Origin of the sequence: Symbiopectobacterium purcellii (genome assembly GCF_019797845.1) — a bacterium.
Taxonomy (GTDB): Bacteria; Pseudomonadota; Gammaproteobacteria; order Enterobacterales; family Enterobacteriaceae; genus Symbiopectobacterium; species Symbiopectobacterium purcellii.
The window spans coordinates 461,372-519,042 of record NZ_CP081864.1 but is presented as its reverse complement, the minus strand read 5'-3'; the positions used below and the strand labels follow the sequence as shown (position 1 = coordinate 519,042).

General features: G+C 50.5%; 54 protein-coding genes, 1 tRNA gene and 1 pseudogene (2 of these 56 running past the window's edge). 36 read left to right on the top strand and 20 right to left on the bottom strand.

Features of this window, described 5'->3' with window-relative positions; genetic code table 11:
* The 4 genes in view from K6K13_RS02380 to K6K13_RS02365 are tightly spaced (at most 50 nt apart) and all read left to right on the top strand, a layout consistent with a single transcriptional unit that may run on beyond the window.
* Nucleotides 1-161, top strand: the 3' end of a protein-coding gene (locus K6K13_RS02380) for a vWA domain-containing protein (protein ID WP_222159392.1). The gene continues 1,801 nt to the left of window position 1, outside the view; 161 of the gene's 1,962 nt are visible here — the last part of the coding sequence; the start codon falls outside the window, past its left edge; its stop codon occupies nt 159-161.
* A complete protein-coding gene (locus K6K13_RS02375; protein ID WP_222159391.1) occupies nt 161-886 on the top strand; it encodes an ABC transporter ATP-binding protein in 726 nt (241 codons plus the stop codon). Before K6K13_RS02380 ends, K6K13_RS02375 begins: the two co-directional genes overlap by 1 nt.
* Entirely contained in the window at nt 876-2,090 is a 1,215-nt protein-coding gene (locus K6K13_RS02370) for an ABC transporter permease (protein ID WP_222159390.1), read from the top strand. Before K6K13_RS02375 ends, K6K13_RS02370 begins: the two co-directional genes overlap by 11 nt.
* A gap of 50 nt (nt 2,091-2,140) precedes the next feature.
* Entirely contained in the window at nt 2,141-3,709 is a 1,569-nt protein-coding gene (locus tag K6K13_RS02365; protein ID WP_222159389.1) for a formylglycine-generating enzyme family protein, read from the top strand.
* Nucleotides 3,710-3,790: 81 nt separating this feature from the next.
* On the opposite strand, the gene K6K13_RS02360 is transcribed toward K6K13_RS02365, so the two are convergent.
* Nucleotides 3,791-4,225, bottom strand: a complete 435-nt coding sequence (locus K6K13_RS02360; RefSeq protein WP_222159388.1) for a RidA family protein — start codon at nt 4,223-4,225, stop codon at nt 3,791-3,793.
* Nucleotides 4,226-4,369: 144 nt separating this feature from the next.
* On the opposite strand from K6K13_RS02360, the gene K6K13_RS02355 reads away from it, so the two are divergent.
* From K6K13_RS02355 to K6K13_RS02345, 3 genes are all read left to right on the top strand, one after another.
* Nucleotides 4,370-5,287 carry a LysR family transcriptional regulator gene (locus tag K6K13_RS02355; RefSeq protein WP_222159387.1) on the top strand — a complete coding sequence of 306 codons (918 nt, stop codon included), beginning with the start codon at nt 4,370-4,372 and terminating at the stop codon, nt 5,285-5,287.
* Between the two features lie 90 nt (nt 5,288-5,377).
* The gene (locus K6K13_RS02350) at nt 5,378-5,728 is read left to right on the top strand and encodes a DUF1304 domain-containing protein (protein ID WP_222159386.1); all 351 of its coding nucleotides are present in this window, start codon (nt 5,378-5,380) and stop codon (nt 5,726-5,728) included.
* A gap of 23 nt (nt 5,729-5,751) precedes the next feature.
* Nucleotides 5,752-6,324, top strand: a complete 573-nt coding sequence (locus K6K13_RS02345) for a hypothetical protein (protein ID WP_222159385.1) — start codon at nt 5,752-5,754, stop codon at nt 6,322-6,324.
* Nucleotides 6,325-6,430: 106 nt separating this feature from the next.
* On the opposite strand, the gene spy is transcribed toward K6K13_RS02345, so the two are convergent.
* Entirely contained in the window at nt 6,431-6,919 is a 489-nt protein-coding gene (gene spy / locus K6K13_RS02340) for an ATP-independent periplasmic protein-refolding chaperone Spy (RefSeq protein ID WP_222159384.1), read from the bottom strand.
* Nucleotides 6,920-7,226: 307 nt separating this feature from the next.
* Between spy and K6K13_RS02335 the strand changes: the two genes are divergently transcribed.
* Both K6K13_RS02335 and K6K13_RS02330 read left to right on the top strand, forming a co-directional pair.
* Nucleotides 7,227-7,697 carry a MarR family winged helix-turn-helix transcriptional regulator gene (locus K6K13_RS02335; protein ID WP_222159383.1) on the top strand — a complete coding sequence of 157 codons (471 nt, stop codon included), beginning with the start codon at nt 7,227-7,229 and terminating at the stop codon, nt 7,695-7,697.
* Between the two features lie 88 nt (nt 7,698-7,785).
* A complete protein-coding gene (locus tag K6K13_RS02330) occupies nt 7,786-8,211 on the top strand; it encodes an organic hydroperoxide resistance protein (RefSeq protein WP_222159382.1) in 426 nt (141 codons plus the stop codon).
* A gap of 88 nt (nt 8,212-8,299) precedes the next feature.
* Here K6K13_RS02330 and K6K13_RS02325 read toward each other — a convergent pair whose 3' ends face one another.
* Nucleotides 8,300-8,596: a hypothetical protein gene (locus K6K13_RS02325; protein ID WP_222159381.1), complete on the bottom strand. Its 297-nt coding sequence runs from the start codon at nt 8,594-8,596 to the stop codon at nt 8,300-8,302.
* A 207-nt stretch (nt 8,597-8,803) separates the two neighbouring features.
* Between K6K13_RS02325 and K6K13_RS02320 the strand changes: the two genes are divergently transcribed.
* Complete coding sequence (locus K6K13_RS02320; protein WP_222159380.1) at nt 8,804-10,816, top strand: NADPH-dependent 2,4-dienoyl-CoA reductase; 2,013 nt, start codon at nt 8,804-8,806, stop codon at nt 10,814-10,816.
* A 19-nt stretch (nt 10,817-10,835) separates the two neighbouring features.
* Here K6K13_RS02320 and rlmG read toward each other — a convergent pair whose 3' ends face one another.
* Nucleotides 10,836-11,975, bottom strand: a complete 1,140-nt coding sequence (rlmG, locus tag K6K13_RS02315; protein WP_222159379.1) for a 23S rRNA (guanine(1835)-N(2))-methyltransferase RlmG — start codon at nt 11,973-11,975, stop codon at nt 10,836-10,838.
* Nucleotides 11,976-12,183: 208 nt separating this feature from the next.
* On the opposite strand from rlmG, the gene K6K13_RS02310 reads away from it, so the two are divergent.
* Complete coding sequence (locus tag K6K13_RS02310) at nt 12,184-13,182, top strand: Gfo/Idh/MocA family protein (protein WP_222159378.1); 999 nt, start codon at nt 12,184-12,186, stop codon at nt 13,180-13,182.
* Nucleotides 13,183-13,269: 87 nt separating this feature from the next.
* Here the strand turns inward: K6K13_RS02310 and K6K13_RS02305 are convergent, their stop codons facing one another.
* Nucleotides 13,270-14,163: a LysO family transporter gene (locus K6K13_RS02305; protein WP_222159377.1), complete on the bottom strand. Its 894-nt coding sequence runs from the start codon at nt 14,161-14,163 to the stop codon at nt 13,270-13,272.
* A gap of 22 nt (nt 14,164-14,185) precedes the next feature.
* Nucleotides 14,186-14,845: a 2OG-Fe dioxygenase family protein gene (locus K6K13_RS02300; protein WP_222159376.1), complete on the bottom strand. Its 660-nt coding sequence runs from the start codon at nt 14,843-14,845 to the stop codon at nt 14,186-14,188.
* Between the two features lie 1,096 nt (nt 14,846-15,941).
* Here K6K13_RS02300 and K6K13_RS02295 point away from each other — a divergent pair.
* Entirely contained in the window at nt 15,942-16,895 is a 954-nt protein-coding gene (locus K6K13_RS02295; protein ID WP_222159375.1) for a TerC family protein, read from the top strand.
* A gap of 223 nt (nt 16,896-17,118) precedes the next feature.
* Nucleotides 17,119-18,366: a serine/threonine transporter SstT gene (gene sstT, locus K6K13_RS02290; protein WP_222159374.1), complete on the top strand. Its 1,248-nt coding sequence runs from the start codon at nt 17,119-17,121 to the stop codon at nt 18,364-18,366.
* Between the two features lie 60 nt (nt 18,367-18,426).
* Here the strand turns inward: sstT and K6K13_RS02285 are convergent, their stop codons facing one another.
* From K6K13_RS02285 to uxaC, 4 genes and pseudogenes are all read right to left on the bottom strand, one after another.
* Nucleotides 18,427-18,960 (bottom strand): YgjV family protein, encoded by a 534-nt coding sequence (locus tag K6K13_RS02285; protein WP_222159373.1) that lies wholly within the window; start codon nt 18,958-18,960, stop codon nt 18,427-18,429.
* Nucleotides 18,961-19,051: 91 nt separating this feature from the next.
* Nucleotides 19,052-20,547, bottom strand: a pseudogene (locus K6K13_RS02280) (UxaA family hydrolase).
* A 17-nt stretch (nt 20,548-20,564) separates the two neighbouring features.
* Nucleotides 20,565-22,016 carry a tagaturonate reductase gene (locus tag K6K13_RS02275; RefSeq protein ID WP_222159372.1) on the bottom strand — a complete coding sequence of 484 codons (1,452 nt, stop codon included), beginning with the start codon at nt 22,014-22,016 and terminating at the stop codon, nt 20,565-20,567.
* A gap of 110 nt (nt 22,017-22,126) precedes the next feature.
* Nucleotides 22,127-23,536, bottom strand: coding sequence for a glucuronate isomerase (uxaC, locus tag K6K13_RS02270; protein WP_222159371.1), 1,410 nt, complete (start codon nt 23,534-23,536; stop codon nt 22,127-22,129).
* 548 nt (nt 23,537-24,084) lie between these two features.
* Between uxaC and K6K13_RS02265 the strand changes: the two genes are divergently transcribed.
* The 10 genes from K6K13_RS02265 to K6K13_RS02220 all read left to right on the top strand — a co-directional run bounded on the left by K6K13_RS02265 (nt 24,085) and on the right by K6K13_RS02220 (nt 31,205).
* On the top strand, nt 24,085-25,383 hold the full coding sequence (locus K6K13_RS02265) for an MFS transporter (protein WP_222159370.1): 1,299 nt from the start codon (nt 24,085-24,087) through the stop codon (nt 25,381-25,383).
* Between the two features lie 249 nt (nt 25,384-25,632).
* On the top strand, nt 25,633-26,409 hold the full coding sequence (gene exuR / locus K6K13_RS02260) for a transcriptional regulator ExuR (RefSeq protein ID WP_222159369.1): 777 nt from the start codon (nt 25,633-25,635) through the stop codon (nt 26,407-26,409).
* A gap of 411 nt (nt 26,410-26,820) precedes the next feature.
* On the top strand, nt 26,821-27,495 hold the full coding sequence (locus tag K6K13_RS02255; RefSeq protein WP_222159368.1) for a DedA family protein: 675 nt from the start codon (nt 26,821-26,823) through the stop codon (nt 27,493-27,495).
* Nucleotides 27,476-27,865, top strand: a complete 390-nt coding sequence (mzrA, locus tag K6K13_RS02250; RefSeq protein ID WP_222159367.1) for an EnvZ/OmpR regulon moderator MzrA — start codon at nt 27,476-27,478, stop codon at nt 27,863-27,865. The genes K6K13_RS02255 and mzrA overlap by 20 nt, the downstream gene beginning before the upstream one ends.
* A gap of 7 nt (nt 27,866-27,872) precedes the next feature.
* Nucleotides 27,873-28,292 (top strand): DUF1090 domain-containing protein, encoded by a 420-nt coding sequence (locus K6K13_RS02245; protein ID WP_222159366.1) that lies wholly within the window; start codon nt 27,873-27,875, stop codon nt 28,290-28,292.
* A 185-nt stretch (nt 28,293-28,477) separates the two neighbouring features.
* Nucleotides 28,478-28,783, top strand: coding sequence for an ElaB/YgaM/YqjD family protein (locus K6K13_RS02240; protein ID WP_222159365.1), 306 nt, complete (start codon nt 28,478-28,480; stop codon nt 28,781-28,783).
* Between the two features lie 41 nt (nt 28,784-28,824).
* Nucleotides 28,825-29,220, top strand: coding sequence for a phage holin family protein (locus K6K13_RS02235; RefSeq protein WP_222159364.1), 396 nt, complete (start codon nt 28,825-28,827; stop codon nt 29,218-29,220).
* Nucleotides 29,217-29,501, top strand: coding sequence for a YqjK-like family protein (locus K6K13_RS02230; protein ID WP_222159363.1), 285 nt, complete (start codon nt 29,217-29,219; stop codon nt 29,499-29,501). Before K6K13_RS02235 ends, K6K13_RS02230 begins: the two co-directional genes overlap by 4 nt.
* Before the next feature lie 189 nt (nt 29,502-29,690).
* Nucleotides 29,691-30,086: a DoxX family protein gene (locus K6K13_RS02225; protein WP_222160936.1), complete on the top strand. Its 396-nt coding sequence runs from the start codon at nt 29,691-29,693 to the stop codon at nt 30,084-30,086.
* 123 nt (nt 30,087-30,209) lie between these two features.
* A complete protein-coding gene (locus K6K13_RS02220; RefSeq protein WP_222159362.1) occupies nt 30,210-31,205 on the top strand; it encodes a glutathione S-transferase family protein in 996 nt (331 codons plus the stop codon).
* A gap of 28 nt (nt 31,206-31,233) precedes the next feature.
* On the opposite strand, the gene K6K13_RS02215 is transcribed toward K6K13_RS02220, so the two are convergent.
* Nucleotides 31,234-32,136, bottom strand: coding sequence for a LysR family transcriptional regulator (locus tag K6K13_RS02215; protein WP_222159361.1), 903 nt, complete (start codon nt 32,134-32,136; stop codon nt 31,234-31,236).
* A gap of 108 nt (nt 32,137-32,244) precedes the next feature.
* Here K6K13_RS02215 and K6K13_RS02210 point away from each other — a divergent pair, with 108 nt between their 5' ends.
* Nucleotides 32,245-32,946, top strand: coding sequence for a pirin family protein (locus tag K6K13_RS02210; RefSeq protein WP_222159360.1), 702 nt, complete (start codon nt 32,245-32,247; stop codon nt 32,944-32,946).
* Nucleotides 32,947-33,043: 97 nt separating this feature from the next.
* The gene (gene zur, locus K6K13_RS02205) at nt 33,044-33,565 is read left to right on the top strand and encodes a zinc uptake transcriptional repressor Zur (protein WP_222159359.1); all 522 of its coding nucleotides are present in this window, start codon (nt 33,044-33,046) and stop codon (nt 33,563-33,565) included.
* A gap of 67 nt (nt 33,566-33,632) precedes the next feature.
* Here the strand turns inward: zur and lexA are convergent, their stop codons facing one another.
* Together lexA and K6K13_RS02195 are read right to left on the bottom strand one after the other, a co-directional pair.
* Nucleotides 33,633-34,244: a transcriptional repressor LexA gene (gene lexA / locus K6K13_RS02200; protein WP_222159358.1), complete on the bottom strand. Its 612-nt coding sequence runs from the start codon at nt 34,242-34,244 to the stop codon at nt 33,633-33,635.
* A gap of 120 nt (nt 34,245-34,364) precedes the next feature.
* Entirely contained in the window at nt 34,365-34,733 is a 369-nt protein-coding gene (locus K6K13_RS02195; protein ID WP_222159357.1) for a diacylglycerol kinase, read from the bottom strand.
* A gap of 128 nt (nt 34,734-34,861) precedes the next feature.
* On the opposite strand from K6K13_RS02195, the gene plsB reads away from it, so the two are divergent.
* The gene (plsB, locus tag K6K13_RS02190; RefSeq protein ID WP_222159356.1) at nt 34,862-37,327 is read left to right on the top strand and encodes a glycerol-3-phosphate 1-O-acyltransferase PlsB; all 2,466 of its coding nucleotides are present in this window, start codon (nt 34,862-34,864) and stop codon (nt 37,325-37,327) included.
* A gap of 85 nt (nt 37,328-37,412) precedes the next feature.
* Here plsB and ubiA read toward each other — a convergent pair whose 3' ends face one another.
* The 5 genes from ubiA to K6K13_RS02165 form a co-directional block, all read right to left on the bottom strand.
* Nucleotides 37,413-38,264 carry a 4-hydroxybenzoate octaprenyltransferase gene (gene ubiA, locus K6K13_RS02185; RefSeq protein WP_434064591.1) on the bottom strand — a complete coding sequence of 284 codons (852 nt, stop codon included), beginning with the start codon at nt 38,262-38,264 and terminating at the stop codon, nt 37,413-37,415.
* A gap of 24 nt (nt 38,265-38,288) precedes the next feature.
* Nucleotides 38,289-38,837 carry a chorismate lyase gene (ubiC, locus tag K6K13_RS02180; RefSeq protein ID WP_222159354.1) on the bottom strand — a complete coding sequence of 183 codons (549 nt, stop codon included), beginning with the start codon at nt 38,835-38,837 and terminating at the stop codon, nt 38,289-38,291.
* 383 nt (nt 38,838-39,220) lie between these two features.
* Nucleotides 39,221-40,876, bottom strand: a complete 1,656-nt coding sequence (gene groL / locus K6K13_RS02175) for a chaperonin GroEL (protein WP_222159353.1) — start codon at nt 40,874-40,876, stop codon at nt 39,221-39,223.
* A 35-nt stretch (nt 40,877-40,911) separates the two neighbouring features.
* Nucleotides 40,912-41,205 carry a co-chaperone GroES gene (locus K6K13_RS02170; RefSeq protein WP_195312573.1) on the bottom strand — a complete coding sequence of 98 codons (294 nt, stop codon included), beginning with the start codon at nt 41,203-41,205 and terminating at the stop codon, nt 40,912-40,914.
* A gap of 208 nt (nt 41,206-41,413) precedes the next feature.
* Nucleotides 41,414-41,884: an FxsA family protein gene (locus K6K13_RS02165; RefSeq protein ID WP_222159352.1), complete on the bottom strand. Its 471-nt coding sequence runs from the start codon at nt 41,882-41,884 to the stop codon at nt 41,414-41,416.
* Between the two features lie 499 nt (nt 41,885-42,383).
* On the opposite strand from K6K13_RS02165, the gene aspA reads away from it, so the two are divergent.
* The 9 genes from aspA to K6K13_RS02120 all read left to right on the top strand — a co-directional run bounded on the left by aspA (nt 42,384) and on the right by K6K13_RS02120 (nt 54,796).
* Nucleotides 42,384-43,823: an aspartate ammonia-lyase gene (aspA, locus tag K6K13_RS02160; protein ID WP_222159351.1), complete on the top strand. Its 1,440-nt coding sequence runs from the start codon at nt 42,384-42,386 to the stop codon at nt 43,821-43,823.
* 150 nt (nt 43,824-43,973) lie between these two features.
* Nucleotides 43,974-45,275: an anaerobic C4-dicarboxylate transporter gene (locus K6K13_RS02155; protein ID WP_222159350.1), complete on the top strand. Its 1,302-nt coding sequence runs from the start codon at nt 43,974-43,976 to the stop codon at nt 45,273-45,275.
* A gap of 108 nt (nt 45,276-45,383) precedes the next feature.
* On the top strand, nt 45,384-45,716 hold the full coding sequence (cutA, locus tag K6K13_RS02150; protein ID WP_222159349.1) for a divalent cation tolerance protein CutA: 333 nt from the start codon (nt 45,384-45,386) through the stop codon (nt 45,714-45,716).
* The gene (locus tag K6K13_RS02145) at nt 45,692-47,419 is read left to right on the top strand and encodes a protein-disulfide reductase DsbD (RefSeq protein ID WP_222159348.1); all 1,728 of its coding nucleotides are present in this window, start codon (nt 45,692-45,694) and stop codon (nt 47,417-47,419) included. Before cutA ends, K6K13_RS02145 begins: the two co-directional genes overlap by 25 nt.
* Before the next feature lie 45 nt (nt 47,420-47,464).
* On the top strand, nt 47,465-48,046 hold the full coding sequence (locus tag K6K13_RS02140; RefSeq protein ID WP_222159347.1) for a transcriptional regulator: 582 nt from the start codon (nt 47,465-47,467) through the stop codon (nt 48,044-48,046).
* A gap of 131 nt (nt 48,047-48,177) precedes the next feature.
* A tRNA-Phe gene (locus tag K6K13_RS02135) sits at nt 48,178-48,253 on the top strand.
* A gap of 665 nt (nt 48,254-48,918) precedes the next feature.
* A complete protein-coding gene (locus tag K6K13_RS02130; RefSeq protein WP_222159346.1) occupies nt 48,919-49,971 on the top strand; it encodes a hypothetical protein in 1,053 nt (350 codons plus the stop codon).
* Between the two features lie 59 nt (nt 49,972-50,030).
* Nucleotides 50,031-51,728, top strand: coding sequence for a hypothetical protein (locus K6K13_RS02125; RefSeq protein WP_222159345.1), 1,698 nt, complete (start codon nt 50,031-50,033; stop codon nt 51,726-51,728).
* A gap of 236 nt (nt 51,729-51,964) precedes the next feature.
* Nucleotides 51,965-54,796 (top strand): hypothetical protein, encoded by a 2,832-nt coding sequence (locus K6K13_RS02120; protein ID WP_222159344.1) that lies wholly within the window; start codon nt 51,965-51,967, stop codon nt 54,794-54,796.
* 27 nt (nt 54,797-54,823) lie between these two features.
* Here K6K13_RS02120 and K6K13_RS02115 read toward each other — a convergent pair whose 3' ends face one another.
* The gene (locus K6K13_RS02115) at nt 54,824-55,561 is read right to left on the bottom strand and encodes a 4'-phosphopantetheinyl transferase family protein (protein WP_222159343.1); all 738 of its coding nucleotides are present in this window, start codon (nt 55,559-55,561) and stop codon (nt 54,824-54,826) included.
* A gap of 34 nt (nt 55,562-55,595) precedes the next feature.
* Nucleotides 55,596-56,873 carry a NupC/NupG family nucleoside CNT transporter gene (locus K6K13_RS02110; protein ID WP_252120394.1) on the bottom strand — a complete coding sequence of 426 codons (1,278 nt, stop codon included), beginning with the start codon at nt 56,871-56,873 and terminating at the stop codon, nt 55,596-55,598.
* Between the two features lie 410 nt (nt 56,874-57,283).
* Between K6K13_RS02110 and K6K13_RS02105 the strand changes: the two genes are divergently transcribed.
* Nucleotides 57,284-57,671, top strand: partial view of an Lrp/AsnC family transcriptional regulator gene (locus K6K13_RS02105; protein WP_222159342.1) — the 5' portion only. Its footprint extends 116 nt past the window's final position; only the first 388 of its 504 coding nucleotides appear in the window; its start codon is at nt 57,284-57,286; its stop codon lies beyond the right edge, outside the window.

The following is a 57,671-nucleotide window of genomic DNA, read 5'->3' as shown; positions in this document are numbered from 1 at the left end:
GCTGGGATGGCCTCTCGCAGGAGAAATTTATCCGAACCCTGTCAGCCAAACTGCGCCACTACCAAAAATATAACGCCGATGTCGATCGCTGGGTTGAACTCGCCAAAGACAGCGATCCACGCGATCGTGTCTATCCAGTACCGTTGGAAATGATGCCCTAATGCTGCATATTCAAAACTTGCACATTGCACGTGGTGAAGGTGTTCAAGCCCATCATGTTTACCTAACGCAGCTTGAGCTGCGGTCAGGACAAGTGATGGCTGTTACTGGTGAAAGCGGCTGTGGTAAAAGCACATTGCTCGAAGCAATAGGCCTATTGCTGCATCCCACCAACATTACGCGTTTTGAGCTAAACGAAGAAGGCCAGCGGCTTGATATTGCAGCATTGCTTAAAGCCAAGCGACAAGCGGAGTTGGCAGAGATTCGTGCACGCCAACTCGGATTTGTGTTACAGAACGGCGGTCTACTGCCCTATTTGACAGTACGCGATAATATTCTGCTGCCCTGCCAAATGCTCGGTGTAGACCCCGATGCAGCCATGTTGGCCAGAATGGTGCATGCGTTAAAACTGGAGCCCCTGTTAGCCAAATATCCAGCGCAGCTTTCATTTGGTGAGCGGCAAAGAACGGCGTTTGCCCGCGCAATTGTGCATCGTCCGAGACTGGTACTGGCTGACGAACCTACCGCAGCGCTTGATCCCCACAATGCGCAGCAGCTGTTTCGCCTATTTATCGAACTGGTTCGCCAAGAAGGCATGATGGCACTGGTTGTTTGCCACGACTGGCCACTGGTTCAACGTTTTGATCTGCCTTGTCTCATCGCTCGTTTTGACCCAACGTCAATAGCTCAAACGCAAGCACAAGGGGGGACATATTTTGTCCTTTAATCGGCTCTTATTGCTTAGCCGACTGACACTGCAAGATCTATGGCACGATCGCATTATCTCGTTTTGCATCATCTCTTCCCTGATCGCCGTCATCGCTCCCCTGCTACTGCTGTTTGGCCTGCGTTTTGGCATCGTCAGCCAGCTGCAGGATGATTTGGCCAACGATCCGCGCAATCTCGAGATCCGTATGCTGAGCAGCGGCAGCTATGACCAAGCCTGGATAGAAACACTTCGTCAGCGTCCAGATGTCGGCTTTGCTATCGGGCAGACCCGCTCGCTGAACACGCTTGCCGATCTGCAAACAGACAGCAGCCATTTTATCGAGAATGTGGAAGTGATCCCTACCGCTTCAGGTGACCCATTACTAGGGAACCTCAAGCTGCATCGCGATAATGATGTTGTATTAACGCAAGAGGCAGCGCGCAAACTGGCAGTCAATGTCGGGGACACGGTCAAACTGCGCGTAAACCGACTGCTGGACACGCGTCGGGAATGGGGACGTAAAAACCTGACTGTCATAGGGATTTTACCGGCCACCTATTTCAACCGCGCAGCAATATTTGTTCAGCCAGCATTACTCATAATGCTTGAGCATTTTCGAGACGGCTATGCTGTCTCAACCCTGGGTATCAGTAGTGGCACTCAAATCGGTGGAAAGCCACCGCTCTATGCCAGAGCCAGGCTGTACGCCAAAGACATTGATCAGGTGGCCAACCTTGAGCGCGATCTCAGGGCGCAACGCATCGAAACATCAAGCCGTTTGGCTGATATTGAAAATGTAAAAAGCATCAACCGAGTGCTAGGTGTAATTTTCAACACGATTGCTACAACGGCACTGATTGGATGCATTGCCTCTCTGATCGGCTCTTTTATCGCCAATGTCGATCGCAAACGTAAGCATATTGCCGTATTGCGCCTACTTGGTTTCACTGGGCCAGCCGTCGGGTTGTATGTGATTTTACAGGGCTGCCTGTTAAGTCTCGCCGCTTATGTCGGTGGCTATAGTGTCTATCTCATCGCCAGCCAGGTATTTAACCGCGCACTGGCCAGTAACCTGGCTACGGGCCAGATGCTATGCAAGATCACGTTAGAACACAGCCTGATAGCCATGGCGCTGACGACGGTAGTGGCGATCTTGGTTGCCAGCATTGGGGCTTATCGCGCCATCAATATTGAACCGGCCCAGAGCCTTCGTGAGCTGTGATGTATTCCACGTCATCAACCCAATTATTTGATCATTAGCGGAGACAGTTTGTGACCTACACTCCTTTTTCACTCATGCCCTTGCTGATGCTTGGCCTGTCCGTGAATATATCCCCGGCATTAGCCACCGCTTGGGATAAAGATGCTTTCAATCCCAAACCCGATGATGAAGATATTATCCTGCCCATGCCTTGCGATGGCGCGATGGCTTTTCGTCGAATTGAGATTCCCGTTGCTAGCCCCCTCGATGATTTACCGATAACTCTCGGGCAGGATGGCGGAGAATGGGGCGTTATCGAACACAGCTACCCCGCCTTTATTGCTGGAAGTTTTGCTGATTCCGGTAAAGGTAAAGGACGCTATTACCTGATGGCCAAATATGAGCTCACAGCCTTGCAATATCAGGCATTGATGGAAGGTAATTGCCCTACACCTTCTCGCAAACTTAGCGTACCAGCAACAGGGATGAGTTGGTTTGAGGCGGTGACAGCCGCTGACAAATACAATCAATGGTTGCGCAGCAACGCCCGCGACAAATTACCCAAAGAAGAAGACGAGCCGGGTTTTTTGCGACTGCCGACGGAAGTTGAATGGGAATTTGCCGCCCGTGGCGGGTTAAAAGTTAACAGTGTCGAGTTTCGCGATATGCGCTATCCGATGGATGATATCAAGAACTATGAATGGTATACCGGCGCTCAATCGTCCAACGGGAAAATACAATTGGTAGGGCGTCTTACTCCTAACCCGCTCGGCCTGTATGACATGCTAGGCAATGTGTCCGAAATGATGTTTACTCCGTATTCTCTTAACAAACTGCACCGCATGCATGGTCAAACCGGAGGCTTTGTGGTGCGCGGTGGCAATTACCTGTCTGATGAGTCAGATATTCGAAGCACAATGCGTAAAGAAGTCAATTACTACGACAATGCAGCACCCGCCACCAGTAAAACAACGGGCCTGCGCCTGGTCGTCGTCTCCCGAACAATAACCTCACAGGGCAGGGTTAAACAGCTAGAAAAAAGTTGGGAAACACTCGGCACTAGTAACCCGAATGCTGACCAGAAAAAAGATGAATCGAAAGATACCGCGAAAGCACTGGGGAGCCTTGCTTCTGGCGTTGAGGATGCAGCACTGAAACAAAAGCTCAAAGAGTTGGAGAATCAACTGCGCGCCAGCAATCAACAGCAGCAAGAAGAGCGCGCGCAATCGATCCGCGCCAGCCTTAACTTAGGCTCCTTTTTGTGTACAAAACTGCAAGATGACGGACGTTTCCTTGACTTCTTGAATCAAAACTATGACGCACTCTGTAAAGACAAGGACGCAAGCGATACAAATTGCGCCAACCGGAAAGCTAAACTCGGTGAGCAAACTGAACGACTACAGCAACTTACGGGTTATTACGCCAGTAGTCTGGTCGATTCGGCAACCTTATATGGGCAAGATGGGCTGAAACATGAGGTTACCGTGTTTGATCAAATGCTCACCCTCAACAAAAGGCTCTCTGGACTCAAGCCCTTCCTTGCTGCGCACTGGCAAAATCAACAGAAGTATTTGGCAAACGGCAAGATTGATACCACTGGCTGGCTGGAAAGCTGTAAGCAGGTAACTGGCAGTAATTAAGAACTAACCATTTGGTTTGTTAAAAAATACTGCTGACACAGTGCTAACGGTGCTGTGTCAGCGACCCGGTGATACGTTTCATTAGACGCTATCATCTGGGCATTTAGTTATGGTTGAACTGAATACTGACGGCAACCTGGCAACCACCTTGATTTCAAAGTGAAAACCAGACAGCCAAGAGACACCGACCCCGGTCAAGGCCGGATAAGGCGCGTCGCCCCAAAATTCCGGTACCACGCTCCAGATGGTTTCCAGGTTTGATTCAGGATCGACCACAAAAACGGTCACATCCACAACATCCTCAAACGTGCAGCCTGCGGCAAACAATACCGCGTTCAAATTCTCAAATGCCCGTCTGACCTGTGTTGTTAAATCCGGTTCCGGTGAACCATCTTCCCGGCTGCCCACCTGCCCTGACACGAATAAAAAGCCGTTGGCTCTCACTGCCGGGGAATATCGATTGCGGTTATAGAGATCTTGTCGCCCTTCAGGAAAAACTACCTCGCGCATTGCCATAACCTACCTCTGAATAACCCGTTTCACGATGGATGACTTGTGTGTCACCGCAGTCTAAGGGCATAGTGGCGGTGAGATAAACGCGCAAAACGCCGCTTCATTATTTGTAAAATACAAACAATCAGAAAGGCATGAGGCAACGAGATGGATCGCTTTGACGCAATGCAGGCTTTTATTCGCGTGGTCGAGTCGGGCAGTTTTACCAAAGCCGCTGCCACGTTACAGATGAACAAGACCTCTGTTACGCAGTTAATCCAGCAACTCGAGATTCGATTGCGCGTCAAATTACTGAACAGAACCACCAGAAAGGTGCACGTTACCGCCGATGGCGCGGTGTATTACGAGCATGCCGTCCGTTTGCTTGCTGCAATGGATGATGCGGAAACCAGCCTCTCCAATGCCGTTACAACGCCCAGAGGTAAGCTGCGCGTTGATGTACCCAGCCCACTGGCTCGTCTGATTCTGGTGCCGGCTTTGCCTACATTTTATGCACGATATCCCGATATCCAGATTGACCTTGGTGCCAGCGATCGAAAGGTAGACATGGTCAGGGAGAATGTGGACTGCGTGATACGCGGAGGCAGTATCTCTGAACAGTCGCTTATTGCTCGTCATGTGGGGGATTTGACGATCGGAGCCTATGCCACGCCGAATTACCTGGCGCAGGCCGGGACACCAACCCACCCTAATCAACTGGCGCAATCAGCGCATTATCTGGTCGGCTACCTGAATTCACAAAACGGAAAGGTGGCGGCAGTAGAAGCGAGCCTGGATGGCAACACGGTCAGCATCACAGGGCGTTATCAGCTTGCCGTTGATGATGGCAATGCCTATCTTGCCGCTGGCCTGGCAGGACTGGGCATTATTTTGTTGCCCACTTACATGGCAAAGGTGCATGAGAATCGTGGCGAATTGCACCGGCTGTTCGAACCGTGGGCATTTAGCCCAATGCCACTTTATCTGGCTTTTCCCCCAAATCGGTATTTAAGCGCCAAGCTTCGGGTGTTTATCGACTGGGTAATTGAACTTATGGCTCACCACGCACCAAAGTGTGCCCCGTGATCGACCCGACGTTAAACATTACTTATTCATAACCCATGCAGTTCACCTATACTTTATTCCCCTACATCACGGTTTCGAGAAGGCTTGATTGTGCTGGCAAACATTCTAATTGCCCTTGTTGCAGCGATACATGTTTACATCCTCGTCCTGGAAATGTTCTTGTGGAACACCCGCGTTGGTCGTAAAGCCTTTAATCTCCACGCAGATTTTGCTCGCGACACCAAGACAATGGCCGCGAATCAGGGGTTGTACAATGGTTTCTTAGCCGCTGGATTACTCTGGGGGTTATGGCTGGGTGAAGCAGGTTTGCAATTTAAGGTCTTTTTTCTGGCTTGCGTTCTGGTTGCCGGGCTGTACGGTGCCCTCACCGTGAGCCGGAAAATTCTCTATGTTCAAGCAATTCCCGCATTGATCGCGCTCATCGCGCTGATGAGTCACTGACGCATATTTAAAAGGATGATGGCATGGATGCATTAACCTATCCCTACACCTTACAGGACTTATTGTCTCTGTATGAGTTTGAACCCCTGCTTGGGCCTTTACACCGGGAGAAGCACTATAACGCGCTAATTGATTGGGCAGAAAAGGAAGTGCTGTTTGGTAATGATTCCGAAACGCTGCTTATCATTGCGTCGTTTTGCCTGGATGTGAAACTGGATTATGACGAGATAAACGGTTATCTCGATCGCTATCTGTATGAGAATAAGATAAAAAGACCCAGCGCAAAGGCCAGCGCCCTGGTCTGGCTTAAGATACAGATGTGGCATTTACTGAATGCCCCAAACGCCAAGGGCGTAGAAGAGGGTTTGTATCTGTTTTCTAAGCACTTTTTCGACTTTGGCCCAGGTTTTTTTTCAAAGGCCGCACACTATCTGAACAACCTCTATTATCAATTGTATGACAGTGGTTGGGGGGATTATCCGTCCAAGGCCGAATCCATGGACGAGCAGGCGATTTTACAGTTCGTTAAGGCGCGTATACGCCCACTTTATCGCAAGCTAACCCATAATGAGTGGTTAACGTTACTCGCACGTTAACCGTTGCCCGGTGAGCGTCTGGCGTAAAAAAACCGCCTGCTCATCGGCTACCCTATAAACGGGCTTGCACGGTGAGTAAGGCGGTTGTCAGAAGAGAAAGGCTGAATTACTTAGCAGCAGCTTTCTCAGCGGGTTCCGTCATCTTGTGATTGATGCGGTTATCAAAATTCTCGTTAAACTGCTTTTTCTGCTCCGGCGTCAGAACGTTATAGATCTTGTTCTGGGTTTCCAGGCGGCTTACCATCCGCGCTTTGTGAATCGCATCCTGCTTATTGACCTGCGCTTGAGCTTTCGCCATATCGAACGTGTCGGAGGCAATCACATCACGCATGGCGCGGTGTTCATCCTGCATCACTTTACGCATGTTATCGCGCGCATCGCGAATGATATCCCCAACCTGTTTTTTCTGCGCCTCGGTCAGGTTGAGATCTTTAAGCATCCACTCTTCATGCATGCCGGCGCGAGGACCACCGCGTTCACCTTTCATCATACGAGCTTCGTGACCATGGCCTTTTTGAGCATCATTCGCATGCGCAATACCCGCTGCGCCAAACGCCAATGTAGATGCCACCAGAATCGCTGTCAGTTTACGCATAGTGCTATCTCTCTCTTTCCAGGTTACTCGTTAACGACGATTGTCGTCTTGACGGTGTTGAGTATAGACAGTGCAACTTCGAGTTAATTAGCGTAAGGGTAAATCTCTGCAAGTTCCGCCTCCACAATTGCGTCAAATGTGGAGAATGCGGAGAAACTATGTAAACCCTGCAAGGAAAACGTTAAGCCCCTCTTAGTCTAGGTAACAATAAAAATATAAAATTACTAAAATCAATCCATTAACAAAAAAAGTTTTTTTGCTCTTAAATCGCTTGCTATTTAATCTTTGTCTATCTAGATTATATCTCATGAACAAGAAAACGCAGACAGTACCAACATCATTGCCAGCGCAAGCCTATCAGCTTGACGGACAACTCTGTTTCGCACTCTATTCAGCCAATCTGGCAATGAATAAAGTCTATCGAAAACAGTTGGCAGCACTGTCGCTCACCTACCCCCAGTATCTTGTCATGCTGGTGTTGTGGGAGCGCGATGGGCTTACGGTGTCGGAACTGGGTGAGCAGCTTTATCTGGATTCCGCTACGCTGACGCCGTTGCTTAAACGATTGCAACAATCTGGCCTGGTCAGCAGAACGCGCAGTGCGGAAGATGAACGTCAGGTGTTGATTCGGTTGACGGAAGAAGGCCGCACATTGCAACAAAAAGCGCGCGCCATACCGGAAAACATGCGGTGTGCCACGCAGTGTGATGACAGCACGCTGCAAGCGATGAAGCAGCAATTAGAATACCTGCGTGCCAGATTGATCGAGAATCTTTGATGGCCGCTTATCTTGACGTTTTATTTCGACCATTTAAATAGCGCACGATTTAATATCGTAATAAAAAATAGCCTGTAGGAGTTACACCATGTCGATTGAAAAAGTACTGTATGTCGCTCACGCAAAAGCCACTGGCGGACGCGATGGCCGCGCCGAATCGTCCGATCAACAGTTAAGTGTCAAATTAACGACACCACGCGAACTGGGCGGTGCCGGTGGCGAAGGGACGAACCCGGAACAGCTGTTTGCCGCAGGTTACTCTGCCTGTTTCCTTGGTGCGCTGAAGTTTGTCGCCAGCAAAGAAAAAATGGCATTGCCAGCGGCAACCACCATTGAGGGAAGCGTCGGCATCGGCGCCGCACCAACCGGATTTGCTATTGAGGTGGAATTGAAAATTGATCTGCCAGGATTGGCGCGTGAAACCGCGCAAGCACTGGTGGAAAAGGCCCATATCGTGTGCCCGTATTCTAACGCCACACGCGGCAATATCGACGTAACCCTGACGCTACTGTAAGCCACGCAGCGTCATGCAAACGGCAGATTTCTGCCGTTTGCTCAGCGAGCACCAACACCAGTGGAAAAAACAGGACAAATCAAATCGATCAGGGAAGTGAACGACTAAAGGCGGAGGCATCCTTCGCCAAGGCGTCAATATAGGCGCCAATCATTTTAATGCGCTGCACCAGGGGATTTCGTTCCGGCGACGCATCCATAGAGTTTAACTGAATCACTAACCTTTCGATCTGTGCGCACAGCTCCGCTTCCCGCTGTTGGGCCTGCGTGAGCTGCTGCTGCCAGCGTTCACGATCCTGACGCCAACCTTGCTGCTGCAACCTGACACAACGTTCCAAATCGGTAAGCGCACTTTCCAGCGCCGGTTCCCACTCATCCACCCACATAGCGATTCCTTAGCACTCTGATCCCGCGAATTATAATGATTGTTGGCACGGACAACAAACCTTCTGGTATGCCGTCCCAATTAACGAGTGTCGCCGTAGGGAATGACACAAATCACATTAAATAAACATTTATTTCACATAACATTCAACACTCGCTACAGTAAACTCATCAGACCAGTTTCTTGCGCGGTTTCTGTGGAGAGCATCATGCACGCCTACCCCAAGCTTTTTTCACCCCTCAATCTGGGCTTCACCACGTTAAAAAACCGCGTCATCATGGGTTCAATGCACACCGGTTTGGAAGAGCATCCACAAGGCACTGAACGGTTGGCAGCGTTTTATCGAGAACGCGTACAGGGCGGTGTGGCGCTGATTGTTACCGGTGGTATTGCGCCCAACGCCAAAGGTGCCGTGGTCGCTGGCGGTGCAACGCTTGAACATGAAGAACAGCTAGCTCACCATCTCCCAATAACGACCGCGGTGCATGAAGCGGGAGGGAAAATTGCGCTGCAAATTCTGCATGCCGGACGCTACAGCTATCAACCCGATCCCGTTGCACCTTCCGCCCTTCAGGCACCGATCAGCCCCTTCCTTCCGCACGCCATGACCCATGAGGAAATTTTACACACCATCGCTGATTTTGCCCGCTGTGCGGCGCTGGCCCAGCAGGCAGGCTATGACGGTGTAGAAATCATGGGCTCTGAAGGGTATCTGATTAATCAATTTCTGGTCGAACGCACCAACCAGCGGCATGACAGCTGGGGTGGTAACCAACAAAACCGCTGCCGCTTCGCGTTGGAGATTGTACGTGCTGTGCGCCGTGCGGCCGGGCCACACTTTATTATCATCTATCGCCTGTCGATGCTCGATCTGGTGGAATCCGGCTCCTCATGGCAAGAGATAGAAACGCTGGCTCAAGAGATGGAAACCGCTGGCGTCACGTTGCTTAACACCGGTATTGGCTGGCACGAAGCACGTATCCCGACCATCGCAACGCTGGTGCCGCGCGCAGCCTTTGGCTGGGTGACCCAGCGCTTGATGGGCAAGGTAAACATACCGCTTATTACGACCAACCGCATTAACGATCCGGCTCAGGCAGAACAGCTGCTGGCGCAGGGTTGCGCCGATATGGTTTCCATGGCGCGCCCCTTTCTGGCGGATTCGCACTTGCTTGAGAAAGCAGAAACGGGCCGCAGCGATGAGATCAATACCTGTATCGGCTGCAATCAGGCTTGTCTCGATAGAATATTTGTCGGCAAGGTGACCTCATGCTTAGTCAACCCGCGCGCCTGCCACGAAACAACGCTCACCATAGTCGCCACAGACACACCGCAACGAATTGCCGTCGTCGGTGCTGGCCCGGCAGGGCTCGCTTTTGCCATCAACGCAGCACAGCGCGGCCATGCAGTGACGTTGTTTGAAGCGGACAGTAACATCGGCGGTCAGTTTAACCTGGCCCGGCAAATCCCCGGCAAACAGGAATTCACGGAGACGCTGCGCTATTACCGCCGTATGTTGGTGCTCACTCACGTCTTGGTACGCCTCAATACCAAAGCCACGGTAGACGATCTTAAAAGCTTTGATTCCGTTGTTCTGGCGTGTGGCATAACGCCGCGTATGCCAGATATTCCCGGCATTGATCACCCAAGCGTAGTGAGCTACTTACAGGTGCTGCGCGATAAGGTTCCTGTTGGCAAGCGGGTAGTCATTATCGGTGCAGGCGGTATTGGTGTTGATGTGGCCCATTACCTGAGCGCACCACCGCAAGCCGATTTCTATGCCGAATGGGGTATCGATCGCACGCTTGATAAACCGGGCGGCATATTACCGTTCGCCGCCGGCGCACCCACTGGCATAGTGCATCAGCATGACATCGTGCTGCTGCAACGTAAGGCAGGAAAGCTGGGTGAACACCTGGGCAAAACCACCGGATGGATACACCGGGCACAGCTGCTGCGCCACGGGGTGAGCTTTATGGACAGCGTGCACTATCAGCGCATTGACGATGCCGGGCTGCATATTATTCATCAGGGCCAGGAGAGGTGCATCGCCGCCGACACTGTCATCGTCTGTGCAGGACAGGATTCACGGCGCGATCTCTATGCGCCATTACAGGCCAGTGGGGTCGCCGTGCATCTGATTGGCGGTGCGGATGTCGCCGCCGAACTGGATGCCCGGCGGGCCATCGATCAAGCCACCCGACTGGCGTTAACGCTGTAGCCTGTTACTCAACTCCCGTTCAGCGAGACGCTGCTAGCTTCACCGCGCGCAACACCACAAACTTGTTGTTGCCTGCCAGCTGTTCGCAGTTGCCAAACAGGTGTTTCAGCTTCTGATAGTAGTTGAGGTGGCGATTGCCTACGATACGCAACTCACCGCCATGCGCTAAACAGCGGCGCGCGTCGCTGAACATATTCCAGGCCAGATGGTCGGTGATGGTCTGCTGCTGGTGGAACGGCGGGTTACACAGCACCGCTTGCAGCGAATCAGGGGCAATGTTGGCCAGCGAGTTATTCACCACAAAACTGGCACGCGGCAGATCGTGCGGACAGTTGATTTCCACGTTCATGCGGCTGGAAGCGAGCGCCATATGGGATTCATCAACGAAGCTGACCAGCGCTGAAGGATTTTGCGCCAGCGCCACCAGCCCGACAATCCCATTACCGCAGCCTAAATCCATGATCTTGCCGTCAATATCATGGGGCAAGTGCTGCATAAAAAAACGCGTACCAATATCCAGGCTGCCGCGTGAAAACACGTTGGCATGGTTGTGGATACGGTAACCATACCCCTCCAGTTCCCATTCAACGGTTGGTGAATACTTACCTACATTGATTTGCGCCACGTCGCAGTGAATCAGACGCGCCTTTTTCCACGCCAGTGACGTGCGCGTCGGGCCAATGATTTTTTCAAACAGTTGCAACGTGGAAGTATGAATGTCGCGCGCCTTCGCACCGGCAATAATTCGCGTATGCGGGGCGACGACCGAGCGCAGCATGTGGAGCTGATACTCCAGCATCGCCAGCGTTTTTGGCACTTTGATAACCACCAGCGATGGCGCATCAGGTAATGCCGTCAGGCTGTCTTGCAACACGACGGATTCCGGCGCAAAGCCGTTGAGCGACAGATTATGTCGCGTCGCCAGTTGGCTCAGGTAGCTGTCGCTGACGCAGAGCGGCTCATACGCCTGTAATCCACAGGCCAGTGCACCGAATGTGTCGTTTAGAATCACAACGGGCCCAGGCGCAAGCTCCATGGCAGCAATTTCGTTCAGCAAAAACGCATCTGCTGCTTCCCAGGCTTGTAAAGTGGAATTCTCAGACGTTTTCGGATAACGCACCAACGTGAGCGTTCGCGTTTCCAGTTCCAATTGGCTCATCGGCCTCTCCCGCGTCATAAAGGTTGCGCAGTGTACCCCGTAACGTTGGGGAGCAGTAAATGCTTTTCGTCAGTCAGGGGGAATCCGGCCGCGAGACCTCCTGTTGTCGTGGTTTTCCCCTACGCAGAACCGCGACAGGACGATTGCCTTGCGCCCACATCATGTTACTCTGTTTTTCTTACGCTCTCGCCAGGAACATCGACCCGTCATGATTCGTTTCGCTATTGTAGGAACCAGTCAAATCACGCGCCAGTTTGTTGATGCTGCACATGAAACCGGCAAGATGAAGTTGATCGCCATCTACTCCCGTTCGCAGGAAAAAGCGCAGCAATTTCAAACGAACTATCTGGTTGAACACTGCTTCACCTCTCTGGAGGCACTCGCCCAGTCCGATCTGATTGATGCGGTCTATATCGCGAGTCCGAATAGCCTGCACGCGGAACAATCCATCCTGTTTCTCGAGCATGGCAAACACGTGGTCTGCGAAAAACCGTTGGCGTCAAACCATGCCCAGGCCCAGAGAATGATCGCGTGCGCACAAGCCAATCAGGTTGTGTTATTCGAAGCTTTCAAAACCGCGAGCTTGCCTAATTACGCCGTGGTGATGCAGGGGCTAGCGCGCATTGGTCGGCTGCGCAAAGTGTTTCTGAATTACTGCCAATATTCTTCCCGTTACCAACCCTATCTGGCGGGAGAGAACCCCAACACCTTTAACCCGGCGTTTTCCAACGGCTCCATCATGGATATTGGCTACTACTGCCTGGCATTCGCCGTCAGCCTGTGGGGCGATCCCCATAACGTTCAGGCCAGTGCGGCCCTGTTGGAAAGCGGCGTGGACGGACACGGCAGCGTTGTACTGAGTTACGGGGATTTTGACGTGATTATCGCGCATTCCAAGGTGAGCAACAGCGCCATTCCCAGTGAAATTCAGGGGGAGGAAGGGTCGCTGGTCATCGACAGGCTGTCGGAATGCCAGCAGGTCAGCCTGGTGCCGCGCAACGGTCAACGAATCGATTTGTCCCAACCGCAGCATATCAACAGCATGCTGTATGAAGTGGAAACCTTTGCCTCACTGGTCGCCAAGAATGACGTCAATCACGCCTTTCTGACACGCTCACTCACCGTCGCGCGCTTACAAACAGACATTCGCCGCCAGACCGGCGTAGTGTTCCCCGCCGACAGCACCACACTTTCTGAGGATCAATAACAGGGCCGCTTGGAAAACGGAAACTATCCTTACGCGATACCTGAGCATAATTCCGTTCTGGAAAGTTCGCGCTAATCTCTGGAGCGGCTACCCAACTAACGTTACTGAGAAGGAGATTAAAAATGGGGCCAGAACAGTCAGAACAAACCCGCTGAATATGGCATGGCTGATGTATGTCTCTTCACAATTCTCTCTGATAAAAGGTAATGCGGAGTCTAGGGCGGCAGCGCCCGATATACCGATGGCACCTGTGGGTTGCTTCTTACCCAGAAAATAAAGAAACATGATGCTGAACATTTCTCTGAAGAAATCCGTCATGAATGCCATCGCCCCCATTTCGGGCGAAACCAGCTTGTTAACCATCGGTCCCGAGAGTGAAAACCACCCCAACCCGCTCGAAACCACAAATAATTCTCTCCACGACAGATGAGAGAAGACTGAAAATACAAAAACGGCTAACAGGGTAGCGAATATAGTAAAAATGGGAACAGCGACCAACTCTAGGTTGAAGCGACCTATTTTGAAACCGACAAGGTCGATTCCAACCAAAAAGATCAAAATAGAGAGGACATAGCTACTGGATAAATGTACGTCCTCCAGCCGAACCCCCGTTATTTTAAAAACAGCCAAGCCCAACAGAAAAGCCGTCATCGCTTTTAAACAGCCTTTGAACGGCATAAAAAATGAGAGCTCTTCCTTTTTGACTGACGTAACTCGGCGCTTCCTGTATAGGAAAATGTAAGTAAAGAAAGCAATCAGTGCCGAGAATAAGAGGGCGCTTTTAATTATCTGGTATCCAACGTCCCGCTGAGTAAAAATGCTTCCAAAATCAATTCCCATACAAAACAGAAGCAGCAGAACTACGTTGGAGATCAGCGAGACACAAAAATTTTTCAGTTTTGGACTTGATAGCTTGCCTGAAAAATAACCAGACATGAGAAGAAAAAATACCATTGCCACAGAAATTAAGGAATCATGCATTAAAAGGCCTATAAGTTTTTAACTATATGCTTTGCTTGGTTTTTGAAAAATCGATAAGAATCATTGTACGTTCGGCTGGGGTAGACGGTTTATTCATATGGAGATGATCTACGTAATGACTGACGAGTTCATCGCATACGGCGAAGCTGTCCATAAATTCGTCGAGCTGAAAATGATGAAGAATATCATTCTCAGAAATTTCAGAAAGTTTTTTATTTCTCACCTCCGTCCCAGCAATATAGTTTCTCCCGCCAGACGCATTTTCGCTGCGTCTGACGAGGTGAGCAAACGTGAAGGGCTCTCCGTCCTGATGAAAACAGTCTGGTGAGCTGAATCCGGGCTTAGCATTGTCAGTGCAGGAGACGCTGACCAAATGGACGCCTACATAAATCGGTAAATAGTAATCGGCAAGACCAAATGTATAATGATAATCCTCAAGTACTAATTTATTTATAAAAGCCGTTTTTTTTAACTCTCGGCTGAGTGAATTGAAATAACGAATTGACTCATGATCCGGATTGTTAGAACCCTGGTCGTATCCCGACTTTTCCTTACCGTTACGAGTAACGGTGGGAAGCCAGAAGAGGCGGTCCGGTTGCCATGGCAGAATGATTGCATTCCCATAACTTCTCTTTCTCAGTGTTTCATCTGGGGCATAAGGGTCTTTTTCGAGATTTGCCACTTCAGTGAGTAGTGTATCTTTTTCAGAAGGTTAGCATCCAGCCATGGCCCTGTAGTGCATATAACCGCAATGTCTAAAGTCAGATGAGTAAGCATTCATAATATATAAGTTTTTTTAAAAAAATCGTGCAATTTAATTGCGAAGAACACCACGTCAAGAAACTTCATTTAATGACTATTGATTGGGGTGGTTTGAATAACGGAAACCCCATACGTTTAGAGTATTATTTAGTTACCTTAGCCCGTAACGTGTTTATTTAGTGTAAGCGACTATCGCATTTAAGTTTTAGGTTATTTGATATAGGTAAAGTCCCATGAAAACACCGTATAGTACGAGAGTAAAGCCTATTTTGATAACGGAATCTTCCAAAAAAGGATTACAGTACAATAAGTTTTATGCAACGGGATAGTGCGTCACGGGCTTGAGCGGGCAGATGCAGAGTTTGAGTGAGTAGCTGTGCTGGCTGTCGCAAGGCTGAATGGCATCGAGGTACACCGAGAGCTGGATCGATAATAGCGACAGCGGAAGTTTAGCGGTCGATCGCTGTAATAACCGGATAGCATGGGGCTTCCGGCGCGTATCTGTGCTGAAATCCTGCGCCCTTCACCTCAGTGCATCGTCATCAAGGGTTCGGTTTCGGACACAGAAATACTGCAGCCACGCCGTTTGGGCAACACCCAAAGGTGTTTTGGTTAAAAAGTAGTTTTAGCGTGGTTTATTTTCCGTTTTCCCTGCGGACCGCAATAACGGGGCAGGTGAAAAGTGTTCACAGAATTTGACCTGGATCGACTTTTCACCTATCTTTGCTGATGCAAAGGGGAGTAACTTTTCCGCCGATTAATCGTCATTACGAAGTCATGTGTCAAGCTTGCTATAAAGTAAGTGGAGATATGCTTCCGGTTATCGGGCAATACCAATGAACATTCTGCATTGGCGTTGTAAGTGAGACCTTGCCGGAAGGCGAGGGACATTTGCAACGCGAGTGACCAAACGACCTGTGTCTTCCGATACATGTCGTTTTTTTTTACCTGGCTCGCCATCGCGCCAGATAAAAATGAGGCCTGACGGTGTTAATTTTTGTTGCAAGGAACCTGTTATGAACTCCATCGGTACGCCGTGGTTGTGGGGCAGCTTCGCTGTCATTGTTATCGCCATGCTGGCGGTAGATTTGCTCTATCAAGGGCGTAAGGGTGCCACCACCATGACCTTTCGCCAGGCGGCTGCCTGGTCATTGATTTGGGTTACGCTGTCGCTCGCCTTCAATGCCGGATTCTGGTGGTATCTGAAAGGCACGCTCGGCGTAGAAGTCGCCAACACGCAAGCCCTCGCCTTCCTCACCGGTTATCTGATTGAAAAAGCGCTCGCTGTCGATAACGTCTTCGTCTGGCTGATGCTGTTCAGCTATTTCGGCGTGCCCGCCCACTATCAGCGGCGTGTGCTGGTGTATGGCGTGCTGGGAGCCATCATCCTGCGAACGCTGATGGTGTTTGGTGGCAGCTGGCTGGTTACGCAATTCCAATGGTTACTCTACGTATTTGGCGCGTTCCTGCTGTTCACCGGCCTGAAAATGGCGTTCTCCAAAGACGATGGTGGCGATCTTGGCGACAAGCCGCTAGTGCGTTGGCTACGTGGGCACCTGCGGATGACGGATACCATCGAAAACGAACGCTTCTTCTTGCGGCGTAACGGTATTCTGTATGCCACCCCGCTGTTTTTAGTCTTGATTCTGGTTGAGATCAGCGATGTTATCTTTGCCGTTGACAGTATCCCGGCCATATTTGCGGTGACCACCGACCCGTTTATTGTGCTGACCTCCAACCTGTTTGCCATTCTGGGCCTGCGCGCCATGTATTTCCTGCTGGCTGGCGTGGCGGAGAAGTTCTCGCTGCTCAAGTATGGTCTGGCCGTCATTCTGGTGTTTATCGGCACCAAGATGATGCTGATCGACCTGTTCCATATTCCTATCGCTATCTCTCTGGGCGTGGTAGCCAGCATTCTGGCCATCACGCTGCTGATTAACCTGTGGGTGAATCAGCGCGCCGCTCGCTAAACCGCTTATCGCCTCCGTAAAAGGAGGCGATTTGTGAATGACCCGCCGCACAAATTCGTGTGCCATTGCTTTTTTTAATGTCTCTTTTCCCTATACTGCTCTGCGCAAACACTTTGTTACAGGTTATGAAAAAAAACCCATTGCATTCTCCAGAGGTTTTCATCCTGCAACGTGCTACCACACAACCCTTGTTAAGTTACGGAACGGGAACACCGTCTATTTTATGAAAAATACATACTCTGCGATTCTCCGCTATACAGTGCGAGGCAGTCTGGTGCAGCAAATCGTTGTCGGGTTAGCGTTAGGTATTCTCCTCGCGCTGCTATCCCCCTCGGCGGCCTTGGCCGTCGGCCTGCTCGGTACGCTGTTTGTCGGAGGCTTGAAAGCCGTTGCGCCTGTTTTGGTACTGGTTCTGGTGATGGCGTCCATCACCAATCATCAGCAAGGACAGAAAACCAATATCCGCCCCATTCTGGTCCTGTACGGCATCGGCACCTTTTCGGCCGCGCTGGTCGCGGTGGTTCTGGGCTTTTTGTTCCCCACTACCCTCGCCTTGAGCGCACAGTCTGCCGATATCGTACCGCCCGCTGGCATTGTTGAGGTGCTGAAAGGGTTACTGATGAGCGTGGTCGCCAACCCGATTCATGCGCTGATCAACGCCAACTACATCGGTATTCTGGTGTGGGCAATTGGTTTTGGCATCGCGTTTCGCCACGCCTCGCCGTCCACCAAAGCCTTTATCAACGATGCCTCTGATGCGGTGACGCTGCTGGTGCGCACCGTGATTCGCTTTGCACCGCTTGGGATTTTTGGTCTGGTATCCTCAACGTTAGCAGAAACCGGCTTTGACGCACTGTGGGGTTACGCGCATCTGCTAACCGTACTGGTCGGTGGCATGCTGATCGTGATGTTTGTCATCAATCCGCTGATCGTGTTCTGGAAAATTCGCCGCAACCCGTATCCGCTGGTGCTGACCTGCCTGCGCGAAAGCGGTATTACCGCCTTTTTCACTCGCAGTTCGGCAGCCAACATCCCGGTGAACATGGAGCTTTGTCGTAAACTGAATCTGGACGAAGACACCTACTCCGTCGCCATCCCGCTGGGAGCCACCATTAACATGGCGGGTGCAGCGGTGACCATCACCATCCTGACGTTGGCTGCCGCTCATACGCTGGGCATCCATGTCGATATGCCTACCGCACTGCTGCTCAGCGTGGTCGCCGCCATTTGTGCCTGTGGCGCATCGGGGGTTGCCGGAGGATCATTGCTGTTAATCCCGCTGGCGTGCAGCATGTTTGGTATTGCGAATGACGTGGCCATGCAAGTGGTCGCCGTCGGCTTTATCATCGGTGTGATTCAAGACTCGGTGGAAACCGCAGTGAACTCCTCCACGGACGTCATCTTTACGGCGGCAGTGTGTGATGCGGAAGATGCCAAGTTGGCAGAGAAAGAACGGCTGAACCTGCTGTAACACCTTCTCGTTACCCTCATCTTCTGTCTCAAGGTGAGGGAAAACGGAGCAATAGCGACATTAATGAGATTGCGTTTCCGCCCGGAACGGGTCCAGCCCACGCTTCTGCATGCGCCAAAAACGAATGATGTTGTAGCCATTGAGGATCAAAAATGTGCCTTCAATCAGCGAGCCGCCGATTGAACCAAGCCATACGTTGTGTATTACCCAGCATAGCGTGGCGCACCAGATAATACAGCGCGTGGTCAACCCACTGGTGCGGAACAGCGCCCAGGTGCTGATCAGCGTACCCAGGATCGGCAGCAGTTCAACCGCATGCTTAAGACCAGAAAGCCCAAACACCAGCGTCAGAATGATAAAGGCAAACATCACCACAAGATTGTGGGTACGCGTGGCAATTACCGTACGCCCGGCATTCAGCAATGCGCTGGCTCCTGCGGCATTTGCCCCCATCAAAAAGAAATGGATACCGATGATGGCGCTGTAGAGGGAAAGCTGTAGTTTGAATTTGCGATCGTCACGGTGAAAAAATACGGTAATCCCCACCAGGAAGGCAATCGCCCCCACTGCCTGAGCAAACCAATAGCTCGTCATGATCTGTGCCTTGGGAAAAGGAGTGGGGAAAATAAATAAAACGGCGCCAATAAATGGAACGCCGTTTCATTTTAATTAAAAGCGGGAGGTTTTACAACGTTACGCCACTTTTAAATATCGCCAGTTCGCGGAAATCATTGATCTCGTTTTTCGCCAGCTTTTTGCCATCAGCAATTTGCACGATCATGTCCACAAACTGGGTCAGCAGATCGTCCATTTCCACCCCATGGATCAGGCGGCCGGCATCAAAGTCGATCCAGTGCGGTTTTTTCTGTGCCAACTCGCTGTTGGTTGCCAGTTTCACCGTAGGGACAAAACCGCCGTAAGGCGTTCCGCGACCGGTACTGAACAATACCATATGGCAGCCCGCGCCCGCCACAGCGCGCTGGTCGCTACCGCATCGTTACCCGGTGCGCTGAGCAGATTCAATCCCGGCGTATGCAGGCGTTCACCATACTTGAGCACGTCCACCACTTTGCTCTGCCCCGCTTTCTGGGTACAGCCCAGTGATTTCTCTTCCAGCGTAGTGATACCACCGGCCTTGTTACCCGGCGAAGGGTTCTCATAAATCGGCTGGTTGTGCTCGATAAAGTACTGTTTGAAGTCATTGACCATGTGGACCGTTTTTTCAAACGTCGCTTCATCGCGGCAGCGGCTCATCAGAATACGCTCTGCGCCAAACATTTCTGGCACTTCCGTCAGCACCGTGGTGCCGCCGTTGGCGATCATGTAATCCGAGAAACGCCCCAGCAACGGGTTGGCGGTAATGCCTGACAACCCATCCGAGCCGCCACACTCCAGACCAAACTTGAGCTCGCTCAGTTTGCCCGGAACACGTTGATCGTTACGCATCGCTTCATACAATGCATGCAGACGCTCCAACCCGGCTTCGACTTCATCATCCTGCTGTTGGCAGATCATGAAGGTAACACGTTCTTCGTCATACTCGCCCAACGTGGTGCGGAACGCATCTACCTGGTTGTTTTCACAGCCAAGGCCAATCACCAGAACCGCCCCCGCATTGGGGTGGCGCACCATGTTTTGCAGCATGGTACGCGTGTTTTCATGGTCTTGCCCCAACTGGGAACAACCGAACGGGTGAGTAAACAGGTAAACCCCGTCAATGCCTTCTGCATTGTTGGTTTCTTTCAGGAAGCGAGTCTGGATCTGACGCGCGATGCCGTTAACACAGCCCACGGTCGGCAGGATCCACAGTTCATTACGCACCCCGACATTGCCGTTTTTACGACGGTAGATCTGTACGTCACGATCGGCCATCTGTGCCGGCAGCGTCATGAATTCCGGCTGGTACTGATACTCATCCAGATCGCTCAGGTTAGTCTTGGCATTCTGGGAGTGAATATGCTGTCCCGGCGCGATAGCCACTAACGCATGGCCGATCGGCAAGCCGTACTTCACGATCATCTCGCCCGGCGCAATGTCATAAAGTGCAAATTTGTGCCCACGCGCCACCGGCTGTGGCAGCGTGACCGTCACACCACCCGCCGTTACTGCCTCACCTTGCTCAACATCACGCAACGCAACGGCCACATTGTCCAGCGCGTGGATTTTGATGATGCTTTGCATCGATAAATCGTCAGCCATTAACAATACCCTTCTACTGCCGCTCTCATGCCGCGATCGACGATCGCTTGCAGTTGCTGCGTAACCTGTTCTACCAATCCTGGCACCTGCGTCAGATCCTGTTCCCAGTGATCCGCATCGCTCAGCACGGTGGTAACCAGCGCTTGCAGCGACGTTGTGCGATCGTTGACGCCGTGCCACAGGGTGCTATAGCGCTCCAGCCAGTGCGCATCATCTTGCAGCGGGTAGGCTTCACCGTTGCGATCGCCACGGTAGAACGCGATCAGCGCCGCCAGTGCAAAGGTCAGACGCGCCGGCAACGCCCCTTTCTGCTCACGGTAGGCCAGCAGTTGCGGCAGAATGCGGGTGCGGAATTTCGTCATGCCGTTCAGGGCAATGGACAACAGCTGGTGCTGAATAAACGGGTTACGGAAACGGCTCAGCACCGCTTGAGCAAAAGAGGTCAGCTCATCGTGCGGCAAATCCAGCACCGGAACGATCTCTTCGGCAATGGTTTTTTCCACAAAGCTGCTGATTTGCGCATCATTCATAGATTCGCCCACGGTATCCAGACCTGCCAGGAAGGCAACCGGCACCAGCGCAGTGTGCGCACCGTTCAGAATCGCCACTTTGCGCTCTTTGTACGGTTTGATGTCGTCAACGATGCGGATATTCAGGTCCAGCTTGTCAAGACGCAGCTCTTGCGCCAGCCATTGCGGCCCCTGAATCACAAACAGGTAGAAGTACTCGGCGGTATCCCAGAAGGTATCCTGGTAGCCCATTTCCTGTTGCAGCGCTTCCACTTCGGCGCGCGGGTAGCCCGTCACAATACGGTCAACCAGCGTGGAGCAGAAGGTGTTGTTTTCATTGATCCAGGTGACAAAGGCCTGCGGCAGTTCCCACTGCGCGGCATAGCGCAGCACCAGTTCTTTCAGTGCAACGCCGTTATAATCGATAAGTTCACACGGCAACAGCACCCAGCCTTTGTCAGCGGCACCGTTGAAGTGGTTAAAGCGCTCGAACAGCAGGCGCGTCAGTTTTGCCGGATAGCTGACCGGCGGGGTATCCGTCAAACGATCGTCAGCGTGATAGCTGATGCCCGCTTCAGTGGTGTTGGAGAACACGAAACGAATATTGGCGTCGTGTGCCAGTGCCAGGTACTCATCAAACTGACGGTAAATGTTGATTTCACGGTTAACCGAGCGGATCAGACGCGGTTCACGCACCGCTTCGCCCTGCTCATTCAAACCACGAATGATCGTGGTGTACAGCCCATACTGAGTGTCTAATGAAGGCGGAAAATCGGTATCAATCGGACGAACGATCACCACACCCGCATCCAGATCGGTATGTTCGTTTAGCAAATCTAACTGCCAGTCAACAAACGCGCGCAGAAAGTTACCCTCACCGAATTGGATAATACGATCAGGATGTTGACGACCAGGGAAGTCACGACGATTCAATGTTTGCATTAAGAAGCTACCTCAGGACAGGAAGTGCGATCGGGGTCAGGTTGTTACCGCCCTGTCACCTTGCCCACGATACAATGTCAAGGCGCGCGCACCTGCGCGCGCCCACGGTCTTATAATTCGATGGCGAAATAGTTTTTAGCGTTATCGAAACAAATATTTTTCACCATGTCGCCCAGCAGATTGATGTCTGCCGGTGCTTCGCCGTCTTCTACCCAGCGGCCGATCATTTGGCACAGAATACGACGGAAATACTCATGGCGAGTGTAAGACAGGAAGCTGCGGCTGTCGGTCAACATGCCCACAAAGCGGCTCAGCAGGCCCAGTTGCGCCAGCTGTGTCATTTGACGCTGCATGCCGTCTTTCTGATCGTTGAACCACCAGCCGGAACCAAACTGCATTTTGCCCGGCATGCCTTCACCCTGGAAGTTACCGACCATAGTGCCCAGCACTTCGTTATCGCGCGGGTTCAGGCAGTACAGAATGGTTTTCGGCAACAGGTTTTCTTCATTCTGCTTGCTCAGCAGGCGAGACAACTCTTGTGCCAGTGGGCGATCGTTGATGGAATCAAAACCAACGTCTGGCCCCAGCAGTTTAAATTGACGCAGATTGTTGTTACGCAGCGCACCAATGTGGTACTGCTGTACCCAACCGCGACGCGCATATTCCGCACCCAGCCATACCAGTACGGCAGTTTTGAACTGCGCCACTTCGAGATCGCTCAGCGCAGCACCGCCCAAACGACGAGACAGAATGCCATCCAGCGTCGCTTCATCGGCTTCAGCAAACAGCACCACGTCCAGCGCGTGGTCAGAAACTTTACAGCCGTGCGCGGCAAAGTGATCCAGACGCTTGGTCAGTGCGGCCTGCAAATCGCTGAAACGACGAATATCGGTATCAGACACTTCACCCAGTTTCGCCATGTAATCGTTAAAGGTGGCCAACTCGATGTTGAACGCTTTGTCAGGACGCCAGCTTGGCAGCACTTTAACGTTAAAGCTGCCATCAGCGGCGATGGCTTTGTGATGACGCAGGTCGTCAATCGGGTCGTCGGTGGTACCGACCATTTTCACGTTCATCTGCTGCATGATGCCGCGCGCGGTAAATTCATCACGCTCCAGCAGGGCGTTGCAGCGATCCCAAATCTCTTTCGCCGTACCCGGCGCTAACAGCGTACCTGTTACACCAAACGGACGGCGCAGTTCGAGATGCGTCCAGTGGTACAACGGGTTACCAATGGTGTGCGGCACAGTTTCTGCCCAGGCGGAAAATTTCTCCCAGTCGCTGGCATCACCGGTACAAAGACGCTCCGGCACACCGTTAGTACGCATGGCACGCCATTTGTAGTGATCACCTTTCAACCAGATGTCATACAGGTTTTTAAAGCGGTAGTTTTCTGCAATCTGTTCAGGCGGCAAGTGGCAATGGTAATCAAAAATAGGCTGATCAGCCGCGTAGTCATGATACAAACGACGAGCAAATTCGCTGTCTAACAGAAAATCTTCGCTAAGAAACTGGGGCATACTCTTCTTCCTCACCGTGCGCTCAGGCACAACATTGGCCTTTGTTGAAAGATATCACACCAATTATGCTGGATATCTCATATCATTAGTGAGGTCATGATCGCAAAAATTCACATGCCTGGCAAATTGGTCAGGACACCGCGCAGCAAGCTCTCAACACAGGCCGATATCGAACAAATTTTAGCAATTCCGCATAAATATAATGGTTTTGTGATGTCACTCAACTTTTAAAGTTGTATGACAAATTATTGTAGCGCCGTCTTGAACCGGGATTCAATCTCTATTCCATTCCCAAGAGAAAAAATTCTGGTCCAAATCAAAAGCAGGTTTCATGAGAGTAAAAGGCGAGCAAGGCGTCCTTATCGATGCGCCTTGCCGCCTTCCTAAAAGTAAGCGCATATGACGCCACAAACTTACTCCACAACGGAACCCTGCGATTGCGCCCTTCTGGGAGGTGCGCTAGCCAACCTTGTTGGCTAAACACAACACCGGTTGTTGGCTCAGCCAATGGCACGGTGTTATTTTTTTGACTCGGAGAGAAAACACAAATGCGTAAAATCAAAGGGCTACGTTGGTACATGATCGGGCTGGTGACCATTGGCACCGTGCTCGGTTACCTGACACGTAATGCTATCGCCGTTGCCGCCCCGACGTTGCAAGATCAGTTACATATCACGACACAGCAATACTCCTACATCATTGCTGCCTATTCCGCCTGCTATACCGTTATGCAACCCATCGCCGGTTACGTACTGGACCTGTTAGGCACCAAAGTCGGCTACGCCATGTTCGCTATCCTGTGGGCCATTTTCTGTGCCAGTACCGCAATGGCAAACAGCTGGCAAGGTCTGGCCATTTCACGTGGCCTGGTCGGCATGGCTGAAGCGGCCATGATCCCTGCGGGCCTGAAGGCGAGCAGTGAATGGTTCCCCGCCAAGGAGCGTTCCGTTGCCGTCGGTTACTTCAACGTTGGTTCCTCGATCGGTGCCATGATCGCGCCGCCGTTGGTGGTTTGGGCCATCGTGATGCACAGTTGGGAAATGGCCTTTATCATCACCGGTGCCTTGAGCATGGTGTGGGCACTGTGCTGGCTGGCGTTTTATAAACACCCGAAAGACCAGAAAAAACTGACCGATGAGGAACGCGATTACATCCTGAGCGGTCAGGAATCTCAGCATCAGGCTGATAACGGCAAGAAAATGTCCGCCTGGCAGATCGTGCGTAACCGACAGTTCTGGGGCATCGCATTACCGCGCTTCCTGGCAGAACCGGCATGGGGCACCATCAATGCCTTGATCCCGCTGTTCATGTTCAAAGTCTACGGCTTTAACCTGAAAGAAATTGCCATGTTCGCCTGGCTGCCGATGCTGTTCGCTGACCTGGGCTGCGTATTGGGTGGTTACATGCCTATGCTGTTCCAGAAATATTTCAAAGTGAACCTGATCGTTTCGCGCAAAATGGTGGTGACGCTGGGTGCGGTGTTGATGATTGGCCCAGGGATTATCGGCCTGTTCACCAGTCCTTATATTGCCATCGCACTGCTGTGCGTAGGTGGATTTGCGCACCAGTCGCTGTCCGGTGCCCTGATCACGCTCTCTTCTGATGTGTTCGGTCGTAACGAAGTGGCTACCGCCAACGGGTTGACCGGCGGCGCAGGTTGGCTGGCGAGCACCCTGTTCGCTCTGGTGGTTGGCGCATTGGCAGACACCATCGGCTTTGGCCCACTGTTCGCGGTGCTGGCAGCCTTTGACGTACTGGGTGCCATTCTGATTTGGGTCATTCTGCAAGACCGTCCAGCAGTGCAAGCAGAACAACCGACAACGCTCGAGACGGCACAGCAGCATTAATCACTGCCTGTCTCGCGGCCAGACCTGCCTTGACGCCCGATAACCCCGGTTATCGGGCATTTTTATTGCAGGCTGATAATGCATAACTGTGACCTTGATGTTGGTCGGCTTCACGAATAAGTGGTATAACAAATCTTGACGCGATGGTTTTCTCAGCCTTTTTTCGCCCCTGTGGTGAGGTTGCGGCGCAGGAAAGTCGCAGGGAAAGGTTCCCCATTTACGGACCGTCATCTATAAAAGAGCAAAGATATGGCACTCACTGAGCCCCGTCGACTATACCAACAGTTAGCCGCAGAACTTAAGCAGCGCATCGAAAGTGGCGTTTACCTTGTTGGTGAGAAGTTACCCGCCGAACGCTACATTTCTGAAGAGATGAACGTCAGCCGTACAGTAGTACGTGAGGCGATCATCATGCTGGAAGTGGAAGGCTACGTTGAGGTGCGTAAAGGCTCAGGCATTCATGTCATTTCCAATCAGCAAAGCCATCGCGTGCCCAGTGGTGGTGATATCGAGTTTATCACCGCCGGACCGTTTGAACTGTTGCAAGCTCGCCAGTTAATTGAAAGTAATATCGCCGAATTTGCGGCGACTCAGGTGACGCGTCAAGACATCGTCCAACTGATGGAGATTCAGGAATATGCGCGTCAGGAGGACCGTTTCCGTGATTCCGAGTGGGATCTGAAGTTTCACATTCAGGTGGCGCTGGCGACACAGAACTCGGCCATGGCCACTATCGTGGAAAAAATGTGGAGTCAGCGTATCCACAACCCCTATTGGCTCAAACTGCACGAACACATTGACGATCGTTCAATCGAAAGCTGGTGCGAAGAGCACGATCAAATCCTTAAAGCGCTGATTCGTAAAGATCCCTACGCCGCCAAACTGGCGATGTGGCAGCACCTGGAAAACACCAAGCAAATGCTGTTCCGCGCCACCACCGATGACTTTGAATTCAACGTTGACCGCTACATGTTTGCCGAAAATCCCGTCGTGCATCTTGAGCCGATCACCGTGCACAAATCCTGACCACCCGAACAAAAAACCCTATCGCCTCTGTCACTTAACAGAGGCCAAAACGTCTGAAAACACCAGTTTGTGTCAAAAAATGTAAAATCAGGCGCAAAAAAACCTTTTCGCTCAAATAGCAGCGATAAATCTCACATTTTCCTGCGATAATTCCCTATCTCAACCTTTAGGCTTTTGTTACAGTTAGAAGCTCTTTTTAACGCTTAATCCGGTATTTTCCGCGTTACTGCCGCCAAACCGCAACAATGCAGGCTCGTCGGGCAAAATGGATTAAGTGGAGATATGTGAACATCGGTATGTTCTACTCTAACAGCGCTCACCATGGCGAGCCGGTGTACATAATGACCCTTGTAGTCGGTGTCTTTCATCGCCGATGGGCCACGTAGCATGCTGTTGTGTTAGGAATACCGAATGGAATTAATTAAAGAACTTGTTAATGCGCTTTGGCACCAAAATTTCGATATTCTCGCTGACCCTAAACTGGTTTGGACGCTCTATTTTATTCTGTTCATGATCCTGTTTTTGGAAAATGGTCTGTTACCAGCCGCCTTTCTGCCCGGTGACAGTCTGCTGGTATTGGTTGGCGTGCTGGTTGCCAAAGGCACGATGAATTATGCATTCACTATCGCATTGCTGACTACCGCTGCCAGCCTGGGCTGCTGGGTGAGCTATATTCAAGGGAAGTGGCTGGGGAATACCCGGGTAGTACAAGGTTGGCTCTCCCATCTCCCCGCACACTATCACCAGCGTGCGCATTTATTGTTCCACCGTCATGGATTGTCCGCGTTGCTGATTGGCCGCTTTCTCGCCTTTGTTCGCACGCTGCTGCCTACCATTGCCGGGCTTTCGGGGCTGGACAATACCCGCTTTCAGTTTTTCAACTGGATGAGCGGACTACTGTGGGTGCTGATTCTGGTTTCGCTCGGGTTCGCGATTGGCAAAACGCCGGTTTTCATGAAGTATGAAGATCAGGTGATGTTTTGCCTGATGATGTTACCGCTGGTGTTGTTGTTCGTCGGCCTGTTCGGTTCACTGTTCGTGTTGTGGCGTAAGAAACGCGCAGATAATGCAGCAAAAGGGAACTAACGTGTTATTCGGTTGGCGTTATCTGAAAGCCATCTGGCGTATGATGATTCTGGTGATGCTGCTGACCCAGTCACAGAGTTATCAACAGGATGAAACGCTGCTGCACATTTTTCCTCACCATCAGGGTGCGCCGCTCCCTGATGGTTTTTACGTTTACCAGCGTCTTAATGAACGTGGTATCGCTATCAAAAGCATTACCCCTGCGCCGGACAGTCTGATTGTCGGACTGGCTTCATCGGAGCAGACCTTTGCCGCGCGTGAAGCACTCCGTTCCTCGTTTCCGCAGGCAAAAATCATCACTCAGCAACCGCCGAAGCCCGTTCCTTTCTGGCGGCCAAAGCTGACGCAAAAGACCGTAACACTTGGGTGAGGATAAGATGAAAAAAGTAGCCGTTTTACGTGACGTGATTATCGCAGGTCTGGTGTTCTCCGCCATCAACGCCTATGCCGCTGACGCAAAAGTGCCACCAGCAGGCACCTGCGCGGCCAAAGCCGATGATATCGAACAGCAGTTGGCGCAGGCGCGCCAGCACGGTAATGCAGGCCAGATTCAAGGTCTGGAAACGGCGCTGCGCAATGTGCAAACATACTGTCAGGATGATGACCTGCGCGTCAAACGTCAGCAAAATCTGGCGGAGAAACAAGCGAAAGTCGCGGAGCGAAAAGCGGAATTACGCGAAAGCCAGCAATCCGGCGCCGATGCAGACAAGATTCAAAAACGCCAGGATAAACTTGCCGAAGCCCAGAAAGCGTTGCATGAAGCCCAGCAGGAGATTACTGCTGCCGGTGGGCAATAACCCATCAGATTTCGCTTGTCTTTATCGTCGTCCAGCCCACGTTCACTGCCCCGGGTTGGGCGTATTCCTTGGGATTACCCAGCGCTTACAGCAGCTTATCAGAATTATCTCGGCCCATTCTGTCATTCCAATCGTAAAAGTTGAGCTATAGTTAATACTCCTTATTTATCGAAAAGGAGTTAATCATGGCTAAAGATCAACAATCTGAACTGTTGCGTAATGAGTTGAAATCACTGGCGGATACCCTGGAAGAAGTCTTGAACTCCTCAAGCGATAAATCCAAAGCGGAATTGGAAAAATTACGCAGCAAAGCGGAAAGCGCACTGAAGGACACCCGCTCACGATTGAGTGAAACCGGCGAACGTATCGTCAACCAGACCAAAGAAGCAGCGGATTACGCGGATGACTATGTACGGCAGAACCCGTGGACCGGTGTGGGTATCGGCGCTGCGGTAGGGGTTGTGCTGGGCGTTTTGCTCGCACGCCGCTGATTGACGGGAGTTCAGTAACCTTTTATGACCGAAAAACTGTTATGACGGATAAACAACGACAGGGCCCCGCTAGCGGGGCTATTGCTTCGGCGCAGCGTACCCTGACGCTGCTTGTCGGCATTGTGGAAACGCGCCTGCGTCTGGTTGTCATTGAGTTAGAAGAAGAAAAGAATCATCTGTTTCAACTGCTGCTGCTCACCGGACTTACCCTTATTCTCGCCGCATTCGGCCTGATGAGCCTGATTGCACTGATTATTTGGGGTTTGGAGCCAGAATACCGTTTGTTGGCATTGGCTTGGATCACCGCCACGTTGCTCGGTCTGGCGCTGATTATCGGCCTGTGGACGCTCATGAAAGCACGCCGTGCCACGCTGCTCAAAGCCACGCGCAAAGAACTTCGTACTGACAGAGCGCTGCTGGAAGAGGAGGAAAAATGAATCATCAGCAGCGTCAGGAAGAAAAAGTCCGGCTGTTACGCCAAATAGAGCAGCAGCGTCTCGATGTGATTTATGAAAGACGAGTGTGGTTGGAAAAAACGGCGCCCTACGACGGTTACTGGCTGCGTATCATGGCTTGGCGTCGCTACTGGCTTCTCGCTTCCGGCGCTGCCGCGCTGTATGGGGCCCGCCACCCAAATCGGCTGATTCGCTGGGCCAGACGCGGCATCGGCTTACTGGGAACACTCAAGTTGCTACGCAAAACGCTGTCGCCTCGCTAAGGTTTTCGGCTGGCGCACACATATTCAGATTTTCTGAAAAAAACAGACAATTTAACTCGCTGGAATTCAAACCGTTTCCCTCATAGTATTTGCTCCATACAGGATGTGCAGATGATATCCCCAGAGATATCCTGCTATAGCGCGGCATACAGACCTGTTGCCAGCCCCCTTTTTCCTTGGAGACAAATGATGAAAAATTTAGAAAATACTGCGCTGCTTATCGCTCGTATCTTTATGCCAATCCTGTTCATCGTGGCAGGTTACGGCAAACTGGGTGATGCCTATGCGGGCACTGCGCAATACATGCAGGCCATGGGCGTTCCGACATTTCTGCTGCCGCTGACCATTCTGCTGGAGCTGGGCGGTGGCCTGGCGGTACTGTTCGGTCTTCTGACTCGCACCGTCGCTCTTTTCACAGCGGGATTCACGCTACTGACCGCCCTGCTGTTTCACACCAACTTTGCCGAAGGTGTAAACCAGCTGATGTTCCTGAAAAACCTGACCATAGCAGGCGGCTATCTGCTGCTGGCAGTAACCGGCCCGGGCGCTTTCAGCATCGACCGTATTTTGAATAAAAAATGGTAACACCGTAGTTTTATACCAACGTAGTTTTATACCAACGTAGTTTGATGCCAACACCAGGCATAACCCTCGCACCAGCGGCGCAGCACTCTGCGCCCTGGTTTTTACATTGATGATGGAGGACCCATGGGACAACTAATCGATGGCGTATGGCACGATACCTGGTATGACACCAGCAAAACAGGCGGTCACTTCAAACGTACCACGGCACAGTTTCGTCACTGGATAACCCCGGATGGCTCACCTGGCATCACGGGCGAAGGTGGCTTTGAAGCCCAAACCAACCGCTACCATCTGTATGTTTCGCTCGCCTGCCCCTGGGCGCACCGCACCTTGATCATGCGTCAGCTTAAAGGGTTACAGGAACACATCGGTGTATCCGTGGTGCATCCGTTGATGTTGGATCAGGGCTGGACTTTCGGCATCGATTTTCCTGACACCACCGGTGATTCGCTCTATCAGCATGAATTTCTCTATCAGCTCTACCTGCATGCCAATGCCGATTACAGTGGACGCGTTACCGTTCCGGTACTGTGGGACAAAGCGCGTCATACCATCGTCAGTAATGAATCCGCCGATATTATCCGCATGTTTAATTCGGCGTTTGATGGAATTGGGGCAACGCCCGGCGATTACTACCCGGAGGCGCTGCGCACGCAGATTGATGCGTTAAACGAATGGATTTATCCCACCATCAATAACGGCGTATACAAAGCGGGATTTGCAACCTCACAAGGCGCCTATGATGAAGCAGTCAATGGCGTATTTGAGGCATTGGACACGTTAGAGGTCCGTCTGGCGCAACAGCGTTACCTGACAGGCAATGCAGTGACCGAAGCGGATATTCGTCTGTGGACCACGTTACTGCGTTTCGATCCGGTTTATCATACCCACTTCAAGTGTGACAAACGTCGGCTGGCTGACTACCCGAATCTGTTTGGCTTCCTGCGCGATATTTACCAAATTCCTGGCATTGCAGAAACCGTGAACATTCCGCATATCCGCCATCACTACTACCGTAGTCACGGCACGATCAATCCTCACGGCATTATTTCCATCGGGCCAGAAAACCACCTGGGTGCGCCGCACGGACGTGACAGGTTTAATCAGCGGACGAATTAATCAGTAACAGACCGTCGCGAGTATCACCTCACGCCTGGTTCAGCGCTTTGGGCAATTCGCGCAAGAACCAGGATTTTGCCTCGCCCATGCTGTCACGACGCCAGGCCATGATAATCTGGCTCTCCATGGAATATTCCGGGCTGACAACCCGCAAGCGCCCTTCAGCAATATCCTGGGCGACCATCGGATAAGGCATGGTCGCCACGCCCAATCCCGCCAATAGCGCACGGCGTTTATCATCAATAGAACTCACCGTTAAACGCTGCTGCTTATCCAGCAGTTGCACCATTAATACCGGGCGTTCGCGCGCGGTATCCGCCACGGCGATCCCGCGATATTTAATGCGTGTCACATCCGACAGCGGCTCAGGCTCCTGATGAATAGGGTGATCCGGACTGGCGACGTAAACGTTGTTCATGGTGTATAGCTTGCGCGTATTCACTTCAGACGAAGCGCGAAAGTGCATATCAGGCGCAATCACGATATCGGCCCGCCCCTGCTCCAAACGCTCCCAGGCACCGGCCAGCACCTCGGTCAGCAATGACACCTGGGTATTGGCCTTCAGCGCCAGCTTATCCAACAGGGGAAACAATTTCTCGGTGGGGATCAGCGCTTCAACGACAATGGTAATATGGGTTTCCCAGCCACGCGCCAGCGCTTCCGCATCAGTGGTCAGTTTATCGGCAGCTTCAAGCAGGATTCGCCCCCGTTCGAGCAACATACGCCCCACGTTGGTAAATTTTGTGCGATGCCCTGAGCGATCAAAAAGCACGACGTCGAGCTCTTCTTCCAGCTTCTGCATGGTGTAGGTGTAGCTCAGCGCCGACGGCACGCGCCCCAACTCATCAGCCGCTGCCGCAAAGCTGCCACGGCGATCGATGGCATCCATCACTCGCAGCGCTTCCAGCGTTAATGCCCGTTCTTTTGCCATTTATTCACTCATTCAGGAATTTTGAATATACCGACCAGATTAACTAGCTAACAATCCAACGTCCACACAATTACTATTTGTTTAGTGTAATTTTTGAGGTTCAGAACCATGATCATATGCAGAACAGCGGAACAGTGCGGTCAAGCTGACTACGGCTGGCTGCAAGCGCGCTACACCTTCTCCTTCGGCCATTATTTCGATCCTGAGCTGTTAGGCTTTGCCTCACTGCGCGTGCTGAATCAGGAAGTCCTCAAGCCTGGCTCGGCATTTCAGCCACGCACCTACCCGCAGGTCGATATTTTAAATATTCTGCTGCAAGGTGAAGCGGAATATCGCGACAGCAACGGAGGCCATATCCGCGCAAAAGCGGGCGACGTCCTGTTATTAGCCGCACAGCCTGCGGTGAGTTACAGCGAGCACAGTATCAGCGATACCACGCCGCTGACACGTTTGCAGTTGTGGTTCAATGCCTGCCCGTCGCGGGAAAACAGCGCGCTGCAACGGCTTGCACTGTGCGATACAAAGGTCAAGCTGCTCGCCTCACCGGAAGGTGAAAACAGCAGCCTGCAACTTCGCCAGCAGGTTTGGGTACACCATCTGCAATTGGACGAAGGCGAACAGCACACGTTTACGCTCAACGGCAACCGCGCCTATTTTCAGGTGATTCACGGTGCAATGGAAGCCATGACGCCGCAAGAGAACGCAGCGATGTTACAGTGTGGAGACGGCGCCTTCATTCAGCAGGAAAAACAGCTGACTATCCGCGCCAAAGCCCCGCTGCGTGCGCTGCTTATCGATCTGGTTGCCTGAGGCGCATTAAACCCACTGATGGATTATCACAGCGCGATCCATGCCTTACATGGTAAGATGAACAACATGTTCATCATCATGCGGTAGGATCAGGCCAATGGATTCAAGCGACCAAGACAAACTCCTCGCCCAGGCGGAAAGTATTTGCCAACAGCGCAACGTACGCCTTACGCCACAGCGACTCGAAGTGCTTCGGCTGATGGCGCAGCAACACGGCGCGATCAGTGCGTACGATCTGTTGGATCTGCTGCGCGCTTCAGAACCGCAAGCCAAGCCCCCTACCGTCTATCGCGCACTGGATTTTCTGCTGGAGCAAGGGTTTATCCACCGCGTGGAATCGACCAACAGCTATGTCATGTGTCACCACATTGAAGAGCATAGCCATACTTCAGCGCTGTTTATTTGCGATCGCTGCGGACAAGTGACAGAACGTCAGACGGAAGGCATTGAAGCCATTCTTCAGCAATTGGCACAAAGCGCCAATTTTACGCTGCGCCACAGCGTGGTAGAAGCGCATGGCCTGTGCGAGGCCTGTCAGGAAGTGGCTGATTGCCGTGAACACGGGCACTGCCACCACGACCATACGGTGCCCATCAAAAATGCGAAACCTGGTCGTTGATCTGAGCGTGCATCACGTCCCCGACAAGGCTTTTCCTGAACAGAAGCGCCCTGTCGGTTAACGGGATTTAACTCCACTCACCGTTACGGATAACGCCGACGGCCAGCCCTTCGATACTGAAGCTCTGCTCACGCAAATCAACCACGATGGGAGCAAAGGCCTCATTCTCCGCCAGAAGTTGTACGGTATTACCTTGACGCTTCAAGCGCTTAACCGTCACTTCATCTTCGATGCGCGCCACCACTACCTGTCCGTTACGCACTTCTTGCGTTTTATGCACGGCAAGCAAATCGCCGTCCAGTATCCCGATGTCCTTCATCGACATACCGCTGACGCGCAGCAGAAAGTCTGCGTGCGGCTTGAACATGGCCGGATCGACCTGATAGTGGCACTCGATGTATTCTTGCGCCAGCAACGGTTCACCGGCCGCAACACGACCAATCAGCGGCAGACCGGCATTTTCTTCTTCCATCAGCAGGCGGATCCCGCGTGATGCACCGGAGACGATTTCAATTACGCCTTTACGCGCCAGCGCCTTCAGATGCTCCTCCGCCGCGTTAGGTGAGCGGAAACCCAGTCGCTGGGCAATCTCAGCACGCGTTGGCGGCATGCCGGACTGCGCAATATGATCGCGAATCAGATCATAGACCTGCTGCTGTCTGGTTGTTAATGCTTTCATCCCGCCCCCTGGTTGTTTATACAGTTTATCTGTGAGTATATACAGGTCATCGCGGCTTGGGAATGACAGAGAGGCAAATAGCCGTGTTTTTATGAGCATTGCCCCAAAATCATGCTGAAATCACCCCAGAACCAGAGGCCAGAGAATGCTGACCCAGACAATGGCGGCAAAGACCAAGGCCACAAACACAGCCGCCGATCCGATATCCTTGGCGCGCCCGGACAGTTCATGGTGCTCCGTCCCCACGCGATCGACAACGGCCTCAATCGCGCTGTTGACTAACTCCATCAGCACCACTACCACCACCACGCCAATCAGCAATAGCCGCTCCAGCAGTGACACGGGGAGCCAACACGCAACCAGCACCGCTACCACCAGCAGCATCAGTTCTTGCCGAAATGCAGCTTCGTGCTGCCATGCCTGTTTCAGCCCTTTGAGAGAGTACCCGGTTGCCTTGATAATCCGAGTTACCCCGGTAGCCTTATTCATGTTTTTTCACCCGTTTATCAGAGATTTTTTGCAATTTTCCCGTAACACCGTTGTCTCACACCACAGATCTCCCGTGTACTTTCTGGTATCCTTGCGGCGCATTGCTACTCATGAGGCTTCTGGTTGTTATGTCCGGCTGGCGTAAAATTTACTATAAATTACTGAATTTCGCACTTAAATTGTTAGTGAAAAGCAAGATAATTCCTAACGATCCCGTGGCGGAGTTAGGGCTAGATCCGTCTCGCCCCATCCTTTATGTGCTGCCCTATAACTCACAGGCGGATTTACTGACGCTGCGCGCAAAATGCCAAGCTTTAGAACTGCCCGATCCGCTGGAACCGACTGAAATTGACGGTGTATCACTGCCCAGCCACGTGTTTATTAACGATGGTCCGCGCGTGTTCCGCTATTACACGCCCAAGCAGGAATCCGTCAAACTGTTCCATGATTATCTGGATCTGCACCGCAACAATCCCTATCTCGATGTACAGATGGTGCCCGTTTCTGTCATGTTTGGCCGCTCTCCGGGCCGCGAAGGACAGCACGGCGCGACGCCGCACCTGCGTCTGTTGAATGGCATTGAGAAGTTTTTTGCGGTGATCTGGCTGGGACGCGACAGCTTTGTGCGCTTCTCCAGCATCGTGTCGCTGCGCCACATGGCCACCGAACACGGCACAGACAAAACCATAGCGCACAAACTGGCGCGTGTCGCCCGCATGCACTTTGCCCGTCAGCGTCTGGCCGCCGTTGGTCCACGCTTGCCAGTACGTCAGGAGTTATTCCATAAGCTGCTGGATTCTAAGGCCATCAAGAAAGCCGTTGAAGATGAGGCACGCAGCAAGAAAATCTCCCATGAGAAAGCGCAGCAAAATGCCATCGCCCTGATGGAAGAGATCGCCGCGGACTTCTCTTATGAAGCCGTGCGACTTTCCGATCGCATTCTGAGCTGGACCTGGAACCGCCTGTATCAAGGCATCAACGTGCATAATGCCGAGCGCGTGCGCCAGTTGGCACAGGATGGCCATGAACTGGTTTACGTGCCTTGTCACCGTAGCCACATGGACTACCTGCTGCTTTCTTATGTGCTGTATCATCAAGGTCTGGTTCCTCCCCATATCGCGGCCGGCATCAACCTGAATTTCTGGCCCGCAGGCCCGATTTTCCGCCGCCTGGGGGCTTTCTTTATTCGCCGGACCTTCAAAGGCAACAAGCTCTACTCCACCATTTTCCGCGAATATCTCGGCGAGCTGTTCTCACGCGGCTACTCCGTTGAGTACTTTATGGAAGGGGGACGTTCGCGCACGGGTCGATTGCTGGAGCCCAAGACCGGCACGCTGGCCATGACCCTTCAGGCGATGCTGCGCGGCGGTACCCGCCCTATCACGCTGGTGCCGATTTATGTGGGTTATGAGCATGTGATGGAAGTGGGCACCTATGCGAAAGAGCTGCGCGGTGCCACCAAAGAGAAAGAGGGCTTCATGCAGATGGTGCGCGGGTTACGCAAACTGCGCAACCTGGGGCAAGGCTATGTGAATTTTGGCGAACCGCTGTCTTTGACGCCTTACCTCAACCACCATGTGCCGCAGTGGCGCGAAACTATCGATCCGATTGAAGCGCAGCGCCCTACCTGGCTCACGCCTACCGTGCAGGATATTGCCGATATCATCATGGTGCGCATTAACAATGCTGCCGCTGCGAACGCCATGAACCTGTGCTCCACGGCATTGTTGGCGTCACGTCAGCGCGCGCTGACCCGTGAGCAAATGCATGAGCAGCTGGACTGCTATTTGCAACTGCTGCGCAATGTACCTTACAGCAAAGATGTTACCGCACCGAAAAAGACCGCGCCGGAACTGCTGGAACACGCGCTGGCGATGAATAAATTCGAAGTCGAGCAAGACAATATTGGCGAGATCATCATTCTGCCGCGTGAACAGGCCGTGTTGATGACTTATTATCGCAATAACATCCAGCACTTGCTGGTGCTGCCATCGATGATTGCCAGTATTGTCATGCACCGCGGGAGGATCACGCCGGATGAGTTAACACGACAGATGTCGTTGATTTACCCATTAATTCAAGCCGAACTGTTCTTGCATTACAGCAAAGAAGCGCTGCCTGTCGTCATTGAAACGTTGACCGCTGAGCTGGTGCGTCAGGAACTGATCGTCATCAAGCAAGATACGCTGGTGCTGAATCCACTGCGTATTCGCACACTCCAACTGCTGGCCGCCGGCGTGCGGGAAACCCTGCAACGTTACGCAATTACGCTGTCATTACTCGGCGCTAATCCGGAAATGAACCGCGGTACGTTGGAAAAAGAGAGCCGCAATATGGCGCAGCGACTGTCCGTGCTGCATGGCATTAACGCGCCGGAGTTCTTTGATAAGGCGGTGTTCTCAACGCTGGTTGCCACGCTGCGTCAAGAGGGTTACATCAGCGACAGCAGCAGCGTGGATACGCGCAATACCTTGGAACTCTACCGCATTCTTAGCGATTTGATCACACCGGAAGTTCGGTTGACGATTGAAAGTGCCAGCACGCCGGCCAGCGCAGAATCGGAAGACGAGAAGCAGGAAGTAATGCAAGAGTAAGCAGCGCAAGCGTAGTGTTACGCTACTGCGCGGTTTATTGCCGCTTTACTCCGGCATCACACGCCCTGTGTGATGCCGGGGACCATCACAGCCCCAGCACAATCCCCGCAAAAAACACCATCCCTACAAAGTTATTGTTGTGGAACGCACGGAAACAAGCATCACACTCACGCCCGGCGGTCAGCCATTGCTGATAGCCGAACAGGCCCGCCGCCATCAGAACGCTGAGGTAAAATACCGCCCCCAGTTTCATCTGCATGCCTAGCACCACCATCAACGCCAGCATGCTTGCCTGCAACAAGCCGATGATCAAGGTATAAAAGCGCCCGAACAGAATCGCGGTGGATTTAATGCCGATTTTGAGGTCATCATCGCGATCGACCATGGCATATTGCGTGTCATAGGCGACAGTCCAGCAGATGTAGGCTAAAAACATAATCCAAGCGCTGGCCGGCAGGGATTCGCTAACGGCAGCATAGGCCATGGGGATCGACCAGCCAAATGCCGCACCCAACACAAACTGCGGCAGGTGGCTGACGCGTTTCATGAAGGGGTATATCCATGCCAATGCCAACGCCGCCACGGAGAGCCAAATGGTCATGCGATTCAATGTCAGCACCAGCGCAAACGCCATCAGCACCAGAACAACAAACAGCACTTTTGCCGACTGCTCGCTCACCAAGCCGCTGGGTAAGGGACGAGACGCGGTACGTTTTACATGCCCATCAAAATGGCGGTCAGCGTAATCATTGATCACACAGCCTGCCGCACGCATCAGAAATACCCCCGCGACGAAGACCAACAGCGTCCACGGTCTCGGTACGCCACCACCCGCCAACCATAATGCCCAGAGGGTTGGCCAGAGCAACAGCAGGGAACCAATCGGCTTATCAATTCGCATTAACCGACAATAAGCGCCCCATTTTCCCGCTGTCATACTTCGTTCCAACGTCATTTCTCCTTAACGGTTACCCTGATCAACGCCTTGAAAATGATACGCAGGCGACGAGGGCAAAAACAATTCTGTCAGCAGTATTGGCTGATTAAACAAACGCAGGCGGGATCGCCGAGCCCACAGGTTTTCACAGCGTCCAATGTGAATGTAATCGCGTTGCAGGGAATCCTGTTTGAACAGATAGCGCCCAAGCGGTGTATCACCAAGCGTTGTCAACGCCGACACCGAGGTGTCCAGGGCCGAGGGCGGAATCAAGGTTCTGGCGGCCACCCAGGGCTGTCCATCACCGTAGATTATCACCTCTCGCAACCAATAACGCGCGCTGTCTGGTAACTCACGCTGTTCATCACCCAGCATCTCAGTCGCAATGTAATCATTATAGTACGGCACCACCGTCAACTGCGTGCAATGTCGTTCCAGCCGCTTCGTCATTGAACCGGTCTCTTTTAGCCAGGTATCGACGGGGGATGGCAACGCCATCGGCGTTTCTTTTAACCAATCGGTCGCGTGCAACCATTCAATGGTGCGCAGCAGTGTTAGCGCTGCATCGGACATATCCCTACTCCAATGGTGGCTGTTGATGCATGACGATGGCCTCGATACCGTTGCGATATGTTGCACTCTCATAATTCACGCCGGTAGCGTCAGTCTTGCTCGCCGGGTTTGGTGAAATGCATACTGCGGTACCTATTGTAGCGCACACCCATCACGCCTCGGCACACCCCGCCACCGTTGAGTGCGCAATATGATAACATTTTTTTAATCTTTGACAGCGGGCAGGCAAGATTTGATCGCCATTTGCTCAGAAAAAAAACGAAAACAGGGACATAGAAAAAACACTATCTGGCGATATACCAGATAGTGTTCATGTTGAGCCTAATAGCGTGTTGATGCTATCTATCCGGGCCTCAGCGCAACGCGCCTGTGCCCGGCGTTGATTACATCATGCCGCCCATACCACCCATACCGCCCATGCCACCCATACCGCCAGCAGCACCTAAGTCGCCTTTATCTTCTTTCGGCAGCTCGGTCACCATACATTCGGTGGTGATCATCAGGCCAGCAATGGATGCAGCATATTGCAGTGCAGAACGGGTTACTTTGGTCGGATCCAAAATACCCATGTCGATCATGTTGCCGTAAGCTTCTGTTGCGGCGTTGTAACCGTAGTTACCTTCGCCTGCTTTCACGTTGTTAGCCACAACGGAAGGTTCTTCGCCGGCATTTTCCACGATTTGACGCAGTGGTGCTTCCATTGCGCGCAGCGCAACACGAATACCGACGTTCTGATCTTCGTTTTCAGCTTGCAGATTGCGAATGGCATTAGCTACGCGAATCAGCGCCACACCACCACCGGCAACCACGCCTTCTTCAACGGCAGCACGGGTAGCGTGCAGCGCATCTTCAACGCGTGCTTTCTTCTCTTTCATTTCCACTTCAGTGGCCGCGCCAACCTTAATAACGGCAACGCCGCCTGCCAGTTTAGCAACGCGTTCTTGCAGTTTTTCGCGATCGTAATCAGAAGTTGCGTCTTCGATCTGCTGACGAATCTGGCCAACACGACCTTGAATAACCACTTCATCACCCACACCGTCGATGATGATGGTGGTGTCTTTATTGATCACAACGCGTTTTGCCTGACCCAGGTCTTCCAGCGTGGCTTTTTCCAGTTCCAGACCGATCTCTTCAGAGATAACAGTACCGGCAGTCAGGGTTGCGATATCTTGCAGCATGGCTTTACGACGATCGCCGAAGCCCGGTGCTTTCACCGCGGCAACTTTAACGATACCGCGTATGGTGTTCACCACCAGCGTCGCCAACGCTTCACCTTCAACATCTTCTGCAATGATCAGCAGCGGTTTGCCTGCTTTGGCAACAGCTTCCAGCACTGGCAGCATTTCACGGATGTTGGAGATCTTTTTGTCAGCCAGCAGGATGAACGGGCTTTCCAGCTCAACGGAACCGGTTTCCGGTTTGTTGATGAAATACGGGGAGAGATAACCGCGATCGAACTGCATCCCTTCCACAACGGCCAGTTCATCTTGTAAGCCGGAGCCTTCTTCTACAGTGATAACGCCTTCTTTGCCCACTTTTTCCATGGCTTCAGCGATCAGTTTACCGACTGTGTCATCAGAGTTGGCAGAGATGGTACCGACCTGAGCAATGGCTTTGGTATCAGCACAAGGTACGGACAGTTTTTTCAGTTCTTCAACCGCAGCGATAACCGCTTTATCGATACCGCGTTTCAGATCCATCGGGTTCATGCCAGCAGCAACGGCCTTCAGACCTTCATTAACGATAGACTGTGCCAGTACGGTTGCCGTGGTGGTGCCGTCGCCCGCCGCGTCGTTCGCTTTGGAGGCCACTTCTTTCACCATCTGCGCGCCCATGTTTTCGAACTTGTCTTCCAGTTCGATTTCACGCGCTACGGACACACCGTCTTTGGTAATGACTGGAGAACCAAAAGATTTATCCAGAACGACGTTACGGCCTTTCGGGCCTAAGGTCACTTTTACTGCGTTAGCAAGCACGTTCACGCCGCGCAGCATTTTTACGCGCGCGTCATTGCCGAATTTTACGTCTTTAGCTGCCATGGTTTATTTCCCTTAAATTCGTTCGATTCAGATGATTACGCTTCAACAATCGCCAGGATGTCGCTTTCAGACATGATCAGGACTTCTTCGTTGTCGATCTTCTCAGCTTTCACGCCATAGCCATCATTGAAAATGACGATATCGCCAACTTTCACATCCAGCGGTTTTACGTCGCCGTTTTCCAGAATGCGACCATGGCCCACTGCCAGTACTTCACCACGGGTAGATTTAGCCGCAGCAGAACCGGTCAGAACAATACCGCCAGCAGATTTGGACTCGACTTCTTTACGCTTGACGATCACGCGGTCATGCAATGGACGAATTTTCATTGATAGCTCTCCTTTGATAAAGTCCATATCAGTTTGGGATTAACACCGGGTACATTCTCATACCCGCCTTGTGCATTTCTAAGTGGGGACGATTCGCTTCCCTTCAAGGGAGAAAAAGGTTTTTTTTTGCGATAGCGATGAAAATTTGATGAAGTGAAATTTAAAAAAGATAAAAAACATACAGTTAAAATCTTTTTCTCAACCAACATCATTTGTCTTGATCATCTTTATGTTCGAGGTTCTTGCGCTCGTCATCTTTGCGGTAGAACTCACCGTCAAAGGTATTACCGTTACTGCCGGACGAGGTCGTACCAGCGCCGCGCCAAATGTGCAGATGGGGCATCAGTTTGACCGTCAAGCGCTTTTGCACCGGGGGCAACAGCAGCAGCAATCCGAGGAAGTCGGTGAAAAAACCGGGCAGCAGCAGCAAAAAACCCGCTAATACCAGCGATACGCTTTTGACCATCTCCGCCGCTGGGCTCTCTCCTGCCGCGATTTTCTGCTGCATTTGAATAAACGTTTTCACGCCCTGATTGCGCACCAGAGAAACGCCAATACAGGAGGTGAACACCACCAGCAGCAACGTCACCGCGACGCCCAGCACTTCCGCAACACGGATGAACAGCGAAATTTCAATGTAGGCAAAAAGAAAGAGTAGGAATAGCGGTAACCAGCACACTGGATTCTCCTGATTTATTTAACTAATTGTTTTAAAGGAAACTAATACGAACGATGCCCGCCTGATTGACAGGCTGCCGTCATCTGTTGTGTATCCGGCCATCATGAAGACATATCACCAGAGATCCTACATCAACCCTTATAATTTAATGAAGTGGTAGCGCAAGCGAGCATTTTCAACCTGTAGACAGAAATTTCATTGCGCAATAATCACCCGTGACGACTATCACAATTTATTTACTTTATTAATTACCTATCTTCATTGAGTGATCGAAACTACGCTTTTGGGATTCTATACAATATATCATCACTCCAGCGGAGGCAGATATGGTCAATCGTTCTGCAACTGTTGCCTGTGGTGATACATTTTGTGGTAACACCATCGTGATAATAACTCGCATTTATTGGCACGATTATTTGTTAACACGCTTTTTTGTTAACGCCAAGGTGGTTAGCAAAACGCGTTCTCATCAAGTTGCAGGATTCAAGAGAAGGCTCTCATGTCAGACAACATCCGTATTGAAGAAGACCTGTTAGGTACCCGTGAAGTTCCCGCCGATGCCTACTATGGCATTCATACCCTGCGGGCAATTGAAAATTTCTACATCAGCAACCACAAAATCAGCGATATCCCCGAATTCGTGCGTGGCATGGTGATGGTCAAAAAGGCTGCTGCTCTGGCAAACCGCGAGTTGAAAACCATTCCCCGACCGATTGCCGATACCATTATCCGTGCCTGCGATGAAGTGTTGAACAACGGCAAATGCATGGACCAGTTCCCGGTTGATGTGTATCAGGGCGGCGCGGGCACCTCGGTAAACATGAACACCAACGAAGTGCTGGCTAATATTGGCCTGGAGCTGATGGGCCATAACAAAGGCGAATACCAGTACCTTAAACCTAACGATCATCTGAACAAGTGCCAGTCTACCAACGATGCCTACCCTACGGGCTTTCGTATTGCGGTGTACAGCGCCATCCTGACGCTGATAGAGGCCATCACCCAGTTGGCTGACGGCTTCGAGCGCAAAGCCAAAGAATTTGAAACCATCCTGAAGATGGGCCGTACCCAGTTGCAGGATGCGGTGCCGATGACGCTAGGCCAGGAATTCCACGCCTTCTATGTGTTGCTGAAAGAAGAGAACAAAAACCTGCTGCGCACCGGTGAATTGCTGCTGGAAGTGAATCTGGGCGCAACGGCCATTGGCACACGGTTAAACACACCGGACGGTTACCAACAGTTAGCCGTGCAGCGTCTGGCGGAAGTGAGTGGACTGCCCTGCGTGCCGGCTGAGGATTTGATTGAAGCAACTTCTGACTGCGGCGCTTACGTGATGGTGCACGGCGCGCTGAAACGTCTGGCGGTGAAGATGTCGAAAATCTGTAATGACCTTAGGCTGCTTTCTTCCGGTCCGCGCGCTGGCCTCAATGAAATCAACCTGCCGGAATTGCAGGCGGGTTCTTCCATTATGCCCGCCAAAGTCAATCCGGTGGTGCCGGAAGTGGTCAATCAGGTGTGCTTCAAGGTGATCGGCAACGACACTTGCGTCACCATGGCCTCTGAAGCAGGTCAGTTGCAGCTTAACGTGATGGAGCCGGTCATTGGTCAGGCGATGTTCGAATCGATCCACATCCTCACCAACGCCTGCCACAACCTGCTGGAAAAATGCGTTAACGGCATCACCGCCAACAAAGCGGTATGCGAAGCCTATGTTTTCAACTCCATCGGCATTGTGACTTACCTCAACCCGTTTATTGGCCACCACAATGGCGATATTGTCGGCAAGATTTGTGCTGAAACCGGTAAGAGCGTGCGTGAAGTGGTGCTGGAGCGCGGTCTTCTGACCGAAAGTGAGCTGGATGACATTTTCTCGGTACAAAACCTGATGCACCCAGCCTACAAGGCCAAACGTTACACGGATGATAACGACGCGTCTTAAGCGTCCGATCGGCTAACTCAGCGCGCCTCGCCATCGGGCGCGCTCGCGTTACTCCTGACAGGCACGTCGGCATTTTGCGGGCGTGCCTTTTTTATGGCCTCAGGTTTGCTCACAACCATAAGAATTTCTTATCTAACAAGGAGCATCACTATGTTTGCCTTTGAGTTGGTTATCGTTTTGTTGGCTATCTACCTCGGTGCACGACTCGGTGGGATCGGTATCGGTTTCGCGGGCGGTCTCGGCGTTTTGGTTCTGACACTGGTGTTTCAAATCAAACCCGGCGCCATTCCCTTCGACGTGATTCAAATCATCATGGCGGTGATCGCCGCCATTGCAGCCATGCAGGTCGCTGGGGGCATGGATTATCTGGTGAGTTTGGCTGAAAAATTGCTACGGCGTCAGCCTAAATACGTCAACTTTCTGGCACCTGTCGTCACCTATTTTATGACGCTGTTGGCGGGAACGGGGCATACCGCGTTCTCAACGCTGCCAGTGATTGCAGAAGTGGCTAAAGAACAAGGGATTCGCCCCTCGCGCCCATTATCGATTGCCGTTGTTGCGTCGCAAATCGCCATCACTGCCTCACCGATTTCCGCCGCCGTGGTTTTCGTTGCCAGCATTCTTGAACCGAAAGGCGTCAGCTATCTGCTGCTGCTCGGGATATGTATCCCGACGACCTTGTGCGCGGTGTTGCTTACCGCCGTGGTGACCAATTTTCTGGGCAAGGAATTGAAAGACGACGAGATTTATCAGGCACGGTTGGCAAAGGGTGAAACCGTGCTACGCGGCGTCAGCAAGCTGGAGATAAAAACCGGGGCCAAGCGCTCTGTGCTGCTGTTTTTAGTGGGTATTGTCGCTGTGATGCTTTACGCCACCGCCATCAGCGACACCGTCGGGCTGATTGCCAAACCCATACTGCCCCGTAACGAAGCCATTGTGGTGTTTATGCTGACGGTCGCCACCCTGATCTGCATCACCTGTAAGCTGGATACCGCCAAAATCCTCTCTGCCAGCACCTTCAAATCCGGCATGAGCGCCTGCATTTGCGTAATGGGCGTGGCCTGGTTAGGCGATACGTTTGTAAAAGCCCACATCGGTGAAATCCAGGGTACGGCTGGTGCGTTGTTGCAGAATTACCCGTGGATGCTGGCAGTAATACTGTTTTTTGCCTCAACCCTGCTCTACTCACAGGCGGCGACAGCCAAAGCACTGATGCCTGCGGCGTTATTGTTAGGTGTAACGCCAGTCACTGCCGTGGCGTCTTTTGCTTCGGTATCAGCGCTGTTCGTGTTGCCCACCTATCCCACGCTGCTCGCCGCCGTGGAAATGGATGACACCGGATCAACGCGCATCGGCAAGTACGTCTTCAACCACGCGTTCCTGGTACCTGGCGTTCTGGCGATTACGCTATCCGTCATTTTTGGCTTTGTTCTGGGAAATATGGTGCTGTAACGTCCCTCCGGTATTCACCCCGGGCGGTGTGCCACCGCCCGGCATCCATTCCCCTCGGCCCCCAAAGCAGGGTATAGTACCCCCAGTTCCTCTTTCACTGGGGTGACCATGGAAAATCCTGCAAGCTGCACCGCCATCGTTGTCCTGTGTACTGCACCTGACGACCCCATAGCACAACAGCTGGCAACGGATGTGCTCACTGCCGGGCTGGCAGCCTGTCTCACAGTACTGCCTGGCGCGCACTCTTTCTATGTCTGGGAAGGTAAATTGGAGCAGCAAAGGGAAGTGCAACTGGTGATCAAGAGCGATACCTTGCATCAACATGCGCTGCTGCAACGCCTTAAACAGCAACCCCCTTATCAAACACCGGAACTGCTGGTGGTTCCGATCACGGATGGCGACAAAGATTACCTGACATGGCTAACCGCATCCTTACGCTGATCCTGCTGTTAAGCACGCTGATCTGCCCTCAACTGGCAGGTGCCTCCCTGTTTGCGCCGTCATCTGCGGTGCAAAACAGCCGCTTTCTGACGGTAGATCGCGCATTTGCTTTCGATTTTCAGCAACAGCAAGAGACGCTGACGCTACGCTGGCAAATCCACCCGGGCTATTACCTCTATCGCGACAAAATCACGCTGGCTCCCGGCCAAGCCGTGTTAGGCGACATATCCATACCCGCCGGCCTGCCGCACAAAGACGATTTTTTTGGCGAAGTGGCAATCTTTCGCGATAGCCTCACGGTAACCGTCCCCATTAGGCAGAGCACAGCGGGTGCCACCGTGCGTGTTACCTATCAGGGCTGCGCTGATGCGGGGTTTTGCTACCCGCCTGAAACGCGAGAAATTCCGTTAAGTGCCGTGACCGCAGACCAACAGCCAACGCCCAGCAATACGATGCCTCCCGTCATAGCACCGGTAGCACCTGCGCCTCTGCCGTTTTCTCCACTTTGGGCGCTGTTGATCGGTATCGGTGTTGCCTTCACCCCTTGCATACTCCCGATGTACCCACTGATTTCCGGGCTGATTCTTGGCCGGAAACAGCAATTATCCGCGCGCCGCACCCTGCTGCTGGCGTTCACCTATGTGCAAGGCATGGCGCTGACCTACACGTTGCTCGGCATTGTCATCGCGGCGGCGGGGCTGCGCTTTCAGGCGGCGCTACAGCACCCGGCCGTGTTAATCGGTTTGTCACTGCTGTTTATCGCACTCGCGCTGTCGATGTTTGGTCTCTATAACCTACAAATGCCCTCTGCCCTGCAAACCCGTCTGGCGCTGTGGAGCAATCGACAACAAAGCGGCTCTCTTGGCGGGGTCTTTTGCATGGGGGCACTAGCAGGGCTGATTTGCTCGCCTTGCACCACTGCTCCTCTCAGCGCCATCCTGCTCTACATTGCGCAAAGCGGTAATAGCGTCGCCGGCGGCAGCATTCTTTATCTCTATGCGCTCGGTATGGGCTTGCCGCTTATCGCGGTGACGCTGTTCGGCAATCGCTTTTTACCCCGCAGCGGTCCCTGGATGCAGCACATCAAAACGGCTTTTGGGTTTGTCATTTTAGCCTTACCGGTTTTTCTGTTGGAACGCGTTGTAGGCGATATCTGGGGAGCTCGCCTGTGGAGCCTGCTAATAATTTCCTTCCTGGCATGGCTGATCATGCTGGGCTTGCGCAGCCATTGGCGCGGAATGCGTTTGATACAACTGCTGCTTTTGATTGGTGCAGTGACCGCGGCTCGCCCATTGCAAGAATGGCTAATGCCTTCATCAAGCCAAGCCAGCACCGTTCACACATCAACCCTGCCGTTTATACCTGTTCATCATCTTGAGGGGTTGAACCAATCCCTCACCAGCAGTCAGCGCCCTGCTATGCTGGATTTATATGCCGACTGGTGTGTCGCCTGCAAAGAGTTTGAGAAATACACCTTCAGCGATGCGAGCGTTAAACAGGCGCTGGCTGGGTTTCAACTTCTTCAGGCGGATGTGACCGCCAACAATGCGCAGCAAAATGCATTGCTAAAAAAATTTCAGGTTATGGGGTTACCAACCATACTCTTTTTTGACAGTAACGGCCGGGAGATTCCCGAGTCACGCATTACGGGTTTTATGGATGCCGAGGCGTTCCGGGCGCATTTGCAAAAACTGGGGCAATAGGCCACTGCGACGATGGCGGCCCCAGTCTGAATCAAGGGGAATATCATGCAACTACAGCGGGACGAGGTACTTGAGAACGCGCTGATCTTACTGGAACAACAGGGCGTTGCCGCCTTAACGTTAGACACCTTGGCTGAGAAGCACCGCATCACTGCCGAGGCCAAGACCGATTTCTGGCCAGATCGTGAGGCACTCCTCTATGATTGCCTGCGGCACCATAGTCAGCAGGTGGATACCTGGCGGCGCCAGCTATTACTGGATGAAACGCTCTCCGTTGAGGAAAAGCTGCTGGCACGCTATCAGGTATTGCATGAAGCGTTGCAAAACCAACGCTATCCCGGCTGCTTGTTTATTGCCGCATGCAGTTTCTACCCTGATACCCATCACCCCATCCACCAGATTGCAGAGCGTCAAAAACAGGCATCGCTCTACTACACGCGAGAACTGCTGACGCAGTTGGAGACGGACGATCCAGAAATGGTCGCTCAGCAGATGGAATTGATTCTCGAAGGGTGCCTGAGCCGGTTAATGGTCAAACACCATGCGGATGACATCGCAACCGCCCGCCGCCTGGCAGAGGATGTACTGCGTTTTGCGTTATGCCGCAAAAACGGTGCGCTAACCTGACAGAAATCCGGGGCGCGACGCTGAGAAATGCGTCATCCTGACTGAAAAGTCGGCAATCAACGTGGTTTTGATGCTTTTCCTGCACAAACCCGTTGACGGCAAGCGGCCAATACGGTTTAATGCGCCCCGTTGCCCGGATAGCTCAGTCGGTAGAGCAGGGGATTGAAAATCCCCGTGTCCTTGGTTCGATTCCGAGTCCGGGCACCACTTCTCCTTTTTTATGCCTCCCTATACGTTCCTATAAATCCCTATGTGTTTGTAATGTAACCAGAGTGGCGTAAAAATCTTTCCTGATACGTTCTTAGTTATCCCTAGGCATCCGGAAAAAAGTGGGGCAAATTACGGGTCATTCAGTTCGATGAACGAAGTGACTTGCCCATGTTAACGGATAGCAAGACTCGCTCAGCCAAAAACCTGTTCCCCGTCGATTATCACCTACGATTTATTACACCACCGCCCATATATTGAATTTTCACTTTCTGCCTCATGCCCGATCCGCAGAGAAACCGAGTTTGTGGCTTGGTGAATACACGGATAAGCACGTACACGCATTACACGTAAATCGTTGGGGATTAACAGGTATTAATCACCGTCAGCGAGTCTACGCTCGATGCTATTTCTATCGACGTCGACAAACAGACTGTCGAAATACCTTACGAGTAAACGATGCCGTTTCTCTTATAGTTTCTATTAGAAATAATATGGACAGATTATGCTTAATATCGCTATGTAATTTCCTTTCTAGCGCCATATTAATATTACAAAAAATGAAAATATACAAAAGACAATCGATACTTGAAAAATAAAGAGCCTCCTATCGATTACATTATGTTTTATATCAAAATCACTTATTCAATCGGTAGAGGCACTGCATGTTGATTGCAGAGATAAAATCCAACCTATCAGATCAAGTCAACAATAACCTTTGTCACGAAATGAGGGAAAGGTCAAATTCCTTCCCTGCATCACATTCTGACATTTCACGTATTCGTAACTCTGCGCTCGATTTTCGTCGCATTAATCAACCGAAAGAATCTTATGAATCAATGCTTTCTGAAGCAGCCAAAGAGGTCAATCTCGATATAAAATTAGTGCCGACAGTGATAAAAGACACCGCATCCATCAATGCCAAAGACTATGTTTATCTGGGCAGTTGCGAAACACAATTTGTTTTGGACATGGGGGTTACGCTGGATGCGGAGGGTAGACTTGTTTTCATTAATGGCCAGCGTAAAGGGTTGATACCCGGTTTATACAATAAATACATCAGAACCAGAAAATACTTCTGCTACAGTGCTCACGACATAACAAATAATAATGATTACTTATTTGATGCATTACATATTAATGAAGACGGTAAATTGACAGGAAGAATAAAAGGCACGTCTAAGCAATACACTATTGATATAGAAAAGAATAATAAAACATACGCCTTATCGGAATCAAACGCTAACATCGCATTGCGTTTAACAGAGCAACCAGAATGGATACCTGAAGAGATTAAGCTTGAGAGGCAAGATGGAATTACATTAATGTTTGAATTCAAAAATAATTCATTGTATTTATCTGAATTTAAAAGAGAAGACAACACAGTGAGTTACAGAGAGTATGATGCTCTCGTTAAATTAAAATCCCTCAAAGGTTACAATATACTTTCGGTTAAAAAGACAAGGAATATGCTTCAACTGGAGACCATGCATAATAAAAAAAGAGAATCATCTATCTTAATCCGAACAAAATACAACTGCCAAAAATTAGTGCAAAGAGTTTTTCTCACAAACCGCCACAAAATCTCTATTCTGCATTGGGCTCAGATCCTCATGAATATTATGACTCAGGCCAGCCATTTAGCTCTACGCGCTGTGGTAATTTTAGTAGCAAATGGATTCCCTTATTCGGTGACGCGATTGATAATTTCCGAATAAACTTACAAAAATCGAAATGCTGTTGGCATGATAAACATTATCAAAAATCCTTTTTTACAATGGCGCATGCTATAGACCCTGGTATACGTGCAACCACATCAACGATAAAAAATCTTTCAACACTGTGCAGATCGTCCGAAAAAACAGGAAAAATTTCTAGCGACATTACCAATATGAGAAATAATTACACTTCGCTCATTGAAAAACTGCCTGACAGCGTAGTAAGTAATAAAGACATCACCACTGCAATACCGAACATATTAAAAAGCCTCAAAAATGGCGATCAACTGTCTCTCATAAAGTCTAACGACATCTCTATTTTTGGTGGTATAGCCAGAGGCGGTACCCCATTTGCCCCTGCCTATTTTGTTGGTGGTGTTGGGGCACTATCGAAAAACCATTGTGTCAGTTTCGCTAAAATGGATGATGACGAGGTATCATGTTCTTTTGATAATAGATTAACAGCACTCATTGCACTGTTAGCAGGGACGGGACAAGGCTTAGAAAAAACATTACTCAAAACATCTAACATTGACTACTTTACCATTTTACCTATAGAGTCAAATATTATTTTATTTTCACAAATGGATAAAAGTAGAAATCTAACATTGAAGTTAGATCAAAATGACATTTCAAGTTTCATCGAAAAAAGCAGTATAAAAAGTGAGTTAATTCAGTTTCTCGATGAAAAGGAAAACAATATATCAATTAACAAAAAAAACGAATATACTAACAAGTTATCCATTGAAGCAAGGGCACTTGAACTCAGGCTTCAAATGGGGACCGGTTATGAACCAGGTAATTACATTGTAGCACCGAGAAGCATTGCCGGAATCATGTTATCGGGAGATATACTTTCAATAAAATATACAAACGAAACAAATATCACACCTGATTCGAACGAAAAAAACAGTAAAAAAATTGAATTACAGGCATTTTCGCCAAATGCAAAACTGGTTCGTGAAAACAAAGTAATGCCAATAGTGTCAACGCAAATTGATAATAATGATTATTTTTTACCCCTTCCGATAGTTGAAGAGTCACACAGTAAAAACATAGTAAGCCGCCAAGCTTATATCAATAAGTCCCACCAGTTAACCAGTGGTAGAAGTTTTTTCGACAATCCCGAAAAAACATTATCTGATGTTATTGAATCGCTCAACGACATGGATATAGCAATAGAAAAAAAACATGACATTCGTTGTTTAACAAATTTAGAAATGATATGTAATAAAAACAATAAAGTAAAATCACATTTATTTAAGAAAAAAAATAATTTAATTAAGGACGTCCTTATTCACAAAGATTTCATTGATTCACTTAAAAAGACAAAACAGGACCTTATCGACAAGGAAAGAAAAAGCATGGGGAAAAAAATAAGTTATCACATCATTACAGACTATAAACTGACAGAAGAAAGCAAGCGTGCTAAAGACAATCTCGAACAAGAAATTGCAACAACTAAAGATATTGCATCACAACTAAATAGTGGGGAACTACAGCTATTGGTAGACAATCTGCATGATAAAGTTACATCCTTCAAAGAAAATGCAACATATCTACTGAATAAAATTGATTTTATGAGCACGGGCTATTTTTCTGAGTTTTCGTCAACAATTCCCAATCTCATATTTTATTTTAATGACAAAAAATCCATCTCTTTAACAAAACATCTTGGCGATATAACATTTGAATATAATAAGGCAAACGCAAATCATCCTTCCAAAATAGTTTCGAATCTACACTTTTTGGATTAAGGCCGCTGTGCATGTGACTGACTATCGTGGTACAACCTATTTTTGAAAGACGTCACCCTCGCTGAAAGAAAACCATTGATTGTGACAGCAATAAGAAGGAAATATTAACTTTACATTTAATTTATAATAATTTTTTTTTACCATTTGAACGCGTAGGTTTTTTTAAATTAAACACCCTCGTAATGCATTACATTAATCGACGCTTGGGATAAAATTCCGTAACCCTTAGGTTGATTATGACAACATTACAACGTTCATCACTGAAGATACCGCAAGCGGTCGCATCGGAATCAATGATGAAAGCACCTGAATTATCACCAACAGGTTCTAATGCCTTAATCAAAAATATCTCTTTTATTCATCATTCAGTGCACACCATCACCTCTCAGAAAAACCATTATTATACTTATCACAACGCACCAGACAACCTTAATGAAGACGTTACATTAGTACCGAGCACCATTGATAAAACTAACACTAGGGATTATGTGTTTTTAGGGAGCTGTAGCATGCCTTTGCTTAGCGACATGGGAGTAACGTTGAACCCAGATGGCGATCTTATCTTAATAAAAGGTCAGTGCCATAATTTACTCTCTGGTTTATATATAAAAAATAGCAAAAAAAATGATTACACTTATTACACTATCAGTAAAAACAGCGACAGTATCGCGTTTGAATCATTATATCTCGATGCGGCGGGTGAACTGACTGCAAAACAAAAAAACAAAGACAATTATTATTCCATTCGATTTAACACCAATACCAGTGTCGATACTGAAAAAGAAACGATAAAGTCCGTCAACGTGACTTACAAGAAACAGCATACACCATTACCAACAGATCTTTCATTTCAAGGCTATGATGGAAACACCACTCATTTTTATTTTAAGAATAACAATTTATACCTGAGTGCCTATTCAGTAGGAAACAAAAAATATGATTACAGCCTCATGGAATATAAAATCGAAGTACTATCTAACACAAAATATAGTATTGCTTCCGTGAAGCGCTGTAGAAACATGTTACAAATAGAGGCCATTAAACGCGATAAGGTAAGGATTTTCTATATTGATCCTAAAAACCTATCCAACCCGTTACTCAAAACAGAAAAAGCAAGCCATAAACCCCCCCAAGGACTCTACACATTGTTAGGTGGCGATACGCATGAAAAGTACTATTGCGGGCAACCCTTCTCATCAACCCGGTGGGGAAACTTTAGCTCCCTACCTATCCCCATCATCTCTCCAATAACGGATGCTATCCGTTTAGCCCTTAAGAAAAACAACGCGAAAAGAAGCAAGACAGAAAAATTCCTGAAAGGCATAAAATGTGCAGATCCGGGCATCAATGTTGCCATATCGGTAACCAAGGATTTACTCAAAAAAACAGAGAAAAAGGAGCAATCAGATACATCATTAGTGAACACGTACATCAAAGATCTTAAGCGTGACCTTTCTCCGTTGATCAACGATCTTCCTGCGTTTATGCCTGGAGATGATACATTCGCCAAAAAAATAGTATCGCTATTACTAAGCCTGGAAACAAGTGATGCGCTTACCTTAAGCAAAGAAAATGAATTTTCGCTTTTCTTCAGCATATTACAAAGTGGCATACCTTTTCATCCCGGCTGGTTTGCCAGTTTCATCCTTTCAATAACAAAAACGCATCGTCTGATTTTAACCAGGTCAACGACGGGTAATATAAAGCTGGTGTTTACGCGTAAGAGAAAGATTGCCAAGACCTTACTGCTAGGCACCGGTCAGGGCTTTGAATCAACATTACTGAGCCAAGGTGGGGTCAACTTTTTTTCTATTATGCCCTTTGAGGCCAATGCACTCTTAACGTTGCACAAGACCAAAGAATTGGATTTCTCATTTGAACTAACCCCCTCTCAGCTTGAATCACTTTTCGATCAATCATTCAAGATGAATGACCAAAAGAGTTTTTTTGAAAAAAACGCGATACTCGTCAATAAGAAGCAGACCAGCGAATATAACACGGCACTTTCTTTAGATATTAAAATCAATGAACTACGTGCAATGGTGAGTGTAGCCCCCACAGACAACGTACACCTTAACTTGCCGCGACTAGCCTGTGGTACTGGGGTAAAAGCCTCGGTATTCACCTATAACAAGAGGAAAGAAACCCGATATTCAGATACCGCACAGCAACCAACGGTCGCGAAAAAAAGCACATTGAAGCTACTTTCCGGCTCTGGCAATTTTTTTGCTGGAGAAAAATACATTATTGCTCCTCACACTATCAACGATAATGGGCCACTCTGTTATCGGCTTGCGCTTATTGAAAGCGGGATAAGCACCAACATAAACACAAAGAGCGTTTTTAAACATGCCTATACCCAGGTCAGGACTGCGGACTCAACGTTGTCGATGCCAAAACGGCGTCACCATAAGCAGATTAAAAAGGTTTACAGCATGTTGGCAGCCATAACAGAAACAGGGGAAATCATCCGTCCCATGCATAAAATTGAAAATGTAAAGGTGACGCGTAGGTTGCATAATCCGGTTAATTTATCGCAAAGCAACGTGCTGGCGAGATTTCGATCAACCTCATCACAGCCGACAACATTCAAACATGTTTTTGGCAAGGAAGCGCGTCCACAGCCGTTTGCTGATACGTTGCGCGCACTCGCCGACCGGGCATCCAGTAAAAACAGAAATAATTTAAATAAAAAACTGAGCCACAGTCTTGTTGCAAAATACGACATCAAGAGTAATGACAAAAAAAGGTTACTGGAATTTAAACACGCATTAAACGTGCTGGAAAGCAACCCGAATGCGCTGAATCGGCATCAAGAGAGAAAAACGCTGAAGGAATTACATCATCAGATTGCAAAATTTAAACACGAGGTGACATATCAATTGAACACCGTCGATCTCTACAGCGTTGGCGAGATGGTACAGACCACATCATCACTGACCAATGTGCTGCTGAATTTCCGGCAAACCAACGTGATGGCGTTAAAAAAGCATCTGGGACAACTGGCACTTGAATATGCCGATACGCCAATCCCCACGAGAATAACCGGCAACTACCGTTTCTTTTGAATGCACACCTACATATCGCAGTTCTCGTCAGACAGCCTTCGAGGGTTCAAGACAGAGGAAGGTGGTGACTTTATTTGCCATCATCCGGTATACCCCCTTGAAGCGCCGTCCCGTGGGAAACTCAGGCGTTAGCGTAGTTTGCAACTGCAGTTCGAAAATCTGTTGAGCCTGGTTGAGCACGGTGATTTGCGCATCCAAGAAATCGAAATAATGCTGAACCGAAGGATAGATGGCTTTAAACAAACTCTCCTTGGCAGAAAAGCTCAACGTCAGCGCCTGGCAAAACGGCATATCCACGCCTTTCAGCCATTGGCACTCCTCGTCACCCACGATACCAGGCCAGAGTGAAGCCGCCCGATCGTCACTCATCAGCGTTTCCACATCCACACCCACGCCGCTGAATACGTCGCTACGACGGTGAATAGCGCACAGCACGCTGTCTTTATTGTGGCTCAAAGAGCCACAGAGGTTTTCAGGCCACACCGGCGAGCGATCCTGGCCGCTCAGCAAGGTAAACTGGTTGATACCGAGTTTTTCCAGCACATGGCGCGCCAGATAACGCCCCGCCAGAAATTCAGCGCGGCGCTTGGGCACCGAACGCGCCAACTCCGCAGACAAGGGCACATCAATACGATGATAAAGCGTATCGTGGTAATCCTCTGGGTTGAAACGACAATAGGCGCAGAATCCAGGATACACAGCCTCGCCATTGGGCAAAGGCAGCGTCATCCATTCAATATTGCCGATAAACGCCGAGATGGTCATTAACGTACACTCTCCCCCTGCTGCGGGTCAGGCTTTAAAGCGCCAGAAAGAAACCAGCAATAGTCGCACTCATCAGGTTTGAAAGCGTTCCTGCCGCAACCGCTTTCAGCCCAAAACGCGCGATATCCTGCCGACGGTTTGGAGCCATGCTGCCGAGCCCACCAATCAAAATCGCAATCGATGACAGATTGGCAAAGCCGCACAAGGCAAACGAAATAATGGCTTTCGATTGATCCGAGAGCACCTGTAATCCCAAGGCTGCCACGGCATCATCCGCTTTGAGATGCTGACTAAAGTTCAGGTAGGCAACAAACTCATTGAGAATCAGTTTTTGGCCGATAAAAGCCCCCGCCACCGTCGATTCCTGCCACGGAATCCCGATAAGGAAAGCCACCGGCGCGAACAACCACCCTAAAATCAGTTCCATCGATAGCTGTGGATAATCAAACCATCCGCCAATGCCCCCCAGGATGCCATTGAGCAAGGCAATCAGCGCCACAAACGCCAGCAACATTGCACCGACATTGAGTGCCAGTTGTAACCCAGAAGCCGCACCACTGGCCGCTGCGTCTATCACGTTGGCCGGTTGATCATCGGCGCTTACAAAACCGGAGTGAGTCTCATGATCGTGTGTTTTTTCTGTTTCCGGCACAATCAGCTTGGCAAACAGCAAGCCACCCGGTGCAGCCATAAAGGAGGCAGCAATCAGATACTCCAACGGCACGCCCATCTGCGCATAACCCGCCATCACCGCCCCGGCAATGGATGCCAGTCCGCCGCACATCACGGCAAACAGCTCTGAACGCGTCATAGTGGCAATGTAGGGACGTACCACCAGCGGTGCTTCCGTCTGCCCGACAAAGATATTTGCCGTCGCCGAGAGCGATTCGGTACGCGATGTTTTTAGCAGCTTTTGCAGCGCTCCGCCTAGCAGGCGAATAACCCATTGCATCACACCGATGTAATACAACACGGCAATCAACGAGGAGAAAAAGACAATGATCGGTAGCACCCGCAGCGCAAAGACAAAGCCACCGCCACCAAACAGCTCATACATCTTATCGGAAGCCAGGCCACCAAAAATAAACGATACGCCTTCATTGCCGTAACCAATAATCAGAGCAACCCCTTCAGTCATCCCTGCCAGTATCTTGCGGCCAAGGGGCACATAAAGCACCAATGCGCCAATACCAATCTGGAGTAGGAAAGCACCCAACACTGTGCGCAGGCGAATAGCCTTGCGGTTGCTGGAAAGCAAAACGGCGACCAGCACCAACACAGCCATGCCAATAAGACTCATAATGAGTTGCATAAGAAGTTCCCTTTTATGCGTTGTTGAAAATCAAGGATAGACCATTCATATCGGGCCAGACCGCCCGAAAAACGTCAAAGGCGGATTATAAAGCGGTCACTCGCTAAATACGCATCTTTTGTCACATTTGAATACTTTTTGACATGCCCTAATCCTCACCGCTGAGATTTCTATCACGTTCTTTTCCCACACCTTATGCGCATCCAACGCCGCAGGACGATATCTCCATCGTTTTTTTTATGTCATTTTGGGGAAACGGTGTGTTAATAATATTGTTTGATGCGAGGGCATAGCGTTCATTTTCAGCAACGCTGAGGATAATCGATGATATTCGCTGAACAATATCGGGTACAACACGCAATTTTATGTTACTCACTCTATGTTATACGTGACGAAAAAAAGGCAATACCATGAAAACAAAAACATTATCGCCAACCATCGCAGAAGAAAAGTGCACTGACCTCGATAAGTTCGATTACGCCATCCTGCAACTGCTGCAAAAGGATGCTTCGCTCTCCAACGTGGCGCTGGCAGAAAAAGTCAACCTCAGTGCGCCAGCCTGCCTACGGCGGGTAGAGCGCTTAAAGCTGGCTGGCTTAATAAAAGGTACGGTGGCCCTGCTCAACCCGGAAGCGTTGAACGCAGGCATGGTGGTGATTATTGGTGTGGTGTTGGACCGTTCTACGCCTCAGTCGTTTGCTGATTTCGAACTGGCGGCACAAAACATCAGTGGGTGCATGGAATGCCATGTGGTAACGGGAGAATTTGATTACATGATGATGCTCCGCACCAAAGATA

Coding starts and splice junctions, on each gene's coding strand:
- K6K13_RS02195 (WP_222159357.1), bottom strand. CDS start 34,733: ATGAATAAGGCTACCGGGGTAACTCGGATTATCAAGGCAACCGGGTAC.
- plsB (WP_222159356.1), top strand. CDS start 34,862: ATGTCCGGCTGGCGTAAAATTTACTATAAATTACTGAATTTCGCACTT.
- groL (WP_222159353.1), bottom strand. CDS start 40,876: ATGGCAGCTAAAGACGTAAAATTCGGCAATGACGCGCGCGTAAAAATG.
- K6K13_RS02325 (WP_222159381.1), bottom strand. CDS start 8,596: ATGTGGGTGGATGAGTGGGAACCGGCGCTGGAAAGTGCGCTTACCGAT.
- K6K13_RS02245 (WP_222159366.1), top strand. CDS start 27,873: ATGAAAAAAGTAGCCGTTTTACGTGACGTGATTATCGCAGGTCTGGTG.
- lexA (WP_222159358.1), bottom strand. CDS start 34,244: ATGAAAGCATTAACAACCAGACAGCAGCAGGTCTATGATCTGATTCGC.
- K6K13_RS02220 (WP_222159362.1), top strand. CDS start 30,210: ATGGGACAACTAATCGATGGCGTATGGCACGATACCTGGTATGACACC.
- K6K13_RS02170 (WP_195312573.1), bottom strand. CDS start 41,205: ATGAAAATTCGTCCATTGCATGACCGCGTGATCGTCAAGCGTAAAGAA.
- K6K13_RS02240 (WP_222159365.1), top strand. CDS start 28,478: ATGGCTAAAGATCAACAATCTGAACTGTTGCGTAATGAGTTGAAATCA.
- exuR (WP_222159369.1), top strand. CDS start 25,633: ATGGCACTCACTGAGCCCCGTCGACTATACCAACAGTTAGCCGCAGAA.
- K6K13_RS02215 (WP_222159361.1), bottom strand. CDS start 32,136: ATGGCAAAAGAACGGGCATTAACGCTGGAAGCGCTGCGAGTGATGGAT.
- cutA (WP_222159349.1), top strand. CDS start 45,384: ATGGAAAATCCTGCAAGCTGCACCGCCATCGTTGTCCTGTGTACTGCA.
- uxaC (WP_222159371.1), bottom strand. CDS start 23,536: ATGCCCCAGTTTCTTAGCGAAGATTTTCTGTTAGACAGCGAATTTGCT.
- sstT (WP_222159374.1), top strand. CDS start 17,119: ATGAAAAATACATACTCTGCGATTCTCCGCTATACAGTGCGAGGCAGT.
- spy (WP_222159384.1), bottom strand. CDS start 6,919: ATGCGTAAACTGACAGCGATTCTGGTGGCATCTACATTGGCGTTTGGC.
- zur (WP_222159359.1), top strand. CDS start 33,044: ATGGATTCAAGCGACCAAGACAAACTCCTCGCCCAGGCGGAAAGTATT.
- K6K13_RS02225 (WP_222160936.1), top strand. CDS start 29,691: ATGAAAAATTTAGAAAATACTGCGCTGCTTATCGCTCGTATCTTTATG.
- K6K13_RS02360 (WP_222159388.1), bottom strand. CDS start 4,225: ATGGCAATGCGCGAGGTAGTTTTTCCTGAAGGGCGACAAGATCTCTAT.
- K6K13_RS02330 (WP_222159382.1), top strand. CDS start 7,786: ATGTCGATTGAAAAAGTACTGTATGTCGCTCACGCAAAAGCCACTGGC.
- K6K13_RS02310 (WP_222159378.1), top strand. CDS start 12,184: ATGATTCGTTTCGCTATTGTAGGAACCAGTCAAATCACGCGCCAGTTT.
- K6K13_RS02335 (WP_222159383.1), top strand. CDS start 7,227: ATGAACAAGAAAACGCAGACAGTACCAACATCATTGCCAGCGCAAGCC.
- K6K13_RS02110 (WP_252120394.1), bottom strand. CDS start 56,873: ATGCAACTCATTATGAGTCTTATTGGCATGGCTGTGTTGGTGCTGGTC.
- K6K13_RS02155 (WP_222159350.1), top strand. CDS start 43,974: ATGTTTGCCTTTGAGTTGGTTATCGTTTTGTTGGCTATCTACCTCGGT.
- K6K13_RS02125 (WP_222159345.1), top strand. CDS start 50,031: ATGGCGCATGCTATAGACCCTGGTATACGTGCAACCACATCAACGATA.
- K6K13_RS02355 (WP_222159387.1), top strand. CDS start 4,370: ATGGATCGCTTTGACGCAATGCAGGCTTTTATTCGCGTGGTCGAGTCG.
- K6K13_RS02375 (WP_222159391.1), top strand. CDS start 161: ATGCTGCATATTCAAAACTTGCACATTGCACGTGGTGAAGGTGTTCAA.
- aspA (WP_222159351.1), top strand. CDS start 42,384: ATGTCAGACAACATCCGTATTGAAGAAGACCTGTTAGGTACCCGTGAA.
- K6K13_RS02345 (WP_222159385.1), top strand. CDS start 5,752: ATGGATGCATTAACCTATCCCTACACCTTACAGGACTTATTGTCTCTG.
- K6K13_RS02320 (WP_222159380.1), top strand. CDS start 8,804: ATGCACGCCTACCCCAAGCTTTTTTCACCCCTCAATCTGGGCTTCACC.
- K6K13_RS02120 (WP_222159344.1), top strand. CDS start 51,965: ATGACAACATTACAACGTTCATCACTGAAGATACCGCAAGCGGTCGCA.
- K6K13_RS02140 (WP_222159347.1), top strand. CDS start 47,465: ATGCAACTACAGCGGGACGAGGTACTTGAGAACGCGCTGATCTTACTG.
- ubiC (WP_222159354.1), bottom strand. CDS start 38,837: ATGTCCGATGCAGCGCTAACACTGCTGCGCACCATTGAATGGTTGCAC.
- mzrA (WP_222159367.1), top strand. CDS start 27,476: ATGCAGCAAAAGGGAACTAACGTGTTATTCGGTTGGCGTTATCTGAAA.
- K6K13_RS02230 (WP_222159363.1), top strand. CDS start 29,217: ATGAATCATCAGCAGCGTCAGGAAGAAAAAGTCCGGCTGTTACGCCAA.
- K6K13_RS02130 (WP_222159346.1), top strand. CDS start 48,919: ATGTTGATTGCAGAGATAAAATCCAACCTATCAGATCAAGTCAACAAT.
- K6K13_RS02265 (WP_222159370.1), top strand. CDS start 24,085: ATGCGTAAAATCAAAGGGCTACGTTGGTACATGATCGGGCTGGTGACC.
- K6K13_RS02275 (WP_222159372.1), bottom strand. CDS start 22,016: ATGCAAACATTGAATCGTCGTGACTTCCCTGGTCGTCAACATCCTGAT.
- K6K13_RS02285 (WP_222159373.1), bottom strand. CDS start 18,960: ATGACGAGCTATTGGTTTGCTCAGGCAGTGGGGGCGATTGCCTTCCTG.
- ubiA (WP_434064591.1), bottom strand. CDS start 38,264: ATGACAGCGGGAAAATGGGGCGCTTATTGTCGGTTAATGCGAATTGAT.
- K6K13_RS02235 (WP_222159364.1), top strand. CDS start 28,825: ATGACGGATAAACAACGACAGGGCCCCGCTAGCGGGGCTATTGCTTCG.
- K6K13_RS02295 (WP_222159375.1), top strand. CDS start 15,942: ATGAACTCCATCGGTACGCCGTGGTTGTGGGGCAGCTTCGCTGTCATT.
- K6K13_RS02115 (WP_222159343.1), bottom strand. CDS start 55,561: ATGACCATCTCGGCGTTTATCGGCAATATTGAATGGATGACGCTGCCT.
- rlmG (WP_222159379.1), bottom strand. CDS start 11,975: ATGAGCCAATTGGAACTGGAAACGCGAACGCTCACGTTGGTGCGTTAT.
- K6K13_RS02255 (WP_222159368.1), top strand. CDS start 26,821: ATGGAATTAATTAAAGAACTTGTTAATGCGCTTTGGCACCAAAATTTC.
- K6K13_RS02305 (WP_222159377.1), bottom strand. CDS start 14,163: ATGCATGATTCCTTAATTTCTGTGGCAATGGTATTTTTTCTTCTCATG.
- K6K13_RS02145 (WP_222159348.1), top strand. CDS start 45,692: ATGGCTAACCGCATCCTTACGCTGATCCTGCTGTTAAGCACGCTGATC.
- K6K13_RS02210 (WP_222159360.1), top strand. CDS start 32,245: ATGATCATATGCAGAACAGCGGAACAGTGCGGTCAAGCTGACTACGGC.